General features: G+C 37.3%; 50 protein-coding genes, 3 tRNA genes and 1 other RNA gene (1 of these 54 running past the window's edge). All 54 read left to right on the top strand.

What is annotated here, in order from left to right; genetic code table 11:
* On the top strand, nt 1-2,115 hold part of the coding region annotated (fdhF, locus tag JHC30_04285) for a formate dehydrogenase subunit alpha (protein ID MCI4463370.1) (this coding region is incomplete at its 5' end). 528 nt of the annotated region lie to the left of the window's left edge; 2,115 of 2,643 annotated nt are visible.
* 17 nt (nt 2,116-2,132) lie between these two features.
* A complete protein-coding gene (locus tag JHC30_04280) occupies nt 2,133-2,966 on the top strand; it encodes a formate/nitrite transporter family protein (GenBank protein ID MCI4463369.1) in 834 nt (277 codons plus the stop codon).
* Entirely contained in the window at nt 2,966-3,577 is a 612-nt protein-coding gene (locus JHC30_04275; protein ID MCI4463368.1) for a molybdenum cofactor guanylyltransferase, read from the top strand. Before JHC30_04280 ends, JHC30_04275 begins: the two co-directional genes overlap by 1 nt.
* Entirely contained in the window at nt 3,549-4,244 is a 696-nt protein-coding gene (locus JHC30_04270) for a formate dehydrogenase accessory sulfurtransferase FdhD (protein MCI4463367.1), read from the top strand. The genes JHC30_04275 and JHC30_04270 overlap by 29 nt, the downstream gene beginning before the upstream one ends.
* Before the next feature lie 33 nt (nt 4,245-4,277).
* A complete protein-coding gene (gene rsmH, locus JHC30_04265) occupies nt 4,278-5,153 on the top strand; it encodes a 16S rRNA (cytosine(1402)-N(4))-methyltransferase RsmH (protein ID MCI4463366.1) in 876 nt (291 codons plus the stop codon).
* On the top strand, nt 5,150-5,413 hold the full coding sequence (locus JHC30_04260) for a cell division protein FtsL (GenBank protein MCI4463365.1): 264 nt from the start codon (nt 5,150-5,152) through the stop codon (nt 5,411-5,413). The genes rsmH and JHC30_04260 overlap by 4 nt, the downstream gene beginning before the upstream one ends.
* Entirely contained in the window at nt 5,388-7,079 is a 1,692-nt protein-coding gene (locus JHC30_04255) for a penicillin-binding protein 2 (protein ID MCI4463364.1), read from the top strand. Before JHC30_04260 ends, JHC30_04255 begins: the two co-directional genes overlap by 26 nt.
* On the top strand, nt 7,076-8,515 hold the full coding sequence (locus JHC30_04250) for a UDP-N-acetylmuramoyl-L-alanyl-D-glutamate--2,6-diaminopimelate ligase (protein ID MCI4463363.1): 1,440 nt from the start codon (nt 7,076-7,078) through the stop codon (nt 8,513-8,515). The genes JHC30_04255 and JHC30_04250 overlap by 4 nt, the downstream gene beginning before the upstream one ends.
* Nucleotides 8,505-9,857, top strand: a complete 1,353-nt coding sequence (locus JHC30_04245; protein MCI4463362.1) for a UDP-N-acetylmuramoyl-tripeptide--D-alanyl-D-alanine ligase — start codon at nt 8,505-8,507, stop codon at nt 9,855-9,857. The genes JHC30_04250 and JHC30_04245 overlap by 11 nt, the downstream gene beginning before the upstream one ends.
* The gene (gene mraY, locus JHC30_04240; protein ID MCI4463361.1) at nt 9,847-10,830 is read left to right on the top strand and encodes a phospho-N-acetylmuramoyl-pentapeptide-transferase; all 984 of its coding nucleotides are present in this window, start codon (nt 9,847-9,849) and stop codon (nt 10,828-10,830) included. Before JHC30_04245 ends, mraY begins: the two co-directional genes overlap by 11 nt.
* 13 nt (nt 10,831-10,843) lie before the next feature.
* On the top strand, nt 10,844-12,190 hold the full coding sequence (gene murD / locus JHC30_04235; protein ID MCI4463360.1) for a UDP-N-acetylmuramoyl-L-alanine--D-glutamate ligase: 1,347 nt from the start codon (nt 10,844-10,846) through the stop codon (nt 12,188-12,190).
* Nucleotides 12,187-13,245 (top strand): FtsW/RodA/SpoVE family cell cycle protein, encoded by a 1,059-nt coding sequence (locus JHC30_04230; protein MCI4463359.1) that lies wholly within the window; start codon nt 12,187-12,189, stop codon nt 13,243-13,245. The genes murD and JHC30_04230 overlap by 4 nt, the downstream gene beginning before the upstream one ends.
* The gene (gene murG / locus JHC30_04225; protein MCI4463358.1) at nt 13,242-14,297 is read left to right on the top strand and encodes an undecaprenyldiphospho-muramoylpentapeptide beta-N-acetylglucosaminyltransferase; all 1,056 of its coding nucleotides are present in this window, start codon (nt 13,242-13,244) and stop codon (nt 14,295-14,297) included. Before JHC30_04230 ends, murG begins: the two co-directional genes overlap by 4 nt.
* On the top strand, nt 14,294-15,649 hold the full coding sequence (murC, locus tag JHC30_04220) for a UDP-N-acetylmuramate--L-alanine ligase (GenBank protein ID MCI4463357.1): 1,356 nt from the start codon (nt 14,294-14,296) through the stop codon (nt 15,647-15,649). The genes murG and murC overlap by 4 nt, the downstream gene beginning before the upstream one ends.
* A complete protein-coding gene (gene murB / locus JHC30_04215; protein ID MCI4463356.1) occupies nt 15,646-16,578 on the top strand; it encodes a UDP-N-acetylmuramate dehydrogenase in 933 nt (310 codons plus the stop codon). Before murC ends, murB begins: the two co-directional genes overlap by 4 nt.
* A complete protein-coding gene (locus JHC30_04210) occupies nt 16,575-17,504 on the top strand; it encodes a D-alanine--D-alanine ligase (GenBank protein MCI4463355.1) in 930 nt (309 codons plus the stop codon). The genes murB and JHC30_04210 overlap by 4 nt, the downstream gene beginning before the upstream one ends.
* A complete protein-coding gene (locus tag JHC30_04205; GenBank protein MCI4463354.1) occupies nt 17,501-18,109 on the top strand; it encodes a hypothetical protein in 609 nt (202 codons plus the stop codon). The genes JHC30_04210 and JHC30_04205 overlap by 4 nt, the downstream gene beginning before the upstream one ends.
* Nucleotides 18,102-19,304 carry a cell division protein FtsA gene (ftsA, locus tag JHC30_04200; protein ID MCI4463353.1) on the top strand — a complete coding sequence of 401 codons (1,203 nt, stop codon included), beginning with the start codon at nt 18,102-18,104 and terminating at the stop codon, nt 19,302-19,304. The genes JHC30_04205 and ftsA overlap by 8 nt, the downstream gene beginning before the upstream one ends.
* A gap of 10 nt (nt 19,305-19,314) precedes the next feature.
* Nucleotides 19,315-20,367: a cell division protein FtsZ gene (ftsZ, locus tag JHC30_04195; protein ID MCI4463352.1), complete on the top strand. Its 1,053-nt coding sequence runs from the start codon at nt 19,315-19,317 to the stop codon at nt 20,365-20,367.
* Between the two features lie 3 nt (nt 20,368-20,370).
* Nucleotides 20,371-21,234, top strand: a complete 864-nt coding sequence (locus tag JHC30_04190) for a hypothetical protein (GenBank protein MCI4463351.1) — start codon at nt 20,371-20,373, stop codon at nt 21,232-21,234.
* 40 nt (nt 21,235-21,274) lie between these two features.
* Nucleotides 21,275-21,829, top strand: a complete 555-nt coding sequence (locus tag JHC30_04185) for an RNA polymerase sigma factor (GenBank protein MCI4463350.1) — start codon at nt 21,275-21,277, stop codon at nt 21,827-21,829.
* Nucleotide 21,830: 1 nt separating this feature from the next.
* Nucleotides 21,831-22,256: a hypothetical protein gene (locus JHC30_04180; GenBank protein MCI4463349.1), complete on the top strand. Its 426-nt coding sequence runs from the start codon at nt 21,831-21,833 to the stop codon at nt 22,254-22,256.
* 72 nt (nt 22,257-22,328) lie between these two features.
* Nucleotides 22,329-24,551: an S-layer homology domain-containing protein gene (locus JHC30_04175; GenBank protein ID MCI4463348.1), complete on the top strand. Its 2,223-nt coding sequence runs from the start codon at nt 22,329-22,331 to the stop codon at nt 24,549-24,551.
* Between the two features lie 77 nt (nt 24,552-24,628).
* Nucleotides 24,629-25,597 (top strand): ABC transporter permease, encoded by a 969-nt coding sequence (locus tag JHC30_04170; GenBank protein MCI4463347.1) that lies wholly within the window; start codon nt 24,629-24,631, stop codon nt 25,595-25,597.
* Between the two features lie 10 nt (nt 25,598-25,607).
* A complete protein-coding gene (locus JHC30_04165; GenBank protein ID MCI4463346.1) occupies nt 25,608-26,501 on the top strand; it encodes an ABC transporter permease in 894 nt (297 codons plus the stop codon).
* A 7-nt stretch (nt 26,502-26,508) separates the two neighbouring features.
* On the top strand, nt 26,509-27,510 hold the full coding sequence (locus JHC30_04160; protein ID MCI4463345.1) for an ABC transporter ATP-binding protein: 1,002 nt from the start codon (nt 26,509-26,511) through the stop codon (nt 27,508-27,510).
* Nucleotides 27,507-28,499 carry a dipeptide ABC transporter ATP-binding protein gene (locus tag JHC30_04155; protein ID MCI4463344.1) on the top strand — a complete coding sequence of 331 codons (993 nt, stop codon included), beginning with the start codon at nt 27,507-27,509 and terminating at the stop codon, nt 28,497-28,499. The genes JHC30_04160 and JHC30_04155 overlap by 4 nt, the downstream gene beginning before the upstream one ends.
* A gap of 101 nt (nt 28,500-28,600) precedes the next feature.
* A tRNA-Ile gene (locus tag JHC30_04150) sits at nt 28,601-28,675 on the top strand.
* A gap of 15 nt (nt 28,676-28,690) precedes the next feature.
* Nucleotides 28,691-29,404, top strand: coding sequence for a nucleotide exchange factor GrpE (grpE, locus tag JHC30_04145; protein ID MCI4463343.1), 714 nt, complete (start codon nt 28,691-28,693; stop codon nt 29,402-29,404).
* Nucleotides 29,405-29,414: 10 nt separating this feature from the next.
* An RNA gene (rnpB, locus tag JHC30_04140) (RNase P RNA component class A) lies at nt 29,415-29,748 on the top strand.
* A 63-nt stretch (nt 29,749-29,811) separates the two neighbouring features.
* Nucleotides 29,812-29,889, top strand: a tRNA-Pro gene (locus JHC30_04135).
* 3 nt (nt 29,890-29,892) lie between these two features.
* Nucleotides 29,893-29,970: transfer RNA gene (locus JHC30_04130), tRNA-Pro, on the top strand.
* A gap of 27 nt (nt 29,971-29,997) precedes the next feature.
* Nucleotides 29,998-31,446 carry an aminotransferase class I/II-fold pyridoxal phosphate-dependent enzyme gene (locus tag JHC30_04125; protein ID MCI4463342.1) on the top strand — a complete coding sequence of 483 codons (1,449 nt, stop codon included), beginning with the start codon at nt 29,998-30,000 and terminating at the stop codon, nt 31,444-31,446.
* A 2-nt stretch (nt 31,447-31,448) separates the two neighbouring features.
* Nucleotides 31,449-31,781: a hypothetical protein gene (locus JHC30_04120; GenBank protein MCI4463341.1), complete on the top strand. Its 333-nt coding sequence runs from the start codon at nt 31,449-31,451 to the stop codon at nt 31,779-31,781.
* A complete protein-coding gene (locus JHC30_04115) occupies nt 31,762-33,771 on the top strand; it encodes a hypothetical protein (protein MCI4463340.1) in 2,010 nt (669 codons plus the stop codon). Before JHC30_04120 ends, JHC30_04115 begins: the two co-directional genes overlap by 20 nt.
* Before the next feature lies 1 nt (nt 33,772).
* Nucleotides 33,773-34,258 (top strand): hypothetical protein, encoded by a 486-nt coding sequence (locus JHC30_04110; GenBank protein ID MCI4463339.1) that lies wholly within the window; start codon nt 33,773-33,775, stop codon nt 34,256-34,258.
* Between the two features lie 6 nt (nt 34,259-34,264).
* On the top strand, nt 34,265-34,843 hold the full coding sequence (locus JHC30_04105) for a hypothetical protein (GenBank protein ID MCI4463338.1): 579 nt from the start codon (nt 34,265-34,267) through the stop codon (nt 34,841-34,843).
* The gene (locus JHC30_04100; protein MCI4463337.1) at nt 34,844-35,794 is read left to right on the top strand and encodes a hypothetical protein; all 951 of its coding nucleotides are present in this window, start codon (nt 34,844-34,846) and stop codon (nt 35,792-35,794) included.
* Nucleotides 35,787-36,104 carry a hypothetical protein gene (locus tag JHC30_04095; GenBank protein ID MCI4463336.1) on the top strand — a complete coding sequence of 106 codons (318 nt, stop codon included), beginning with the start codon at nt 35,787-35,789 and terminating at the stop codon, nt 36,102-36,104. The genes JHC30_04100 and JHC30_04095 overlap by 8 nt, the downstream gene beginning before the upstream one ends.
* A gap of 11 nt (nt 36,105-36,115) precedes the next feature.
* Nucleotides 36,116-37,891, top strand: a complete 1,776-nt coding sequence (locus tag JHC30_04090) for a V-type ATP synthase subunit A (protein ID MCI4463335.1) — start codon at nt 36,116-36,118, stop codon at nt 37,889-37,891.
* Nucleotides 37,884-39,287, top strand: coding sequence for a V-type ATP synthase subunit B (locus JHC30_04085; protein ID MCI4463334.1), 1,404 nt, complete (start codon nt 37,884-37,886; stop codon nt 39,285-39,287). The genes JHC30_04090 and JHC30_04085 overlap by 8 nt, the downstream gene beginning before the upstream one ends.
* A complete protein-coding gene (locus JHC30_04080; GenBank protein MCI4463333.1) occupies nt 39,277-39,897 on the top strand; it encodes a V-type ATP synthase subunit D in 621 nt (206 codons plus the stop codon). Before JHC30_04085 ends, JHC30_04080 begins: the two co-directional genes overlap by 11 nt.
* A 7-nt stretch (nt 39,898-39,904) precedes the next feature.
* Nucleotides 39,905-40,429 (top strand): NUDIX hydrolase, encoded by a 525-nt coding sequence (locus JHC30_04075; protein ID MCI4463332.1) that lies wholly within the window; start codon nt 39,905-39,907, stop codon nt 40,427-40,429.
* A 6-nt stretch (nt 40,430-40,435) separates the two neighbouring features.
* Nucleotides 40,436-41,293 carry a lysophospholipid acyltransferase family protein gene (locus JHC30_04070; protein ID MCI4463331.1) on the top strand — a complete coding sequence of 286 codons (858 nt, stop codon included), beginning with the start codon at nt 40,436-40,438 and terminating at the stop codon, nt 41,291-41,293.
* Entirely contained in the window at nt 41,284-41,955 is a 672-nt protein-coding gene (locus JHC30_04065; GenBank protein ID MCI4463330.1) for a glycosyltransferase family 2 protein, read from the top strand. Before JHC30_04070 ends, JHC30_04065 begins: the two co-directional genes overlap by 10 nt.
* Nucleotides 41,956-42,023: 68 nt before the next feature.
* Nucleotides 42,024-43,097 (top strand): hypothetical protein, encoded by a 1,074-nt coding sequence (locus JHC30_04060; protein MCI4463329.1) that lies wholly within the window; start codon nt 42,024-42,026, stop codon nt 43,095-43,097.
* Nucleotides 43,090-44,052 carry a GTP 3',8-cyclase MoaA gene (moaA, locus tag JHC30_04055; GenBank protein ID MCI4463328.1) on the top strand — a complete coding sequence of 321 codons (963 nt, stop codon included), beginning with the start codon at nt 43,090-43,092 and terminating at the stop codon, nt 44,050-44,052. Before JHC30_04060 ends, moaA begins: the two co-directional genes overlap by 8 nt.
* Nucleotide 44,053: 1 nt before the next feature.
* Nucleotides 44,054-44,524, top strand: coding sequence for a cyclic pyranopterin monophosphate synthase MoaC (moaC, locus tag JHC30_04050; protein ID MCI4463327.1), 471 nt, complete (start codon nt 44,054-44,056; stop codon nt 44,522-44,524).
* Nucleotides 44,525-44,582: 58 nt separating this feature from the next.
* Nucleotides 44,583-48,782 carry a hypothetical protein gene (locus JHC30_04045; protein ID MCI4463326.1) on the top strand — a complete coding sequence of 1,400 codons (4,200 nt, stop codon included), beginning with the start codon at nt 44,583-44,585 and terminating at the stop codon, nt 48,780-48,782.
* On the top strand, nt 48,763-50,787 hold the full coding sequence (locus JHC30_04040; protein ID MCI4463325.1) for an elongation factor G: 2,025 nt from the start codon (nt 48,763-48,765) through the stop codon (nt 50,785-50,787). Before JHC30_04045 ends, JHC30_04040 begins: the two co-directional genes overlap by 20 nt.
* Before the next feature lie 16 nt (nt 50,788-50,803).
* Nucleotides 50,804-54,595: a DNA-directed RNA polymerase subunit beta' gene (gene rpoC, locus JHC30_04035; GenBank protein ID MCI4463324.1), complete on the top strand. Its 3,792-nt coding sequence runs from the start codon at nt 50,804-50,806 to the stop codon at nt 54,593-54,595.
* A gap of 77 nt (nt 54,596-54,672) precedes the next feature.
* A complete protein-coding gene (locus JHC30_04030) occupies nt 54,673-55,056 on the top strand; it encodes a 30S ribosomal protein S12 (protein MCI4463323.1) in 384 nt (127 codons plus the stop codon).
* Nucleotides 55,056-55,526, top strand: coding sequence for a 30S ribosomal protein S7 (gene rpsG / locus JHC30_04025; GenBank protein MCI4463322.1), 471 nt, complete (start codon nt 55,056-55,058; stop codon nt 55,524-55,526). Before JHC30_04030 ends, rpsG begins: the two co-directional genes overlap by 1 nt.
* A 10-nt stretch (nt 55,527-55,536) precedes the next feature.
* Nucleotides 55,537-57,618, top strand: a complete 2,082-nt coding sequence (fusA, locus tag JHC30_04020) for an elongation factor G (GenBank protein ID MCI4463321.1) — start codon at nt 55,537-55,539, stop codon at nt 57,616-57,618.
* The last annotated feature ends 53 nt before the right edge of the window (nt 57,619-57,671 follow it).

Here is a 57,671-nt window from a genome sequence, read left to right as displayed (position 1 = left end):
TGTGTCCAGGCATGCCCAACTGGTGCTTTGATTGAAAAACCTCGTATTGGCAAAGGAAAAATATTCAACTTCGAAAAAACAGACACGGTTTGTGCCTATTGCGGTACTGGATGCAATGTTACCTTATACAAAGATAAAAATAACAACCTTGTTATGGCAAGAGGCGCAGATAAAGAACCCAACAAAGAAAGGCTTTGTGTTAAGGGAAGATATGGTTATGAATATGTGAACTCTTCTGAAAGATTAACTAAGCCTCTTATAAAGGAAAATGGCGTATTTAGGGAAGCAACATGGGAAGAAGCTCTCGACTACACTGCAAAAAGATTACTTGAAATAAAAGAAAAGTATGGACCTGATGCAATTGGTGTTCTTGGTTCTGCAAGATGTACAAATGAAGATAACTATGTAGTACAAAAATTTGCACGTGCAGTAATCGGGACAAATAACATAGACCACTGTGCACGACTTTGCCACGCTTCAACCGTTGCGGGACTTGGGAAGGCATTAGGTGCTGGTGCTGCAACTAACCCTATTGATGATATTAAGAATGCAGATGTTATGTTTGTAATAGGCTCAAATACAACAGAAACCCATCCTGTGATTGCTCAGTTTATAAAAGAAAACAAAAAGAAAAAAGGTGCAAAACTTATAGTCTGTGATCCAAGAAATATCGACCTTGCAAAATACGCAGATATTTTCATACAGCATTACCCAGGAACAGATGTCGCACTTTTGAATGGCATGATGAAGGTTATAATTGACAAAGGACTCATTAACAAGGAATTTATAGAAGCGCATACCGAAGGTTTTGAAAATCTTTTAAAGGTTCTTGAAAGCGGTAAGTATGATCTTGATAATGTATCGAAGATTACAGGTGTAGATAAGAAACTCATCGAGGAAGCGGCAATTGCTTATGCTCGAGGACCAAATTCTATGATTTTCTACACGATGGGAATAACCCAACACCATGTTGGTGTGGATAACGTCCTGAGTATTGCAAACCTCGCCCTGATAACAGGTCATATAGGAAAGGAAGGAAACGGAATTGATCCACTAAGAGGACAGGCAAATGTGCAAGGTGCATGCGATGTAGGAGCGTTACCTGATGTCTATACAGGCTACCAGAAGGTTACAGATGAAAATGTCCGAAAGAAATTCGAAGAATTCTGGGGCGTAAAACTCCCCGAAAACATAGGCTATGCGGTATCGCAGTTTGGAGAGCTTGCTCTTGAGGGTAAACTAAAAGCCGTGTATGCAATGGGTGAAAACCCGCTTGTAACAGAGGCAGATGTAAGGCATGTAAAAGAAGGTTTTGAAAAACTTGAGTTCCTTGCAGTTCAAGACATATTCCTCTCAGAAACTGCCCAGATAGCAGATGTTGTTTTCCCGGCAAAGGCCGCATATGAAAAATATGGAACATTTACCAATACCGAAAGAAGAGTCCAACTTCTTAGACCTGCAAGAACACCAGCAACAACCGTGAAAGATGATTGGGAGATTGTTTGTGAAGTTGCAACCAGAATGGGTTATCCAATGAAATACAAGAGTGCTATAGATATTTGGAATGAAATAAGAGAAGTAACGCCAACATTTAAAGGTATCACATATGAAAGGCTTAAAGAATACTCAATTCAGTGGCCATGCCCAGAGGAAACCCATCCTGGTACAAGAATTTTGCACTATGGTGGAAACTTTAAACGACCCAATGGCAAGGCGCTTATAAATGGTGTTGAGTTTGAACCGCCTGTTGAGACGGTAGACAGTGAATACCCGTTTATCCTTACAACTGGAAGAATTCTTTTCCATTATCACTCGAGGAATGAAACTCGCAGGGTAAAGGTGCTTGAAAGTTTTGTTCCCGAAAATTTTGTTGAGATAAATCCTGAAGATGCACAGAATCTCGGTATTAATGATGGTGATAAGGTTAAAGTAAAGACAAGAAGAGGAGAGATCGTTGTAAAAGCAAAGGTTTCAACAAAGCCTAAAAAAGGAGTTGTTTTTGTAAGTTTCCACTTCTCAGAAGCGAATGCAAATATCCTTACAATTAATGCACTTGACCCGGTTGCAAGAATTCCTGAATACAAAGCATGCGCGTGTGCAATTGAAAAAATTTAAATAAAAGGAGGTAAGTTATGAACGATGTAAATTTCTTCCCGCCAAAAGATGTGGCTGCAAAAATGTGCGAGACTGGGGTAGGAAAATGCAAACTTCCCATTCTCAAGATGTTTATCCTTGCAATCCTTGCAGGAGTTTACATTGCATTCGGAGCGCAACTCTTCTTGCTTGTGGGCTCTGATTCAACACTCGGTTTCGGCTTTACGAGGTTTCTTTCTGCATCAGTCTTTACTGTAGGTCTTATGATGGTTGTTGTAGGTGGTGCAGAGCTCTTCACTGGCAATAACCTTGTGCTTATTGCTGCTCTTGATAAGAAAGTAACATGGGGAGAGCTTTTAAAGAATTGGGTTGTTGTTTACATTGGGAACTTCGTTGGCTCAATTATTTTAGCAGCCTTCCTTTTCTTTGGAGGGACATGGTCTTTGAATGGTAATCTTGTTGGTGCAAATGCATTGAAAGTCGCTCTTTCGAAAACTTCGCTTACATTCGCACAGGCATTCTTTAGAGGTATTCTCTGTAACTGGCTTGTCTGTATGGCAGTTTGGATGGCAATGGCGTCAAAAGATGTAATAGGAAAACTCTTTGCAATCTATTTCCCTATTATGGCATTCGTTGCTTCCGGTTTTGAACACTCAGTTGCAAATATGTTCTTTATTCCATATGGAATTTTCCTGAAGAGTAATCCTAAAGTACTTGAGGTTGCAGGAAAGACTCTTGCAGATTTAGCAAATCTTAATTGGGGAACGCTTTTCACAGTTAACCTTATTCCTGTTACTCTTGGTAACCTTGTTGGTGGTGCAATTTTCGTTGGTGCAGTTTACTGGTATGTATACTTATTAAGCAAAAAGTAATGAAAATTAAGCCTGTTGTTCTTGTTGGTGGAAAAAGTAGAAGATTTGGGACGGACAAGTTCTTTCTTGTGCTAAATGGCAATTTGGTATTTGAAAGAACTTACAGGATTCTTAAGAGTGTATTTGGAGTGGAGCCTGTCTTCATAGGGAGGCAGGCTCCCATTTCTAATTACGAGTTCAGAGAAGATTTAATACCCTCTCTTGGTCCAATTGGCGGTCTTTACACGGCGCTTAAACTATACAATGATGTAGATTTTGTTTTTCTTGTTGCATGCGATATGCCTCTTATTAAAAAAGAAGTTTTGGAATATATGAAAGCAACTCTTAATGAGCAATCTTTTTCCTATATTCCAAAACTTGAAAATGGTTTTATAGAGCCCATGTTTGCTTTTTACAGTAGTAAACTACTTCCTATAGTCGAAAGAAACATAAAAGTAAATGACTTGAAATTAAGAAGTCTTCTTATAGATAAAGTCCAGTATCTTGAGGTATATAAGATTAAGGATATCGACCCAGAACTGCTTTCATTTCTGAATATTAATACCAAAAGCGACTTTGATAGAATATGCAGTATAATAAAGAATGAAAATATTGAGGATTTTGCGATTTGAAAATGGAAAAATTAGCCCATTTGATGATGTACTTGTTGAGGAAAAGATCCTTAATGTTTATGTAAACGGAGAACACATCCAATCGCTTTTCTACTCAAATGGAAATGAATATTTTCTTGGATTGGGTGTGTTATTAAACACTTCCTTAATCAAGTCTAAGAAGGAAATAAGAAATTTCTCATATAAAGAAAATGAATTTTCAACAAACTACTATTTTGAAATTGAGAATGTGAAAGATTCTGAAAATTCGGAATATGAAAAAATCAATGCTGTTTCTCAAGGTAAACTTTTTTCCTTAATGAAAGAAACATTATCTTACTCTGAAACTTTTGCAAAAACAGGTGGAACTCATATTGTTTCCGTTTCAGATATAAATGGTATACTTGCTCACTATGAAGACATTTCAAGGCTATCGTCAATGTTAAAGTGTGCAGGTTACATAGTGGACCAAGGGATAAAAAGAGAAACGATAGTTTTTACATCAGGAAGGATTAATTATTCTCTCGTTGAAGTTGCAAACAAAATGAATTCAAAAATTATTGTTTCACAATCTGCTGTTTCGACCCTTGCAGTAAAGTTGGGAGAAGATTTAGGAATAACTCTTGTAGGTTTCATGAGAGTAAACCGTTTTAATATCTATACACATCCTGAAAGAATCACTTACTAAAATAAAAACAAAAATACTGTATAATATCAGTTGATGGAAATACATCATATACCTGTTTTATTGAATGAGACAATTGAATTATTAAATTTGAAAGAAGACTCAATTGTTGTAGATGCAACCCTTGGAGAAGGTGGGCATTCTGTTGAGATTCTGAAGAGAATTCCAAAAGGGCTTCTTATAGGCATTGATATGGATTATGAAACAATCGAAAGAGCCCGCAAAAGACTGCTTGAGGTAGGAGATAACTTCATAATAGTTCCTGGTAATTTTAAGGAAATTACAACTCTTGTTCTTCCGCACGCTAAAAATGTAACACACATTCTTGCTGATTTAGGTGTTTCTACTCTTCAACTTGAAGATGAGTCAAGGGGCTTCTCATTTATGCGTGAAGGCCCCCTTGATATGAGAATGTGCAGACCATGTACAAGATACACTGCTTATGATATCGTTAATAATTTTTCAGAGGATGAGTTAAGAGACATTATTTTATACTATGGTGAAGACCCATTTGCTTATAGGATTGCAAAAAGAATTGTTGAAGAAAGAAAAAAACATCCGATTGAGACAACGACACAACTTGCAGAAATTGTAAAAGGTGTTTATCCCAAAGGGTACTACAAGATTCATCCAGCAACAAGGACATTTCAGGCGCTCAGGATTTACATAAATAGAGAAATGGACAACCTGAAAGGCTTTTTGGAGAATGCACCGAAGTTATTGCTTCCTCAAGGAAGAATTGCGGTTATTACCTATCACTCGCTTGAAGATAGATTGGTAAAACTTTCATTTAAAAACAATCCAAATCTTAAGTTGGTTAATAAGCATGTAATAAAGCCCTCAGAAGAGGAAGTTTCAAAGAATAGGCGTGCTCGAAGCGCAAAATTGAGAGTTGCGGAGAAAGTCTCATGAAAATGAAGACTACGACTTTGCTTTTAGTGTTACTTTTATTAATTCTCATATATAGTGTTTTATTTTTTACAACGGTTAAAGTAAAAAAAGAAATAGCAAATCTCAACTCAGAAATTGAACAAATACAAACTCAGAATCAAAAACTCGAAGCGATATACCTACAACTACAAGACCCTATTAGGATTGAAAAAATTGCAAGGGAAAAACTTAAAATGAGCGAGGTAAAAAGATTCTATGTCGCGGAAATCCCTGCAAAATAGTGAAGATATTTTTAAGAAAAGGCTTTTAATTGCGTTTTTGATTTTCTTATTGTTGTTTTTGTCGTTTATAGGCAGAGTAATAGACCTTACTATTTTCAGCAGGGGAAAATTGCTTTCTGAATTTGCACCACAAGTTGTTCCAAGCTACGATATCTTAAGAGCAGAACGTGGCGAAATTCTCGATAGAAATGGCGTCAAGCTTGCAACAAACGAACTAACTTTTGAATTAGATATAAACCCGAATGTTATCTCAAACGATACCCTTCAAAAATTGAGAAATATCATAAAAGGTGATCTTAAATTTGAAAATGAGGAGTTAAACAGAATCTTCAGTGCAAAGTCTTATGTGCTTGTTTCAACTTCTGTTTCAAAAGAAACGAAGGATAAAATCGATTCGCTCCATATCCCAGATGGTGTTGTTTTTACTAAAACTTACAAGAGAGTGTATCCCTTTGGAGAAATTACAGCACCTCTTGTTGGGATTGTAGGGGCTGACGGCGTTGGGCTTACAGGTATTGAACTTTCAATGGATGATTACCTCAAAGGGAAAAATGGGAGGTCCTTTAGAACTTTTAATTTTGCAGAGCCAGATTTATTAGGTGCTCCAACATATATTTTAGAACCCGTTAAAGGCGACAGTGTTAAATTAACCATAGACATAAATATTCAGTCAGAGGTTTACGAACTTGTAAAAAAGTATGTAGAGGAGTTTAACGCAAAGAGTGGTTTTGCTATTGTTACAGATCCAAATACAAATGAAGTTCTTGCCATGGTATCTTATCCTTCATTTGATCCAGCAAATATTGAAAAAATAGTTCCAAATCTTCCAACAACATTTAATTATGAACCCGGATCAATTATGAAACCCATTGTGGCACTTGCAGGCTTGGAAACGGGAAAACTTAAGCCCGATGATGACTTTTACTGTAGTGGTTCGATAAAAGTAAAAGATAGAGTTATCTCGTGCTGGAAAAAGCATGGCAGTGAGCATGGGCTTACGGATATTCTTGTAAATTCATGCGATGTTGCGTTTGCACAAGTTGCACTAAAGATCCAAAAAGACCCACTCCTTAATTACTTCAGACTTTTCGGTTTTGGAGAGCCAACTCAGATTGAGATTTTTGGCGAAGAGAAAGGTTTAGTGCCATCTTCTAAAGATATTGGAGATGTAGAATTGGCAACTATGGGATTTGGACAGGGTATTGCAGTTACACAGATTCAAATGGTCTCGGCGCTTAATACAATAGTGAATGGAGGCAAACTCTACACGCCACATATTATAAAGGAGGTTCTTGATAACTCGGGTAAAATTATTTATTCATCGACCCCGATCTTGAAGAGGACAATTGGAAGTAAAACAAACCTTGACCTTATTAAGAGCGCTATGGTTGATGTTGTTGAAAAAGGCGCACCAAAAGCAAGAATTGAAGGTTATAAGGTTATGGGGAAAACAGGAACAGCCCAAAAGATAAATCCAACTGGTGGGTACTCTCACTCAAAACTCATCTACAGTTTCTTTGGCGCAATACCATACCCAGATCCATCAGTCTCTGTTATAGTATCCATAAATGAAACGGCAATACCTCAATACTCAACAACAGTTTCTGCACCACTTTTTTCTGAGATTGGAACATTTCTTGTAAAATATTTAAGGATTGGGAAATGAATGGGAGAGTTTTAAAAGAAAATTTTAAAGAGTTTGAGATTTACGGAAATCTCGATGCCGAGTTTCATTCGATAAAGACTGACTCAAGGAAGGTTGATAAGGGTGACCTATTCGTTGCACTAAAAGGAGAGAATACAGACGGACATGAATTTGTATTGGATGCGTTGAAAAATGGCGCAGTTGGTGTAATTGTTGAAAAAGAAGTAAAAGTGCCTGAAGACATACTTGTTATAAAAGCCCCGGATGCAAGGGAAGCATTTGCAAAAATTTCCTCGTTATATTTTGGAGAACCCTCGAAGGATCTAAAGATAGTTGGTGTTACAGGTACAATGGGTAAAACGACAATAACATATCTTCTATATAGACTTTTTAACTACTCAGGCATTCCTTCGGGATTTATTGGCACAATTGGACTCGGAATAAAAGATAGTTTTTCCCTAATAGATCTTGAGCCACCAACAACGCCTTTTCCTTTTGACTTACACAAATATCTTAGGGATATGCGCGATCACGGAGTTAAATATGTGTTTATGGAGGTTTCTTCGCACGGGATTAAGGATAAAAGGATTTATGGCATAGACTTCTATAAAAAAATTCTTGCAACTATGGGCATCGACCACATCGATTATCATAAATCGCCTGAAGATTATATAGATACAAAGGTATCCTTTTTTAAAGGTGTAAAGTCTCCCATCCTCAATGGTGATTCACTTTTTATAGATAGATTTATTGAAGTTTCTGATTCGCCTATATTCTATGGCAAGGGCAATTCATTTGACTTTTCTTTTTCTTCTATTTCTCAAAAAGGCACTTCTATTTCTTTCGATGTGTATAGAGGGGAATACTTCCTGGGCTCAATATTTTTACCAATTTTAGGGGCTTACAATGCATACAATTTTTTAGCAGTTCTTTCATTTGCAATGTTAGAAGGCATTTCTTTTAGCGATATAAAGGAGTTTGCGAAAACCATCTCAATTCCTGGTAGAATGGAGATATACAACTTTAACGGCATAAATGTTGTTATTGACTATGCGCACAATCCTGAAGAAATCGAAAGTGTCTTACAAAGTTTGAAAAATTTAAATGGACGCCTTATTGTAGTCTTTGGTGCAGTAGGGACATCGGACAAAGAAAAGAGAATTTTAATGGGAAAAACTGTTAGTAAGTATGCAGATTTTTGCGTGGTTACTTCAGATGATCCGCGAGGACATGATATTAACGAAATAATAGACGATGTTGTAAGTGGCATTTCTATTGACAATATTGTTTTACAGGATAGAAGAGATGCTATAAAGTATGCGCTTAAAAAAGCAAGGAAAGGCGATGTAGTTGCGATTCTTGGAAGAGGTGTTGAATCAAAAATGCGGCTACCGGAAGGCAAGATTATAAGTTTTAGAGATATCGATATCGTAAGAGGTGTATTCAATGAAAATTGAACTTAATGAGTTATTTAAGGATATTCGCCACTCTGACTTTGCTTTTCCTTACGAACACAATAACTTTGTCGTTGACTCAAGAATAGTAAAACCAAACGATATTTTTATTGCGTTAAAGGGAAATAATACCGATGGTCATAATTTTGTAAATGATGCGTTTAGTAGAGGGGCAATTCTTGCAGTCGTTGAGAGGGATGTTGAAGCAATTGGTCCTGTTGTTAAAGTAAATTCTACTGTTGAATTTATAAAGCACCTTGGTGATTTTGCACGCAGCAAAGTTAACTCTGCTATTTTTGGTATCACGGGAAGTGCAGGTAAGACAACAACGAAAGAGGGTTTGTACCTTGCACTTTCTAAAAAATTCAATGTAAGGAAAACAGAAGGAAACATAAATACAGACCTTTCGCTCCCCCTATTTTTTGCTAATGATGTTACGAATCTTGAAGACTTTATTATTGCCGAGATGGGCATTCAAAAGCCTAATGATATGGATACCCTTTTAGATATTGTTAAACCTCATTATGCAATAATTACAAATATTGGTGACTCTCACCTTGAGTATTTAGGTGATAGAAATGGGGTTCTCAAGGAGAAGTTTAAACTTGTTAAGTTCGTTTCAGAAAATGGAGGCGTTAGTTTTATAAATGGAGACGACCCGCTTTTAAAGGCATCTTCAGTTGGAGTTAAAGGAGTTTTTACTGTTGGCTTTAACGAAGGAAACAATTTTAAAATGTCAATTTTAGAAGAAAACCTCGACTTTATGAGATTGAGGGTGAATGTTGAAGATAGAGTTTTTGATTTTGCAGTTCCATATAATGGATTTGCATACAATGTTGGACTAATTTTTGCAGCATCAATCTATGTTGGAGTTGATCCAGACTATATTGTTTCTGCTCTTAAGGAATTTAAACCGTATAAAGGTCGTGGAGAGAAAATTAAAAGAGGAACAATTACAATAATTGACGATACTTATAATTCAAACCCTGTCTCTATGAACCTTGCTCTCAAGAGGCTTAACGGAATTAAGAATCCGATTGTTTTAATACTTGGCGATATGCTTGAACTTGGCGAATCTTCAAAATCACTTCACGAAAATGTTGGAAAGGAAATTGCAAAGATAAAACCATATATGCTAATAACCTATGGTAGTTTCTCCAAATTTATGCAGGATTATGCAGTTGCAACAAAAAAGTACCACTTTGATGATAATGCTTCCCTTATTGATTTTTTAAATTCTTTTGATTTTCCAGAAGATTCAGTGTTTTTAGTAAAAGGTTCTCGTGGAATGAAGATGGAGCAGTTTGTTGAAGCGCTTCTCAGGAGGTATAGCGATGAAAATTGAGGGTATGCTTCTTATTTCACTTATTGTTGAGTTTTTTGCGCTTTTCTTTTTAGAGCGAAGCCTCATAAATTTTCTCAAAAGTAGAAATCTTGTTCAGCATGTCCGTGAAGAATTGATTGAATCACACAAAAAGAAAGAAGGCACACCTCGTGGTGGAGGTGTTATCTTTTTGGTTTCAATAATTTTTCTCCTTCCTTTATTTTTTGTTTCACATTTTTCTTCTGAAACAATGAGGCAATTTCTTTTTGTTTCTATTTCTTCAACATTTTTTGGGCTTATAGGGCTTATTGATGATGTACTAACCTCAAGAAAATCCTCATCAATTGGTTTGTCGATAAGTCAAAAATTAATTTTATTTACGATAGGAAGCATTGTTATTTTCTTCTTCTTCAGAAATCTATTTACTTTTGAGACTGTCTTTTTAGGTTTTCATTTAAAATTTTCTCCGTTTTTTTATTTTGTACTTTTTATTGTAATTATGGTTGGCTCTGTTAATGCCTTTAATCTCACGGATGGAGTAGATGGCTTGCTTGGAAGTGTTTCAAGTATAATGCTTTTAACGTATATAGTGCTTTTTTATCTTATGAAAAACTCCTTAATTTTTGGTTTTGCTATAACCCTGCTTGTCTCAGTACTTATATTTTTGTGGTTCAATAGTCCCAAGGCATCGATATTTATGGGAGATTTGGGGGCATCATTTTTGGGTGGAGCGATTGCTTCGCTTGCAATAATTTCTAAAACCGAATTGTATTTACCATTTGTTGCAATTATACCGGTAATTGAAGCGATTTCTATTTTTATTCAGATTGCATACTTCAAGGCAACCCATGGGAAGCGTGTATTCAAAATGACCCCTATCCATCACCACTTTGAAATTTTAGGATGGAGTGAGGCAAAAGTCGATTACAGATTTAGTATAATAACAGCATTTATGAATATAATTGTAATTGTTTTGAAAATTTTAGGATTGTGATTGGAGGTAATAGATGAAAATACTTGTTGTTGGTGGAAGGAAGTCAGGTGTATTTGCAAGTATTCTTGCAAAGAAGCACGGATTCGATGTTTATCTAACAGAGTTAGCGGACAACCATGAGGTAAGGTCTTTCGAACCTCTTCTCAAGGAGAACAATATTCCTTACGAAATAGGCAAACATACTTTCCACAAATCTAAAAATTTTGACCTTGCAGTAGTTTCTCCTGGAATCCCGATGATCGCTCCCATAATAAAGGAACTGCAATCAGAGGGCGTTAAAATAATAGGAGAACTTGAATTTGCAAATATGTTTGCACCAAACACAAAGGTTATAGCAATCACAGGAACAAACGGAAAAAGTACTACAACTGCCTTAACGGGACACATTTTTAAGTTATATGAACCACGAACGGTTGTTGGGGGAAATTTAGGTACTCCTTACGCTGAATTATTGCTTGAAAACCCGGATCCCAAATTTGCAGTTATTGAAACAAGTTGTTTCCAACTTGAGACGATTGAGCAATACCACCCTGTTGTTTCTGTTTTTCTCAATTTCACAGAGGATCATCTTGATCGGTATAAATCAATGGAAGAATACTTAGAGGCAAAGAAACGCATTTTCTTAAATCAAAACGAATCCGATTTTGCAGTGCTTAATTACGATGACGAAGTAGTTAAAAACCTTGCAGATAAAGTAAAGCCAAAGGTTTATTTCTTCTCGCTCAAGGAAAATGTTCAAAGTGGAGCGTATTTAAAAGATGACAAGATTTATTTTAAAGAATCAAAAAATGCTAAACCTGTTGAAGTTATAAGAAGAAGTGAAATTCCACTTTTGGGGCTTCACAATGTGCAAAATACACTTGCAAGTGTCGTTTCTGCTCTTGTTATGGGCGTCCCATTAGATGTGGTAAGAAAGGGCATAAAAACCTTCAAGGGATTACCGCACAGGCTTGAATTTGTAAGGGTTGTTGATGGTGTAACCTACATAAACGATTCAAAGTCCACTACTCCCGACTCAACAATCAAAGCGCTTGAATCTTTTGAGAATAAAGTAATTCTTATTGCAGGTGGCAGCAGCAAGAATAACGATTTTACACAACTTGCAAAAATGTTTAAAGGAAAAGTGAAGTTTCTAATCCTCTTAGGGCAAACAGCACCACAACTAAAAGAGGCTTCAATAAAAGCAGATTTTCATGATTTTGCTATCGTTAATAGCTTGAAAGAGGCAATTGATTTTGCAAAGAGTATAGCAAAGCCAAACGATATAGTATTGCTTTCACCTGCTTGTGCAAGTTTTGATATGTTCAGGGATTTTGAGGATAGAGGAGACCAGTTTAAAGAAATTGTGAACTCTCTATGAAAAAAATACTAAATGCCTACACTACACCACTTTTATTCCTTACAGTTTCCCTAAGTTTGTTCGGAATAATTGTGAGTGGAAGTTTAAGCATAGTTTATCCAAACTTGATTTTAAGACAAATCGTATCTGTTATCCTTGGTTATGCTTTAATGATATTCTTTGCGTTCTTTAACCATAGGAAACTTGCTTCGTTTGCTAAAATTGCATACATAGTGCTCGTCCTCTCTTTGGTTTATTTGCTTTTTAGTAAAGGTAACTCAAGATTTATTTCTATTGGAATATTTTCAATACAGCCATCCCAGTTTGCATACATTGTTATTTCTCTTCTAATTGCACGCATATTCAGGGACAAGATTGATGAAGAACAAATCCCCAAGGTTTATGCGATTATCTTTGCACTTATTGTTCTTGTTTCAGCGCTTATTGCCTTTGAGCCCGATATGGGGAGCGCAGCACAGTTTTTCCTCACGGGATTTTCTTTACTTTCAATTATTGGGATGCCACTTTTTGAGTTCTTCTCCTTCTCTTTGCTTTCACTTTTTGGGGTTATAGCAATGATTCCTCTTAATAAAGAGTGGCATAGGAGGGTTGTTGCATTTTTGAATCCATATGCGCATGCAAGTGACGAAGCATTACAGACACTTCAATCACTTAGAGCCTTTGCTCGTGGAGGGATTACAGGCGTTGGTTTTATGAAGGGAATTTTTAAATATCCTTCAGTTTTACCAGTTTCTATTTCAGATTTTATTTTGCCTGTAATTGGTGAAGAGTTTGGGGCGGTTTTTGTAATCCTTCTTATCCTTGCGTATCTTGGGATCATATATTTGGGATTTAAGATAAGTTACGATGCTCGTTCGATTTTTTCAAGAATACTTGCGTTGGGGTTAACATTGGGAATTGCATGGTTTGCAGTAATTAATATTGCAGTAAACTTAGGTCTTATGCCGACAACTGGTGTTCCGCTTCCTTTTATTAGTTACGGTGCTAATAATATGCTTGCAAATTTTATAGCCATTGGGATTCTAATTAATATCTCAAGAACAGAGGTTGAATGATGAAAATTCTTGTTGCAGGAGGAGGCACAGGCGGGCACATATATCCTCTTATCCCCATAGGAGAAGAATTACGTTCAAGAGGTCATAATGTATTTTTTGTTGGAAGGCGTGGAAGTATTGAAGAGACTGTTGCAAAAGGGAACAACTTTGAGGTTCGTTATATAGAGGCATCTCAATTTGACTTGAGTGTTTCAAAACTTTTCAAGTTTGTTATTTCTTCTACTAAAGGTTTTTTTGATGCGCTAAGAATCGTTAATGAAATACATCCTGATGCAATTTTGGGTGGTGGTGGATATGTTTCCCTTCCCGTTCTTATTGCAGGAATTATTAAAGGAATTCCTATCTATCTTTACGAACAAAATACAATTCCAGGAAGGACAAACCTCATTTTTAAGAATTTTGCAAAGAAAGTTTTTCTTGGATTTGAAGATGCAAAAAAGTACTTTTTAGATAAGGGAGTATTTACTGGAAACCCTGTTCGAAAAAATGTAATCAGCGTTGATAAAGATAATGCGCTTAAATTTTTTAATTTTGAGAGGAAGTTTACACTTCTTGCTTTTGGGGGAAGTGGTGGTGCATACAATCTAAATAAAACTATATTTTCTATAATCCCCGAACTTTTAGATAAAGATATACAGGTCATATTTATTACGGGCACGAAATTTTTCGAAGAGTTTAATGGAAAAATTGAGCACAAAAACTTAAGAATATTTCCTTATCTAAACGAAATGGGTTATGCATATGCGGTTTCATCTATTGCTGTAACAAGGGGCGGGGCAATGACTCTTACTGAATTAATCCTTAACGATATTTACTCGATTGTGGTTCCTTTTCCGTATGCAAGGGATAATCATCAATTTTACAATGCGAAGTATTTTGAAAATTTTGGTTGTGTGAGTGTTATTGAAGAGAAAGATCTTAATAAGGAAATATTAATGCAAAAAATAGTAGATTTTAAAAACAATTTTCATATAATAAAAATGGATTGCTCTGCAAATTATCCAAAGGATTCAGAGAAAAAAATTGCAGATGTTTTAGAGGAAGGTAAATGAAGAAAGTGCTTTTGCTTGGAGTGGCTGGAGTTGGAATGAAGCGCCTTGCAGAGATTTATGTGGCGCTCGGATATAGCGTTTACGGGATCGATGTAAAGGAAAACGAAACAACCCACTATCTTAAAGGGCTTGGTGTTGATATAAATCCAAAGGAATTTGGAGTTGATCCTTCAATCGAAAAAGTAGTTTATTCGTCTGCAATTCCCTTAGACAACCCCCATATTCTGAAAGCAAAAGAACTTGGGATTCCTGTTGAGAAGCGTGGCGAAGCACTTGCAGAACTTTCGAAAGGGTATAAAAGTATAGTGGTTGCGGGAACCCATGGAAAAACAACAACAACATCTCTTATTGCCGAAGTAGTCGGAAAGAAATTCCTTTCAAATGCCTACATAGGAGGAGATCACTATAAAAACTCTCGGTTTCTGGAACATGCGGAGTATTTCGTAATCGAGTCAGATGAAAGCGACAAAACTTTTCTTCTTTTAACACCTGAAATCGGAGTCGTAACGAATATAGACAAAGATCATTTGAATGCATATGATTGGAGTTTTGATAAACTTAAGGATGCATTTTTAGAATTTATGAAAAATTCAGGAAAATTGGTCGTTAACCGTGATGATGCAAATGCCTTTGAGGTTTCTAAGCTCCTTGATAAGAAAGTTTACTATTATAGTCTTAAAGATACTTCTTTTGATGCACACATTCTTGATTATTCATTCGAGAAAGATGGCACTTCATTTATGGCTCAAGTTTTTGGAGAGAAAACTCCTTTAATAAAAGTTCACACGTTCGGAGAGCAAAATCTTTCAAATATCCTTGCAACAATTCTTGTTGGAAGGATTCTTGGTGTGAATTTTTCCGAAATAGAATCCGCCTTAAGCAATTTTACTATGCCTAAAAGAAGGCTTCAATACATTGGCAATGTAAGGGGAGTGACTATTTTTGATGACCATGCCGATCATCCAACAGAAGTTGAAGCAACATTAAAGGCAATTAGGTCACATAATCCCAATGCTTCAATTATTGCCGTTTTCCAGCCGCACCGTTATACGCGTGTATTCTCTCTAAAAGAGGAAATTGCAAGGCCTTTTTATCTTGCAGACTATGTGATTGTTCTTCCGATTTATACAGCTTTTGAAAACCCCATAGAAGGTATCACTAACGAAAGGGTTTTTGATTGGATAAAGACTTTAAACCCGAATAAAAATGTATTCTTTGCATCTAATTTTGAAAGCGTAGGAACATTGGTTTCTCGAATTGCAAAGGCAGGAGATGTAGTTGTAACCCTTGGACCAGGTGATGTGTATTTGGCTACAGAACAAATAATGCTAAAATTAAGAGGAGAAAGATGAAAATACAGGAAAATGTTAAAGAACTTATAAAAGGCAGAGTGTATTTTAATGAACCAATGTCAAATCATACCTCTTTTAAAATAGGAGGTCCTGCGGAAATTTTAATTATTCCCTCAGATATTGACGACCTTAAAAGAATACTCGAATTTGCAAGACGAGAAAAAATTCCAGTAACCGTAATTGGTAACGGCACAAATATTCTTGTTTCGGATGATGGCATTGAAGGAATTGTAATTAAGATGTCTGAAGGCTTCTCGAAATTGGTATTTGATAACGATATTGCTTTAGTTGAGGCTGGTGTACCATTGCAAAAACTTATAGAAGACGCCTCAAAAAGAAATCTCGGGGGATTTGAGTTTGCTTTTGGTATACCAGGTGCCTTTGGTGGGGCTGTTGCAATGAACGCAGGAACTAACTCACATTATATAAGCACAAGGATTGAATATGCGGATGTAATGGATTATAACGGGAAAATTTACAGATTTAAACATGACGACTTCCATTTTGATTATAGATACTCAATCTTGCAGGAAGAACCTCTTATTCTTTTGAATGCAGTTGTAACATTCGAAAGCAAGCCTTATGATGAAATTTTACATGAAAGAGAGGTAAGCCTCAGGGGAAGGTTTGAAAAACAGCCGTACAATTTGCCGTGCGCAGGAAGTGTTTTTAAAAATCCACCCACAACTTATGCAGGTAAAGTGCTTGAAGAGGCAGGATGTAAGGGTCTCAGATTTGGGGATGCCTTGATTTCCGAGAAGCATGCTAACTTTATTGTTAATCTTGGGAATGCAACAGCACAGGACGTGGTAAACCTTATAAGAGAAGCCCAGTTAAGGGTGTATAAGCACAAGGACCTTATCCTTGAACTTGAGATAAAACTTGTGGGAAAATTTAAAAACTTGAACTTGCTTGAGAGGAAGAAATGAGTATAAGAGTGCTTGTTCTTTACGGAGGTAAATCCTCCGAGAGAGAGATATCCATTAAAAGTGGAAAAGCAATTAGTAATGCTCTTAGAGCAAAGGGATACGATGTAATAGAACACGATTTTCAAAACCATATTGAAGATGTTGTAAAAGAAACCAAGCCCGATGTTGTTTTTATTGCACTGCACGGAAAATATGGCGAAGATGGAACTGTGCAAGGTGCTCTTGAACTCTTAGGTGTTCCTTACACAGGCTCATCTGTTTTTGCAAGTGCTCTCTGCATGAACAAACTTTTCACAAAATTTATGTTCAGGGAAATTGATGTTAAAACTCCATCATTTGCTTATTTTGTAAAAGACAATGCATTACCTTATTCGTATGTATCGGAACTTTTAGGCAATAATACACTTGTTATTAAACCTGTTGATCAAGGCTCTACTATTGGGGTAACAATAGCAAAAAACGAAGAAGCATACAATGAAGGTCTTGCAAAAGCCTTTGAACTTAGTAATCTTGTTATCGTTGAAGACTACATTAAAGGAACTGAAATTACCGTTGCAGTTATTGGGAACTATCCTGATATTCATGTTCTTCCAGTTATTGAAATTGTTCCTGCTCACGAATTTTACGATTTCGAATCCAAATATATCCCCTCGATGTCAAAACACATAATTCCAGCAAGAATAAGTCCTTACCAAAAAGCACTTGCAGAAGAATACGCAAAGAGGATTTACAAGGAATTTGGTCTAAGAGATTTTGCGCGTATTGATATGATTGCAAACTCTAACGATGTATATGTGCTTGAGGTTAATACAATTCCGGGATTTACTGAAACAAGCCTTGTTCCAGACGCAGCAAAAGCAGAAAACATATCCTTTGAAGACCTGGTTGAGTTTATAGTGCAGGAAGTCCTTCAAAGGAAAAAGTGAAAAAGATTATATTTTTATTTGCGTTTGTAGTTTTGGTTATCTTCTTTTTTGCTTACCCTATTTTTGTTTTAGAAAATAATGTTAGTATTTCTTCTAATGTCCCCATAGAAACCGACGCTATTTTAAGAAAAATCGGCATTTTTTATCTGGGGATTTTGCCAAAAAAAGATGTTCAATTTGAAAGATCCCCTTTTAAATTAAAAATAGTCTATAACGAAAAAACTTTAATCAATGTGAGGTTTAAAGACGGAGAATATGGTTTGACAGAAAATGGATTCTTAATTAGTAAAGGCGAATCAGGTTTGCCTCTTGCAATTGCAAATTTTTCGCATTCATCTTACAATAAAGAAATTGGGGATTTGTTTTTGTATTTTAAAAATAAAGATTTGCTTGATGTTGTAAAAAGTTTTGAAATTTTTGATGAAAGTATTGCATTTGTAGATAAAAATGGGATTTTTGTTATAATGGGTAAAGGGGATTACGATTTGAAGATGAAGGAGTATTTTAAAACTACTGAGATTGTTTTTAAAGATTTAAAAAAAGTGGAGAAAATCGACTTGAGATTTAATTTGCAAGCAGTAATAAAATGGAGGGAGAATGGATAGAATCGTTTCGGCACTCGACCTTGGCAGCCAAACTATAAAGTTTCTTATAGGGGAACTGAGTGATGGCAATGCCTCAATTATTGGTGTTGGAACTGTCCCTTCCAAAAGTGTAAGTAAAGGTGTAGTTATTGATTTGAATAAGGCATCGGAAGCGGTAATGCAGGCAAAAAAAGCCGCAGAGACAATGGCAGGGAAAAAGGCTCAAAATGTTTATGTTTCGGTTTCAGGAACCCATATCTTTTCTCTTAATAATAAAGGAAGCATAATTGTATCTAAGGAGGGAAGGGAGATTTCCAAAGATGATATAAAAAGGGTTGAGGAATCTGCAAGAGTTCTTTTGCTTCAAGCAAATCAACGAGTGATTCATTCGATTCCAAGGCAGTTTATAATTGATGGGCAAGGTGGCATAAGAAATCCCATAGGAATGTCAGGCATTAAACTGGAGGAGGAAGTTCATATTGTTACAGGTTCTTCAACGGTCCTCTACAATATTGAAAAAGTAATCTCTATGGTTGCTCTAAAGAAAGAGGCTTTTGTCCTTCAATCCCTTGCATCATCTCTATCAACTCTTAAGGAACAGGAGAAGGAACTTGGAGTTGCTCTTGTAGATATAGGTGCAGGAACAGGCGACATTGCGGTTTTTGTTAATGGAGCGATTGCACATACATCTGTACTTCCCATTGGTGGCGAATATATAACAAAAGATATTGCCTACGCTTTGCGCATATCGCTTGACGAAGCAGAAAGAATCAAAAAGGACTTTGGATTCGCAATAACTAACGATGATACTGAAGGAAGTAATATTGAGGTTTCTCGTATAGGAACAGAAGAAAAACTGACAATAGACTCTTCATACCTTGCGGAAGTTATAACGGCAAGGGTTGATGAAATCCTGCAGGCGGTAAAACTTGAGTTAATAAAGTCTGGTTACTGGGGTGCCTTGCACTCTGGTGTTGTTTTTACCGGAGGCTGTTCAAAACTCAGGAATTTCGTAAAGAGAGCCGAATCTATTTTGGAAGTCCCTGTTAGGTTAGGTATTCCAAGAGGAGAATACACATTTTCAGATATCCTAAGCGATCCAGAATATGCAACTTCTATAGGCTTGATTCTTTATGCGCTTTCTGAAGGTAGCGAACAAAAAAGGCCAAGGAATCATTTCTCGGGATTTTCCTGGCTAAAAGATATATTTGAATAGGAGGTTTTTTATGTTTGATATGGATCCATGGAAGGCGGCGCAAGCAAGAATAAAGGTTTTGGGCGTTGGCGGTGGTGGAGGTAATGCTATAAATAGGATGATCGACGAGGGCATCGACGGTGTCGAGTTTATAGCGGTGAATACCGATGTCCAGGTGCTTTCACTTAACAAGGCAGAAAAGAAGGTGCAGATTGGCCCAAGAACAACTGGAGGGCTTGGTGCAGGAAGTTATCCTGAAGTTGGAAGAAAATCTGCCGAAGAAAGCAAAGATGAACTTAGAAAAGTTATAGAAGGGGCAGACCTTGTTTTTATTACTGCAGGTATGGGTGGAGGCACAGGGACAGGTGCAAGCCCGGTTATTGCTTCAATTGCAAAAGAGTTGGGAATTCTTACCGTTGCTGTTGTAACTCGTCCATTTACATTTGAGGGAAGACAGAGAATGCAACAAGCTGAGGAAGGAATAAAGGCTTTATTGCAGTTTGTTGATACTCTTATTATTATATCTAACGACAAACTCCTTAAAATAATCGACAAGAAAACGCCCATTAATGAGGCGTTCAGGATAGCAGATAATGTTCTTTTCTACGCTGTTAAGGGCATCTCTGAGATTATAACAAAGCCAGGACTTATAAATGTTGATTTTGCTGATGTAAGAACGACCCTTACAGGCGCAGGAAATGCATGGTTTGGAATTGGCGCAGGTAGGGGAGAAAATCGTGCAGTTGATGCTGCAAAACAGGCTATTTCGAGTCCGTTGCTTGAATATTCGATAACAGGTGCAACAAGGGTGTTACTGAACATTACAGGTGGGAAAAACCTGACACTTTACGAAGTTAACGAAGCCTCAACATTTGTAAGGGAGACTGTTGGTGATAACGCAAATCTTATCTTCGGGACAGTTCTTCAGGAGGATCTTGAGGATGAGGTAAGGGTTTCTCTTATTGCGGCAGGTTTTGACAAGGTCCAGGAAGAAAAGCCCAGGGAAAAGGTTGTCAAATTTGAAGAAAATTTTGATACAGGTGACTTTGAAATACCAGCGTTCTTAAGGAAAAGAAAACAGTAGTGAATGCAAAAGAAAATTGTAGTAATTATTGCAATCCTTATAATATTAGTCATTTTTCTCGGTCTTGCAAATGATGTAAGGTCTTTTATTAGAAAGAATATTGTTAGATTTTATGCTGTAAATTTGTCTTATTACGAAGTATATAGCGAAGTTAATTTTAAATTACTTTTTTGCGCAACTAATATTGTTGCACCCGACGAAGGTGATGTCCAGTTTCTTAGAGAGAATTTTGATTATGTGCAAAGAGGAGAAATTATAGCAATACTTTCTACAAAAAATGGTATCGTAGAAATTACTTCTCCTGCAAGTGGATACCTTTTAAAGGGTTTCGTGAATAAGGAATGCAAGAGCTTTAACGAACTTCTTTCAGTTAATAGCGAATTTAAGTTTGAGTGGAATTCAAGGAAAGATGTTAAAGTTGGTTCACCTTTTGCTTCAATTATTTTAAGCGATGCGATTCTTGCAATCCCATACAATGAGCAACCACCCGATACCATTAGTATATACATAAGCGATTTTGTAAAGGCTAACGCAGTGTTTGTTTCTAAAGACGAGAATTATGCATTTTACAGAATATCGGATTTTTTGCCTGAAATTTTTTCGATGGAAAAGCGTATAAAAATTTTAGATAGTATTGTTTATGGTTTTAAAGTTCCAAAGAATGCTATTGTTAAAAAGAACGGAGAAGATTTTGTTTACATCGTTAATGGAAATGTGATAAAAGACCTAAAAGTTAAAATTATTCAAGATGATTCAGGTCTTTTGTTAGTAAAGGTGGATGACCCTGATTTTAGTGAGTTTAAGTCATTTATAGTTGTTTTAACGCCGAAACTTTTCAAAGTTGGTGAAATTGTTGGTAATTTTTAGTGTAACCTTTTTGAATATTTTGCGTATATAGGAGAAAGGATTGGACGAAAGGAAGGTTTTAGAAAGGTTAAAAAATGGAGATGAAGTTGCTTTTAGGGAGTTTTTTGAATACTACTATGCAAGGATTTTTAACTATGCATATAGAAGGATTAAAATGAAAGATATTGCTGAGGATATTACTTCTGAAACATTTTTGAAATTTATAAAGTCACTTCCTTCGTTTGAATTAAGGGATGGATATCACATAGATACCTGGCTCTATGCAATTGAAAGAAATTTGGTAAGAGATTGGTTTAGAAGGAATCTTGGGAAAGAGACTCTTGACCTTGAGGAAAAGTTTGATAAGTACTATGAGCCAATTCTAAGCGACCCATATGAAACTTTCGCAAATGAGTATATAAACAAATTAGTAAGGGAGGCATTAAATTTACTTCCTGAGCAGTACAAAGAAATTATTAAATTGCGCTTCTATGAAAGGAAAAGCATTAAAGAGATAGCGGACATTCTTAACAAAACTGAAGATGCAACGAAGGTTTTACAGTATAGGGCGTTAAAAAGATTAAAAGAGATTATCGAGGAGATGATTAATGAGTAATATGGATGAAAAATTTGATGAATTTGATAAGGTGTTAGATAAGTTTTTGAAAGATGAAACACCTGATTTCAGTAAATTTACATCTCAGGATGTTGATGTCTTTGAAGTTGCAATGCTTTTAAAAGAAAAGAAACGCAATCCTCAAGAATCCAAAGAGAAAGTTTTTTTGAAAGCTCTCAGCTCTTTTAGAGAAGAGAAGGGTAAGGAAAACTCTTATATTTTATCTGTACTTTTAAAAATATTTGAAGTATTGTTTGATGTATCGCCTCTCAATAATTTTGAGCACCTAACTTTTGACCAGGTTTACAAAAGCAATGAAAAAACACTTTATCAAGTTAAGTTTTCTTTATATTTGCAATCTCGACAATTTCTGTATAATAATATATGGAGTTTGCAGTTACCATTAGGTTTTGAAAGTTTACATTAAAGGAGGTGAAAGTTGGCAAAAAACTTTCGAAAAGTTTCGTTAAAAAAACTAAAAGAAGAAGGAGGTATGAGGATGAAGAAAGTATTAGGAGTAGTATTGGCATTAGCAATGGTTTTAACGCTTTTTGCGGTAAGACCATTGCCAGTTTCTGCTGCAGGTTTTAAAGATGTACCTGCTGATTACTGGGCAAAAGACCAGATTGACTACCTCGTATCAAAGGGTGTTATTGCAGGTTATTCAGATGGCACTTTTAAGCCAGAAGATCCAGTAACAAGAGAGCAGTTTGCGAAAATGATTTGCATCGCAAAAGGCTTGAAAGAGGTAAAACCTGCAACTCCAACATTTAAAGATGTAGGGGCAGATCGTTGGTCATTTGGTTATGTTGAAGCAGCAGTAAAAGCAGGTTATATTAAAGGTTATGCTGATGGCACATTCAAGCCAGCAAACTCCATTACAAGACAAGAACTTGCGGTTCTTGGAGTAAGAGTACTTGGTAAAGAAGCAGAAGCAAATGCCTGGAAAGGCGAACCAATCGTTTGGGCAAATGACTGGAAAAAGATTGCATCGTGGGCAGTTGGTGCAGTAACTCTTGCATACAGACCTGATATCCAGATTCTTACCTATCACATGAAGGAAGGAACTGTTGACCCAACAATGGCAGCAACAAGAGCAGAATGCGCATTTGCAATCTATAAGATTATGGTTCCTCCACAAGTTGGCGGAACTGTTATTATTGGACAAACACAGGAACCTGATTCCTTACTTGGGTTTGCTACATCAATGACTGCTGCAATGAATATTGTAGCACAGTATCAGGATGGTCTTATTTTTGAATATCCGAATGGAACACTTGCACCACGTATGGCTCTTAATGTGCCTAACTTTAAGGATGGCACCTGGACAACGTACGATGTGAATGGGAAAACGTGGATGAAGACTACTTACTATCTCAGGAAGGGTGTAAAGTGGTCTGATGGAGTTCCTGTAAACTATAAAGATGATATTAACTTTGCAGTTTACGATATCATCCTTTCGGGTAAAATTCCTCAAATCCCAACAACCGACCCGTTTGATAAAATTGAAAAGATTGAATTTCCAGATCCATATACAATGGTTGTAACCTGGAAAGAAACAACACCGTATGCAAATGGTGGACTTCCAATTTATCCAAAGCACTTCTGGGCTTCAACCCCTCTTGAACAAATTACTTCATCAGATTTAGCAAATAAACCCGTTCACTGTGGTCCATATAAGATTGAACAGTGGGTTCAGGGTTCATATCTCTCCCTTGTTCCAAATCCATACTGGTTTGGTTGGGCTGGTTCAAAGCCACTTATACAAAAATTTGTTTATCAGTGGATACCAGATACAAATACAATGCTTATGAACGTCCTTGCAGGAAAACTTGACCTTACTCTCCTTGGTCTTGGTGTTAAAGAAGCAGCACAAGCAGAGAAGATTCCTACAATTAACGTTCAAAGAATCCCATCAGCCTACTGGGAGCACTTTGAACTTAATGTCACAGATCCAATTCTTTCAGATGTAAGAGTTCGTAAAGCAATTGCTTACGGTATTGACTATGATGACCTCAACAACCGTGTATTCTTAGGTCAAAGAAAGGTAGTTCATTGGCCATACATCGGTCTTTTAAACGAATACTACAGGAATCCAAAAGCAGTTCTTCCAGGTTATGACCCTGCGATGGCAAATAAACTTCTTGATGATGCAGGCTGGAAGATGGGTTCAGATGGTTACAGGTACAAAGATGGTAAGAAGTTAACTCTTGAACTTTCAACAACAACCCGTCAGGATAGAAAGGACGAAGCAACTGTAATACAAGCACAACTTAAGAAGATTGGTATCGACATCCAGACAAAATTCTTGTCTTCTACTTACTTCTTTGGTACATACACAACTCACAGAATGTTCCAAATTGCAATGTTTGCATGGGGTGGCGACCCACTTGATCCAGGTGGATTTACGCTCTATCACTCCTCACAAATCCCAACAGAAGCAAATAACTGGCAAGGTCAGAACTACATGGGTATTTCTGACCCAACCCTTGACGATGCAATCTACAAAGCAACTCACGAAGTTGACCCAACAGTCCGTCAGAAGAACTACTACATTGCAGAGCAAAGACTTGCAGATCTTGTTCCTCAAATTGGCTTGAACCAGTGGACTGATATCTTTACAGTAAAGAAGAATCTTGCAATGGCTGGTTTTGGATTTGTTCTTTCATCGACAATAACTTATACATACAACTCAGAACTCTGGTATTGGGAGAAGAAATAATATATAGTTTAGTGTGACTTTGCGGGGGCCTCCGCAAAGAGGCCCCCTATTTTTAAGGCAAGGAGGCTTAGGAAAAAGTGAGAAACTATCTTATAAGAAGAATTCTGCAAATGATACCGCTTTTTATAGGGGTTGCACTTGTTACATTTTTTGTTTTAAGTTTAGTTGGTGATCCTTTTAAGGAGATGCTGTTAAATCCAAGGATTAAGCCAGCGGATGTTGAAAGATTAAGACATGCCTGGGGGTTTGACAGACCTGTTTATATAAGGTTCTTTAAGTGGTTCTGGTCAATGATTACAGGCAACTGGGGTGTTTCCATTTTTGCAGGTGGTAAACCAGTAACGGAATTAATAGGAACTGCTATAAATTATACTTTAAGGTTTTCTATTGCATCATTAGTTATTTCTTTTGTTATTGCTGTTCCTATTGGTATTTATTCTGCACTTCACCAGTACACATTCTTTGATTATTTCTTTACTTTTATTGCATTTTTTGGTATGTCGATGCCGACATTCTGGTTTGGCTTTATTCTTATGATGATTTTTGGAGTTAGATTGGGTTGGCTTCCAATAGGAGGAGTAATGACTCCAGGAATTGAAACAGCGCCTTTTTGGGTAAGATTCCTGGACCAGTTGAAATATATGATTCTACCCGTGACTGTTCTTTCCCTTTTTGATATGGGTTCCTGGATGCGTTATGCAAGAAGTTCCATGCTTGAGGTTATAAAGCAGGACTATGTAAGAACCGCAAGAGCAAAAGGACTTCCTGAAAGGACTGTTATTTTTAAACATGCTTTAAGGAACGCACTTATTCCGATTATTACACTTTTAGGACTTTCCTTACCTGCAGTTATATCTGGCGCTACAATAACCGAAACTATTTTCAGCATTCCAGGTATGGGAAGGCTTACAGTTCAAGCAATGCTTTCAAACGACTATCCTGTTGCGATGGTTTGTTTGATTCTTGAATCCACCCTTCTTATAATTGGTAACCTTATTGCAGATTTACTTTACGCTGTTGTTGATCCTCGTATAAGGTACAGTTAGGAGGTATGATATGGCAGTTGAAGCGACAAAAGTAGAAGAAGTATTAACCGGTAGAGTTGAAACATACTGGTATCTTGTTGGGAAAAGATTAAGAAAGCACAAACTTGCAATGATTTCGCTTGTTGTATTGATTCTCATAATACTTGCTTGTGTTGTTGGACCCTATCTTTCCCCTTATCATGTTGCAGCACTTGGTTCAACTGAAGAAGTTATGCAGCCACCAAGTTTGAAACACCCACTTGGGACAGATGAACTTGGAAGAGATGTTTTGACGCGTCTACTATATGGTGGAAGAATTTCACTTTTGGTTGGATTTTCTTCAGTTTTTTCTGCTCTTGTTATAGGAATAATTGTAGGAGCATATGCTGGCTATTATGGCGGAATCCTCGATACTCTTCTTATGAGATTCACGGATATCATGTTCTCAATACCTGTTATGCCACTTTTAATCGTTCTTTCTGCTGTTATTCCTGGCTCTGGTGTCTGGAAAATTGTATTGGTCATTGCAATATTTGGCTGGATGACCGACGCAAGAATAGTAAGAGGAATGTTCCTTTCGTTAAGAGAAAATGAGTATGTTGAAGCAGCACGAGCGATAGGTGTTTCGAACAACAGAATTATCTGGAGACATATACTTCCAAATTCCCTTGCACCAATTATCGTATCTGCAACACTTGGTGTAGGTGGAAATATTATTTATGAGGCAGCACTGAGTTTCCTTGGCTTCGGTGTTATGCCTCCAACACCTTCCTGGGGAAATATGCTTCAAAATGCCGAGTATGCTATGGCGATTGCACCATGGCTTGTGTGGTCCCCAGGTATTGCTATGTTTATAACAGTTCTTGCTTTTAACTACCTTGGCGATGGATTAAGAGATGCTATGGACCCAAGGTTATATAGGTAGGTGAGAGATGGAAAGAGGAGAAGTTTTACTTGATGTAAGAGATCTTAAGACATACTTTTTTACAGATGACGGAGTTGTTAAGGCAGTTGACGGAATGAGTTTTACAATTCACAAGGGTGAAGTTCTCGGGCTTGTTGGAGAAAGTGGCTGTGGAAAATCGGTTGCATCAATGTCGATTATGCAGCTTGTTGATGTGCCTGGGAAAATTGTTGGTGGAGAAATTATCTTTAAAGGCGAAGACCTTGTGAAGAAAACACCAGAACAAATGAGAAAAATTAGAGGTGCTGAAATTGGAATGATCTTCCAGGAGCCTATGACCTCGCTTAACCCTGTTTATACTGTTGGCGATCAGATAATGGAAGCAATCTTAGTACACCAGGATGTAAGTGAGGAAGAAGCAAAGAAGAAAACAATAGAACTCTTGAGGCTTGTTGGAATTCCAGAGCCCGAGAGACGATTTAACCAATATCCACACGAGTTGAGCGGTGGAATGAGACAGAGGGTAATGATTGCAATGGCTATGTCCTGTAACCCCGATCTTCTTATCTCAGATGAAGCAACTACTGCATTGGATGTAACAATTCAGGCGCAAATCCTTGAACTTATGAAAGACCTCCAGAGAAAAACAGGAATGGCAATACTTTTTATAACTCACGACCTTGCTCTTGTTGCAGAAATGGCGAATTCAGTTGCAGTTGCATACACTGGAAAAATAGTTGAATATGGCGATGTGTATTCGATTTTTAAGCGTCCACGACATCCATATACCTATGGGCTTTTAAGTTCAGTCCCGAGTTTGAAGACTGAAAAGACAAAAACACCACTTCCAGCGATAGAAGGAATGGTTCCAAACCCGTACAGGATGCCAAGTGGCTGTCACTTCAACCCAAGATGCCCATTTGCAACTGAACGTTGTAGAAAAGAGATGCCAGAACTTGTTGAAATTGAACCAGGGCACCTTGTAAGGTGTTTCCATCCGGTTGCTGTGGAGAAGGAGGCTAACGCATGAAAAAATTACTTGAGGTTCAGAATCTTGTTAAGCACTTCCCTGTTTTGGGTGGTGTTTTTTCAAGGCCGGTAGGCTGGGTTAAGGCTGTTGATGACATAAGTTTCCATATTTTTGAAGGAGAAACATTTGGACTTGTGGGAGAAAGTGGAAGTGGAAAGACCACTGCTGGAAAAACAATAATTAGACTAATAGAGCCAACAAAAGGTAAAATTATCTTTGATGGCAAAGATATTACAAAACTTCCTGAAAGTAAATTGAGACCTATACGAAGGGAAATGCAGATTATATTCCAGGACCCCTATGGTTCACTTAATCCGAGGATGCCTATAGGTGAAATAATTCGTGAGCCCCTTCTGGTGCATCGTATTGGCGACAGGAAAGAGCAGGAAGAAAGAGTTGTTGAAATAATGAAACTTGTAGGGCTTCGCCCTGAGTATCTGAGAAGATATCCACACGAATTTTCGGGCGGTCAGAGACAGAGGATAGGTATTGCAAGAGCAATCGTATTAAATCCTAAATTTATTGTAGCAGACGAGCCCGTATCTGCACTTGATGCATCAATTCAGGCACAGGTTTTAAACCTTCTTCTCGAGTTACAGCAAAAACTTGCTTTAACATATCTGCTTGTTGCACATAACCTCGCTGTTGTAAGACATGTTTCCGATAGAATTGGTGTTATGTACCTTGGAAAACTTATGGAAGTTGCAGAGACAAAAGAACTATTTACAACACCTCTTCATCCATATACACAGGCACTTCTTTCTGCAATCCCCATACCAGACCCAGAGATAAAGAAGGAGAGGATACTCCTTCAGGGAGATATTCCATCGCCAATCAATCCTCCATCTGGTTGTAGGTTTAGAACTCGTTGCCGATTCGCAAAGGATATTTGCGCAGAAAAAGAGCCACCATTAATCGATGTTGGCTCAGGTCACTATGTTGCCTGCCACTTTGTAAAAGAGGGCAAAGTAGCAGAGTACTCAAAGTAATTTTTATAGATGAATTATTCTTCTTGAGGGGAGGAAACTCCCCTCAATTTTGCTCTTGACTAAAAATTACTTTTGTGTAAAATAGTTATGCACTTGAATCTGGGCCCGTAGCTCAACGGCAGAGCGGTTGGCTCATAACCAATTGGTTCTTGGTTCGAATCCAAGCGGGCCCACCATTTTTGGAGGAAATTATGTCATATCTTGAGAAACTTTACGAAATAGAAACTAAACTGTCCCTTACTAAAGCGAAGGAAAAACGAGTTAAAGAAATCGAAGAGGAACTCAATATTGAGGAACAGGTTAAAGAACTTTCAGGCGAAATTGATGAAATAAATCTTTCAAAATCTGGATTTGTAAAGAGAAAAAACGAGATTGAACGTGAAATTGAAGAAACTGAGCGTGAACTTAAAAGTATTCAATCTGCAATTGAATCGAACCAATTTAAGACACAAAAGGAATTAAAAGCAGCAAAGAAAACTGAGGAAAATTTAACTACAAAACTTGAGGAGTTGAAGAAGAGTCTTTCTTTTGTTGAAACAGAAATCAAGGAAAAAGACGATAAGATAAACGAAATTAACAACAAAATTAAAGAATTGAACAGCAGATACGAAAATGTTAAAGATGAGTACGAAAGACTCGAACGTGAAATTAAAGAAGAGAAAGGAACAATAGAAAAGGAATTTGAAAGCGTCCTTTCAAGTCTCCCAAGTGATTTCGTAAGGGAATACCTTTCTGTAAGAGAAGATTTTCCAGATGGCGCAATAACGGAAGTTGATCACGGTCATTGTGGAAATTGTGGCGTAAAGTTGTCTCTTGAAGCTGTTGAACTTTTGAAAGAAACAAAGGGCGACGCTATTATACGTTGCGAAATTTGTGGAAAAATACTATACTTAAAGATAGAATAGTTTTAAGCCTTAAGTAGGGAAGGTAGTCGCAGAAGGTTAACACCTTCTGAGGAAAGTCCGGACTCCTGAGGGCAGGGTGCTTGGGAAATCCAAGCGGGGGTGACCCCAGGGAAAGTGCCACAGAAAATAAACCGCCTTCCATTTGGAAGGTAAGGGTGAAAAGGCGGTGTAAGAGACCACCGGTAGTCCTGGTGACAGGGCTACGCATGGTAAACCCCACCCGGAGCAAGGCCAAATAGGGTAGCGAAGAGTAGCCCTCCTCATGCTACCGGGTTGGCCGCTTAGATAAATGACTACCACCTCGGTTTCGAGGTACAGAATCCGGCTTATTCTCTGCTTAAGGCTTTTAAAGTGTTGCAAATTTAAAAAGTTTTCATATAATTTATCGGGTCAATAAGTTAGGTTGTCGGGGCGTGGCGCAGTTTGGTAAGCGCACCTGCATGGGGTGCAGGGGGTCGGAAGTTCGAATCTTCTCGCCCCGACCACTACGGGATGTGGCCCAGTTTGGTTAGAGCGCTTGGTTCGGGACCAAGAGGTCGTGGGTTCGAATCCCACCATCCCGACCATTAACGAATAAGAATATGGAGGTAAGAGTGGAACAAGAGCGTGCGCCTTTATACGAAGCAGTCTCGAAATACATCAAGCGTAAAATGATTCCTTTCCATATGCCCGGTCACTCTCAAGGGAAAGGAGCACCGAAGATATTAAAAAGGCTCTTTGGCGACAAGTTTTTTGATTTCGATTTAACGGAAGTTTCAGGTCTTGATTATCTTCATTATGCCCAGGGTGTTATAAGAGAAGCAGAAAACCTTGCAAGTAGCCTGTATGGGACTGAGGCAACTATTTTCCTTGTTAATGGCACGACTGCTGGCGTTCATGCGATGATTCTTGATTCGGTTAGAGAAAATGAAAAAATAATAATAGGAAGAAATTCTCACAGGTCTGTTATTGGTGGAATTGTTCTTGCAAAGGCGAAACCAGTTTTTGTCCAGCCTGAGTTCAACGAGGAATTTGGGATTATAACTAATGTAACTCCAGAGTCGATTGAAAAGGCAATAAAGGAAAACCCTGATGCAAGAGCAGTTTTAGTAACTACACCAAACTACTATGGTTTACAGGGAAGGATAAAAGATATAATTGACCTTGCCCATGATAACGGAATGCGTGCGCTTGTTGATGAAGCGCATGGTGCCCATTTCCCCTTTAATCCAAAGTTTCCAAAATCTGCAATATATTTAGGTGCAGATTTGGTAACTCAGAGCGCACACAAAACGCTTCCAACACTTACTCAAACATCATTCTTGCATATACCATCTAAAGATGTGAATATAGATAGAATCGAACAAATATTGAGTATTATCGAGAGTTCAAGTCCTTCTTATATTTTTATGACTGCTCTGGATGTTGCAAGGCGTGAAATGGCTCTCCATGGAAAAGAAATGTGGGACAAAGCAATTGAAGTTGCAGAGTATGCAAGAGAGCGCATTTCACAACTTGATGGATTCAAAGTCATTACTGAAAAAATCGTTAATGGGAAAGATATTTATGCTTTTGACCCAATAAAACTCACAATCAATGTTCAGGAGTTAGGGTACTCGGGATTTGAGTTTGAGCACATTTTAAATAAGAATGGCATTGAAATAGAACTTGCAGACCTCCAGAATGTCCTCCTGTTTATCACAATTGGGACATCAAAGAGGGATATAGATACTTTAGTTTCTGTGCTTAAGAGAATAGAACCAAGAAAAGAGAAAAGCAGTGTTAGGATGCCAAAATTCCCTGAAGCGCCTCAGTTTGCAATGCTTCCTTTCGAAGCGTTCCAAAAAGAGTTTGAGGTTGTTCCTTTAAGAGAGTCTAAGGGAAAAGTTTCGTGGGGTATTGTTGCTCCATATCCGCCTGGTATCCCCGTTCTTGCACCAGGAATGATAATAAATGACGAATGTATAGAGTTTACGCAGGAGGTTTTTGAAAAAGGCGGTCTTGTTCAAGGGTCTATTAGATATGGAAGTGAAATTGCAATAAGGGTCGTGAAAGGAGAGTAACTATGCTTGAAAGAGACCTATTAAACACGGTAAGGGAGTTTGAAGAAGAAGGCGAAAAGATCCTTAAGGATGCAGAAGAAACCGTAAAAGCTTTGAGAGAAAACTACAAGAAAAAAATGCAGGAATTGAAGTCTGGGATGGAAGAAAAGTTAAATGCAGAAATTGAAAACTACAAAAGCATCCAGTTTAGCAATTTAAGAAAAGAAATCGATACTTTCAAAGCTAATTTTTTGAAAGAACTTGAGAATCTTGAGAAGCAGTCTGAGTTAAAAGAGCATGACCTTCTTCAAAAATACACAAAAGAGGTTTTAGACTATGGCAATAGAGAAGGTTAAAAAAGTTGCACTCATTGGAAGTGTAGATAAGAAAAAGACGCTTTTAGATACCCTTTTTGAATTAAATACATTCCATATTGAAAGCGTTTCCGAAGAAATTCTTTCAAATTACTCAAATTTCAAGGCATCAATTCCGGAGAAAACTTTTGAAGACGAACTTTATAAGATTTCTTCAATTCTTTCTGTATTCAAAGAGTTCAACCTTGATAAACGGGGTTTCATCCAGGGATTCTTACCTCAAGATTTTGATGTCGATATTGATGAATTTAACAGTGTTATAAATAATTTCAATCTTGATAAATTTTATAAAGAGATTATTTCGCTAAAAAATAGATTTCATGAAATTGAGGGAGAGAGTGCAAAACTCCTTGATGCTAAAAAGAATTTAATGGTTTTTTCAGGTTTCCCGTTCCAGTTTTCAATTCTCAAAGGGACAAAAAGAACCTCTTCTTTTATAGGCACAATAAAAACTAAAGAACTCGAAAAATTTAATAGCGATGAAAGAGCAGAAAACCTATTTGTGTATGTTTTTAGGTCTGACAAAAACAAAAGTATGATATTTGTTCTTTATTTAAATGAAAAGAGAGACATAGTTTTGGAACTTATCAAGGACTACTCTATTGAAATCTTAACTCCACCACAGGATTTTTCAGGGTACTTTGAAGAGGAAGCAGAAAGCATCGAAAAATCATTTAGAAAGCTTGAGGAAGAGCGTGGAATAATTACTTCAAAGGTAACCGAATTGTTTAAAGAAAAGAGAAACCTTCTAATTTTAGAAGATTATTATCGTTCGCTTTCACTTAAAGAAAAGTCAATATCTCATTTCCTTGAAGGAAAAACAGCCCTTGTTGTTAGGGGATATGTTAAAGAAAATCAATTTAATGAATTAGAGAGTATTGCAGATAAACTTAATTTTACAATGCTTGAACTTGAAACTGGACCTAACGACCTTATTCCTGTGAGCCTTAGAAATTCTATTATATTTAGGCCTTTTGAATTTCTTATAAGGTTATTTGGTTTACCTTCTTATAGCAATATAGATCCAACGATGGTTGTTGCTATATTGTTTACAACTTTCTTTGGTTTTGCGCTTGGAGATGCAGGATATGGACTTATCTTAGCGCTTTTTGGTCTTATATATGCAAATAAGTATAGGAAAAACATCGGAGCATGGAAATTCTTTATGATACTTTTCTATGGGGGTTTGATGTCTGTTGTGGTAGGGATTTTTACAAATTCCTTTTTTGGCAACCTTCTTCCCACATATTTCCCCAACTTCATTCTTACAAAAGTTATGTCAAAATTGATGATAATTGATCCTGCTTCACCTGACGGTTCAGTTAAATTTATGGTTCTTTCCCTTATTATTGGCTTTATATCACAAATGATCGGGATACTCATTAGTATAATAGTTAAAATAAAAAATAGAAGTTTCTTAGATGCAATTTTTAACGGTCTTGGGTGGCTTCTTTTCTTACCGGGACTTGTGCTGCTTGTTCTCGTTGGGACAAACCCAACTCTCAAGTTAATAGATAATATACTTCTTATAGGAGGGTTAATACTTATTCTTATTGGAGGCTGGATGTCCATAAGAACCCCTCTATTCAAGCCAATTGCAGCCCTTGTAAACCTGTATGGCATAAGAAGTTCTTATGGTATATCAGGTTTTCTTGGCGATTCCCTTTCCTATTTAAGATTGTTTGCACTTGGTTTAAGTTCTGGTATTCTTGCTTCGTCCTTTAATCTTATGGCAAAAGTAATTGGAGAAATGTTTGGACCTGTTGGAGTTTTAGTTACAATTTTGGTACTCCTTGCGCTACATTCGTTTGCCCTATTTATGAACATCTTGGGTGCCTTCATACACTCGATGCGTTTGAATTTTCTTGAATTTTTTGGTAGGTTCTATGACCTTGGTGGTTATGAATTCAAGCCCCTTGGGTTTGAATTTAAAAATATAAGATTAAACAAAAAACATGAGGAGGTTAGGTAAAATGAACGGAATTAACGGTGTAATGTTAGTTGCATTTAGTGCTGCTATTACTGCTGTAATGGGAGCAATTGGCTCCAGTATTGGAATTAGAAGAACAACTGCACATGCAGGTGGAGCTCTTTCAGAAAAGCCAGAACTTTTTGGTAAAATGCTTGTCGCTATGGCACTTCCAGGAACTCAGGGGTTCTATGCATTTGTTGTAATGTTCCTTATGCTTCAGTTCTTTGGCTTTATCGCAGGAACTCCAAAGGCAAGCCTTGCACAAGGCATTGTAATGTTACTTGTAGGAATTCTTATTGGATTTGTTGAATTTAAGACAGCACTTGACCAGGCTCATTCAGCAATAAGTGCGATTGACTTAACTGCAAAGAGACCTGAAGAAAGTGGCCGTGCAATATTACTTCCTGCACTTGTTGAAACATACGCTATTCTTGGACTTCTTTCTGGAGTTTTGCTTTCACTTTGGGTTTCAAAGGCAGTATTCTAATCGGATATGGGTATTGAAAAAGTTAGAGACCTCATAATCGACTCTGCAAAAAAGAAGGCAGATAAGATGATTGAGGCAGCAAAAATTGAATTAGAGAACGAGTTAAAAGAGTTCGAAAAGACTCTGAACGAAGAATATGAAATAAAACTAAATAAGACTAAGAAGGAAATTGACAAGGAAATAGCACGAGAAAAAACTATAGAGATTTCTAAAATTGAGAAAGAAAAACTTTTAAGAAAAAAGAAAATCCTTGAAGAGTTTTTCGAAAAATTAAAGGGCGAACTATTGAAGGACGAAAAGTCTTACTTAAAGTTACTTTTTAATGCCTTAAAGAACGATTTGGTGGATTACGCAACGATATACCTTAATGAGAGCGACCTTAAGAAGTTCAGAAAAGAAATTGAAAAATTTGTTGTGCACGAACTCAAATTAAAGAACGTAAAAGTTGCAGATTCTCCCATTGATATAGATGGTGGTGTTATTATTAAAACTGAAAGTTATGAAGTTGATGACTCTCTTGATTCGATAATTAATGCATTTAGGGAAGAAAAAGAAATTGAAATTGCAAAGGAGATTTTTGGATAAATGGTTACATTTTCTTTTAAAATAGAGCCAAAGGGTTATTACGATTTCCTTTGCGGTAGGATAAAAGTAATTGAGACAAACTTAATAAGCGAAAATCTTTACAGAGAACTTGTTGAGAAGAATTTTGATGAATTTGTTGATTTTTTGCAAAACTATCCCTACAAGGATTTCATCGCAGAGAGAAGTTTCAATTCTGTTAAAAACGGAATTCAAAGAAGAAAAGAAAAAGAATTTGAGGAGTTTGAGAAGTTTGGACTTGGGGACTTTATAAATGTCTTTTTTAACTCAAGTAAATATTTTCTTCTATTAAAGAAAATTGTTTTGGGTGATATTTCTGAGTACACCGAAGATGAATTTGTAAATTCTCTCTTGAAAGGTGATGAATTACTTCCTGAGGAGATAAGAGGATGCTTTGAAGAACTTAAGAAGGATTATCCAACCTATATAAAGCCTCTTGTAGTTGATGTCCATTACCTTAATTTCCTTTTGAGGTCTTCAAAGAAAACCCAAAGTCCATTTATAATTGATTTTTACGAATCATTTGTTAAAAATACGATTTTAGTAACACTTATGAGGAATTACAACTTTGTAAAAAATAATTTCATTACGCAGGAAAACTTCAACGAGGTTTTGTCCTACATAGAGTCTCACCTTGATTTGAAGGATTTTTTGTCTAAGTTCGGAAATTATTCTGATTTTGAAAGATTCCTTGATGAATCTAAGAGGTTGTATTTCGAAGAGCATCTTGAAGAGTCATACAAGATACTTACTTATAATACGCTAAAAGAAGCATTCGCAAAAGGCAAATATCTTAACGAGGGAATTGAGCCTATCTTTGTTTATCTTTTGAGGTTGAATTTTGAAACAAGTTTGTTAGAGAAACTTACTTATGCTCTTTATTACGGAGTAAATCCGAAGGAAATACCTGAACTGGAGTTTGCGTATGAATAAAGTAGCGTTTGTCGGAAATAAAAGACTTGGAATACTGCTAAAAAGTTTTGGTATTGAGATGTATGCTACAAAAACAAGTGCAGAAGTTGCTTCAAAGTTAAAAGAACTTATTAAAGTTAGCACTTATTCAATAATTCTAACAGAAGAAACCTATGCAGATGTGGTAAAGGAAATTATAAGTAAGAAAACTGTACCTATGCCTGCTATTATGATGCTTCCAACAATTGAAGCAAGCGGAGAGACTGTTAAAATGATAGGAGAAGTTGTCGAGAAGGCAGTAGGTATAAATATTTTAGGTAAAAACGCTTAAGGAGAATGGATATGGAGGAAAGAGTAGGTAAGATTGTAAAAGTTGCAGGGCCTCTTGTGGTTGCAAGCGATATCCCCAATGCAAAAATGTATGAAATGGTATATGTTGGGGATAAGAGGCTTTTTGGAGAAATAATAGAAGTAAGAGGTAATTTGTCCTCAATACAGGTTTACGAGGATACTTCAGGTATTGGTCCCGGTGAGCCTGTATTTTCTACAGGAATGCCTCTGAGCGTTGAACTTGGACCTGGGCTTATTGGCTCCATCTATGATGGTGTTCAAAGACCTCTTGACGAACTTATGGCAAAATTTGGAGAGTTCGTTCAGAGAGGGATTTTTGCTGCACCATTAAACAGAGAGAAACTGTGGCACTTCGTGCCGAAAGTAAAAGAGTCTGATGAATTGACGCCTGGAAGTGTACTTGGTGAAGTCCAGGAAACACCGCTTATAAAACACAAGATTCTTGTTCCACCAAATGTTAAAGGAAAAGTAAAAAGTATTGTTTCCGAAGGCGATTATAATGTTGAAACTGTTATTGCAGTACTTTCTGATGGAGATAAGGAAATTGAGTTGAAGATGTATCATAAGTGGCCGGTAAGATTTGCAAGACCCTCAAAGAATCGTATTCCACCTGATGAGCCACTTGTCACAGGACAGAGGTCGATTGATATGTTCTTTCCTATTGCAAAAGGTGGGACTGCTTGTGTTCCTGGTCCTTTTGGAAGCGGAAAGACCGTTGTCCAACACCAGTTGTCCAAATGGGCAGACGCAGATGTAATTGTTTTCATTGGTTGCGGAGAACGCGGAAATGAGATGACCGATGTTCTCATTGAATTCCCGGAACTTAAAGACCCTAAGAGCGGACGTCCATTAATGGAAAGAACTGTTCTTGTTGCAAACACATCAAATATGCCTGTTGCCGCTCGTGAGGCTTCGGTATTTACAGGAATAACCATCGCAGAGTACTATAGAGATATGGGTTATAATGTCGCCCTTATGGCAGACTCAACATCCCGTTGGGCTGAAGCGATGAGAGAAATGTCGGGTCGTCTTGAGGAAATGCCAGGAGAAGAAGGCTATCCTGCATATCTTGCATCCCGTATATCTTCCTTCTATGAAAGAGCAGGAAAAGTTTACATACTTGGTAATGAGGAAAAAGTTTCGAGTTTGAGTGTTATTGGTGCTGTATCCCCTCCTGGTGGGGATCTTTCAGACCCGGTAGTCCAGGCAACATTAAGAACAGTAAGAGTTTTCTGGTCGCTTGATGCATCTTTAGCGTATGCAAGACATTTCCCTGCAATTCACTGGCTTAGGAGTTATTCTATGTATGCAGACGAGTTAAAAGCATTTTATGAAAAAAATGCAGGTCCTGGATGGAACGATTACAGAGCAAGGGCTCTTTCTATACTGAGAAAAGAAGCAGAACTTCAGGAAATGGTTAGGCTTGTTGGAATTGATGCACTTTCGCCTCAAGACAGACTCACACTTGAAATTGCGCGTTCCATAAGGGAAGACTTCCTTCAGCAGGATGCATTTGACCCGGAAGATACATACACATCGCTTAAGAAGCAGTACAGAATGATAAAGTTGATATTTACTTTTGCTGAACTTGCTGAAGACGCACTTAAGAAAGGTGTAGAATTAGAGAAAATTATTTCTCTTCCCGTAAGAGTTGATATTTCAAGAGCTAAGTTCATATCTGAAAAGGCCCTTGAGAAATTTGATGAGATTGAAGAAAAAATAAAACAATCTTTTGAATCGCTTCTGAGTGAGGTGGAATATGCCTAAAGAGTACACAACTGCTAAGGAGATTGCAGGACCATTACTCGTTGTAGATAATGTAGAAAAAGCAACATATAACGAAATCGTAGAGATTAAAACACAAGATGGGACCATTAAACGAGGCCAAGTCCTTGAAGTTAATGGAAATATGGCTCTTATTCAGGTTTTTGAAGGAACATCCGGCTTAAGCCTCGGGGAAGTTAAGGTAAAATTTTTAGGGCATGGTGTTGAGTTGGGTGTTTCTCCTGATATTTTGGGAAGAATTTTTGATGGTTCTGGAAAGCCAATAGATGGTGCACCTCCAATAATTCCTGAGAAAAAACTCGATATTAACGGAAGCCCTATCAACCCTTATGCAAGAGATTATCCTTCTGAATTTATCCAGACTGGTGTATCTGCAATCGACGGTTTGAATACGCTTGTAAGGGGACAGAAACTTCCTATTTTCTCTGGATCAGGTTTGCCTCACGCACAACTTGCAGCGCAAATTGCAAGACAGGCGAAGGTATTGGGTAAAGAGGAAAAATTTGCAGTAGTTTTTGTTGCAATGGGTATAAACTTTGAAGAAGCGAATTTCTTTATCCAGAGTTTTAGGGAATCTGGTGCATTAGAGCGTTCAGTTATGTTTATAAACCTTGGAAATGACCCTGTTATTGAAAGGATAGCAACACCTCGTTTTGGGCTTACAGCAGCAGAATATCTTGCTTTTGAACTTGGCATGCATGTTCTTGTTATTATGACCGATATGACTAACTACTGCGAAGCACTTCGTGAAATATCCGCTGCAAGAAAAGAGGTCCCAGGAAGACGTGGATACCCAGGATATATGTATACCGACCTTGCAACGATATATGAAAGAGCAGGAAGAATTAAAGGGAAGAAAGGTTCTATTACACAAATCCCTGTTTTAACAATGCCTGAGGATGATAAAACTCACCCAATCCCTGACCTCACGGGTTACATTACAGAAGGGCAGATTTTCCTTAGCAGAAGTTTGTACCAGCAGGGAATATACCCACCGATTGATGTCCTTCCAAGTTTGTCAAGATTAAAAGATAAGGGAATTGGTCCTAACAAAACAAGAGAAGATCATGCAAGTATTATGAACCAGCTTTTTGCAAGTTATGCAAGAGGAAGGGAAGCAAGGGAACTTTTGACAGTTTTGGGTGAAAGTGCGTTGACTCCATCAGACCTATTGCATGTAAAGTTTGCGGATGAATTCGAAAGAAATTTTGTAAGACAGGGCGAATATGAAAATAGGTCGATTGAGGAGACTCTCGAGATTGGCTGGAAACTTCTTTCAATGTTACCAGTTGAAGAATTGAAGAGAGTAAAACCTCAATTTATTGAGAAATATCTATCTAAATACCTGAAGCAAGAGGTAAAGGAAAATGCTTCTTAATGTAAATCCAACAAGAATGGAGCTTCTCCGGTTAAAAGAGAGGCTCCAGCTTGCAAGGCGAGGACACAAACTTTTAAAGGATAAACTTGAAGGCTTGATGAAGAATTTCCTCGATGTTTCTAAAAGATATATCGATTTGAGAAAGAGTTTTGATGAAGAGTTTGTACTTGCACTTAAAAAGTTTGAAATTTCAACGCAGGATATTCCTGAAGATGTCCTTGATTCTCTTCTTGAGGGCGGAAACTTTCATCTGGATATTTCCTCAAAATTGGTTCAGGTGATGAATGTAAAATATCCTGCATTTTCTACAAAAGTTGAAGGTTCTCCTATTGCCTATCCATATTCTCTTACGCCTGTTATGCTTGACTATACTTTCCTTGAGATACTTAAACTTATCGAAAGAATGGTTGAACTTGCATCCTTAGAACAAGAACTCTATTCTATTGCTCTTGAAGTCGCAAAGGTTAGAAGAAGAGTAAATGCTCTTGAATATGTCTTGATTCCAAACCTTGAGGAAACCGTTAAATACATAGAAAGCAAATTGGAGGAGATGGATAGAGAAAATATCGCAAGACTTTTGAAAATGAAGGATATTATACGAGGGCACTAATTAAGAAATGAAAGTCCTTAGAAAAGAGATTGTATTTAAGGGTAAATTACTATCGATAGTAAGAAAAGAAGTTGAAAACTCCGATGGAAGTGTCTGGGTAAGGGAAGTTGTAACATATGGAGGGAGTGCCTCTTTTATTGTTCCTGTTTATAATGGAAAATTTATTTTTGTTAAACAGTTTAGACCCACCTTAGAGGATTTTATTTTAGAGTTTCCTGCAGGACGAATCGAAGAAAACGAGACACCCGAAAGGTGCGCAATAAGGGAACTTGAAGAAGAAACAGGGCTTATCCCTAAAAACTTGAAGTTTGTTTTTGAGTTTTATCCTTCTCCTGGCTTTGTTGATGAAAAACTTTATATGTTCTATGCAGATGATTTTGAAAAAGGAAAAACCAACTTCGATCCAGGAGAGGAACTGAATACAGTTTTGGTTAATGTTGATGAAGCGATGAAGATGCTTGATGAAGGTAAGATTATAGACGGGAAAACCCTTGTTGGATTATTGTGGTTTAAAAATAAATTTGGAGGATAAATCTCTGTGCTCTCCTTCTTATATAAATTAGGTAAGAAGTATGTAGAGCTTTTGCCAGTGCACGTTATCTATTTTACAGCAAGGGTACTTGGCTTTTTTTCATTTTTGTTTGATAGGAAGAAGGTCTATGTTCTCAGAAACCTGAGGAATATAACAAACGAAAGTGGAGTTAAGTTATTTCTTTTGGGATTAGATTTTTACAAACAATTTGCCCTAAACATTGCTGACTACTTTATAGTTGTTGTGAAGGGTTTTGATAAGATAAAGATACTCACACCAAAAGAAGAAGTTTTAAGCAAACTTAATGAACTTAAGGGAGGTAAAGGTCTTGTTATTCCAACTGCGCATCTTGGTAATTGGGAGGTTGCAGGTGTTCTTGTTGGTTCGCTCGGCTTTAGGGCGCACGGAATTGGTCTTCCGCAAAAAGAAGAAAATGTGGAAAAGTTCTATGAGGAGCTAAGAAAAAGATTCAATGTTATTGTCCATCCCTTTCAGGGAGGGTTTATCGGTGCATATAAGGGAGTAAAAAACGGAGATATTGCAACAATCGTAAGCGATAGGGATATAAACAAAGATGGCGTTTGCGTAAAATTCTTTGGGAAAAATGTTACCTTCCCGAAGGGTGCTTCAGTTCTTGCTTACAGAACGAAAGTAAACAGTGTTTTTGCAACTCTTATAAGAGAACGCGATGGCTACAAAGTTTATTTTTCAGAGAAATTCGATATCGATTTTAGCCTTGAAGAAAGTGAATTTTCAAAACAGTATGTATCAAAATTTGCAAGCGTTCTTGAAAAGTTTGTGAGAATGTATCCAACTCAATGGTTCCATTTCTTTGATTACTTTGAGGAGTATAAATGCTCATAGCAATTATTCCTGCTAAGGATGAAGCGCACAACATAAAAGATGTAATTGTTAAAACCAAAAAGTATGTAGACCTTGTCCTTGTTATTGATGATGGCTCAAGTGATAACACGAAAGAAGTTGCCGAATCTTTAGGTGCAGTAGTTATACGAAATGAGGTAAATCTTGGAAAGGCTGATGCACTTAAAATAGGGTTTAAGTATGCAATAGAGCACAATTTTGATACAATTGCGCTTCTTGATGCCGATGGACAGCACGACCCTGATGAACTTCCGAAACTTCTCAAGAAACTTAACGAGGGGTACGATATAGTTGTTGGTGCAAGAAAATTTTCTCCTGAACTTATGCCTCCGTTAAGAATTTTTGCAAATAGCGTATCCTCATTTCTTGTAAGCCTTATATGTGGAACAAAAATTCTGGATAGCCAGTCGGGATACAGAGTTTTAAGAACAGAGGTTGTTAAGAAAATTACATTCGAAACAAAAAGATATCAACTTGATACAGAGATGCTAATAAAGGCAGCAAGATGCGGCTTTAAGATTGGTTTTGTGGAAATAAATACTATATATACAGAGAGAGCAAAAAGTAAGATTAACCAGATTATTGACCCGCTTAAATTTCTGTGGGTCACATTGAAACTTGCCTTTTTTAGATGCAAGAGATAGATGTCATAGATTACCATTTGCATTCTTTGTATAGTATTCCTTCAAGTAGTTTGATGGATATTCCACATATGGTGGAAAACGCAAAACTTAAGGGGGTAACAATTTTAGGAACAGGCGACATTTTTCTTCCAGAGTGGAGAAAATTGTTAGAAGGTCTTCTTGAATATGATAATGGCTTCTATTATTATGAAGATTTCCCCTTTATTCTTACAGGCGAGGTCAATCTTGTATTTGAAAAAGATAACCTTAAGAGGTTTCATATAGTTTTAGCGTTCCCCACATTTAAAGATGTAGAAAATTTCGAACAAACTTTCAAAAATATTACCAGTTTTAATAATATTGCACGCCCCAATATAAGGATTACGCCAAAGGAGTTTTTGAGGCGTGTAAGAGATATAAATCCAGAGATACAAATAATCTTAGCGCATATTTTTACTCCTCACTATGGTGCTCTGGGAAGTTCGAATGGTTTCCGGAGTATTTCTGAAATCTTCGAAACCGATTATGTGGATAATCTTTTTATAGAAACAGGTTTGAGCGCTGACCCCAAAATGGTTTATTCAATTGAAGAATTAAGACAATATCCAGTATTATCGAGTTCTGATTCTCATTCACCTGCTCACATTGGAAGAGAAGCTACAGCAACAAAACTCTCCAAGAGTTTTAAAGAATTATTTGAAAACTTGAAGGACAGGGAAAAAACTTTCACAATAGAAAATTTTCCACAGTTAGGGAAATACTATCTTGACGGACATAGAAAGTGTAAATTTAAAACAGATGACAATTCTATCTCATTGTGTCCCGTATGCGGTAAACCTCTTACGAAAGGTGTCTTACACAGAGTTTCGGAACTCAAAGACACCAGGGACAATTTTTCAGGTATTAAGTACTTTTATTTTATTCCTCTTATGGAGATTCTTCAAAAGTCTTACAAAAAAGAACATCAAGAAAGAATTTATTTTGAGCTTATAACTGAGTTTGGAAATGAGTTAAATGTTCTTCTGTTTTCAGATATTGAAGACCTTTCGACAATTTTAAATGAGCATGCTATAATCTATTTGCGGGCAATAAGAGAGGGAAATTTAACATTTGATTGTGGATATGATGGAGTTTATGGGAATTGGGAGGTAAATATTGCTTAAGGACAGATTTGGAAGGGGTATATACTATCTCAGATTTTCCGTAACTGAAAGGTGCAACTTTAGATGTCTATATTGCACTACCTATAAAGATGATGCAATTGCAACAGAGCCAACTCTTGAAGATATAGCATTTGTATTGAAAGGCATCCACAGTCTTGGTTTCAGGAAGGTTCGGATAACAGGAGGAGAACCTCTTGTCCGAAATGACATCGTAGAAATAGTCAAGACAGCTTCTTCTACAGGCTTCGAAGAGATTGTTTTAACAACAAACGCCTATAGACTGAAGGATGTAGCATACGACTTAAAAAAAGCAAACCTTACAAGAGTCAACATAAGTCTTGATTCGCTTAGAAATGATACATTTGCTTATATAACTTCCTCAGGCAAACTTGAGGATGTTGTAGAAGGAATTAAGGCAGCACTTGATGCAGGGCTAACCCCTATAAAAATTAATACCGTTCTTCTCAAAGGGATAAACGAAGATGACCTTATTTCTATTACAAATTTGACGAAGGATAATGATGTTATCGTGAGGTTTATTGAACTTATGCCTGTTAAGGGCAATTCATTTTTTGATATGCATTTTATGAGTTTTAAAGAGGCATATAGTATAATAAATAAGGAATATCATTTAGAAAAAGATTCTGATGTTGCTCACGAAGTGGCAAGGTATTATAAAATTGATGGTTTCAAAGGAAAAATTGGTTTCATTACTGCTATAAGTCAACATTTTTGCTCAACCTGCAACAGATTGCGTCTTACCTCAAACTTTAAAATTTACCCTTGTTTGTTTTCAGGAATGAATATCGATATAAAAGATGCGGTAAAGAATAGGGATATTGAATTACTTAAGAGCAAATTCGAGGATGCAGTTTCCGTAAAACCAGAAGCGCACGGAGAAATTAAAATTGGCTCTAAGGAATTTATAGAAAATATGAGGGAACTTGGAGGGTAATATGAGTCAATTTGATGAACACGGCAAGGCATACATGGTTGATGTAACGAATAAGGATGAAACCGTAAGAACTGCAAGGGGTTTTGCGAGGGTTATCTTATCAGGAGAAACGCTTGAGAAAATTAAACAAGGGGAAATTCACAAAGGGGAAGTTTTGACTGTTGCTAAAATTGCAGGCATTATGGCTTCGAAAAAAGTTTCTGATTTAATACCACTATGCCACCCTCTTAATCTTACCTTTTCTGACTTAACATTCAGATTAATTGACGAACCTCCATCAATTGAGATTGAGAGTTTTGTGGAGTTAAAAGGGAAAACAGGGGCAGAGATGGAAGCTCTTACAAGTGTTTCTGTTGCGGCACTTACGATTTACGATATGTGTAAATCAATTGATAAAAATATAGAAATAAAGGATATATATCTTTTGGAGAAGACTGGAGGAAAATCTGGCACATATAGGAGAGAAAAATAAACTTGACTAATCTTAAAATTTTTGTATAATAACAAATTGCGTATTTGCTTAAGGAGGTATGATGGATAAAATTTTAGACCTTAGAAAAACGAAATTGAGTATACCTTTGCCTGATTTGTTAAATGTTCAAATCTCGTCCTACGAAAAATTTTTAAATGAGGGGATTGGGGAAATTCTAAAGAGAATATTCCCAATAGATACGAAAAATATAAGAGTTGAATTTGTATCTTATTCGGTTGTTGATCCTGTAAAAACGCCTGAATATTGCGTTAGAGTTGGAACTACATATGAAGCAACAATCAAGGGGAAATTCAGGCTAATTTACAAAAACACTGGTGAGATAAAGGAACAGGAAGCTTTACTTGCGGATATTCCGAAAATGCTTCCCGATGGCACTTTTATCATTAACGGGAAAAAGAGGGTTGTAGTTCAACAATTGATAAGGTCTCCTGGCGTTTATTTCCAGACCGAAAAAGATGTTGAAAGTGGTTTTACTAATTATATAGTAACCATTATCCCTGATAGAGGAAACTGGATGGAAATGGAAGTTGGAAAAGATAATGTTATGTACATCCGTTTAAAGAAGGGGATGAAAAAACTTCCAGTTACGGTAGTATTAAAGGCAATTGGTTTCAAGAATAACGAGGAAATTCTTGAAAAGTTCTACCAGACGATGAGTGTTGATGTGTTGACCACATCTCCTTTTTCATATGATGTAGTACTCGGAAAGAAACTCATTGAGGATATTAAAAATTCAGAAGGTAAAGTTATCTTAAAGAGTGGAACAATCCTTACAGAAGAGTCTTTTGAAAAAATGCGTGAGGCTAATATTCTTCGTGCCACTTTAAAAGTTGAAGGTTACGATTATTGGGTTGAACAAACTCTTAAAAAAGATAAAACAAATAATTCTGAAGAAGCAAAAATTGAAATATACAAGATTTTCCATCCAAAAGAAAGGGTCACACCAGAAGCTGCAGACGAACTTGTCCATAACATTTTGATGGATCCGAGAAGAAATGAGTATTATCCGGTTTCAAGGTACAAAATTAATAAGAAGTTCAATGTCGAAAGAGACGACCACATCCTTACTAAAGATGATTTTACAGATATTATCTCTCACTTGATTAAAGTTAGAGAGCGAATAGAAAAAGAAGATGATATAGATAGCCTTGCAAACAGGCGTGTAAGAACAGTTGGCGAACTCATTGCAGAGGAATTTGAGAAAGGTGCATTAAAGGTCCAGAGAAGTGCTAAAGAGGCAATTGCAATCAAAAAGCCTGAGGAAATTACAATTCCCTCCATCTTTAGCAACAAGGCAATTACAGGGCAGCTAAGACAGTTCTTTGGTGTAAGCCAGTTATCCCAGTTTATGGAGGAAACAAACCCTCTTGCCTCGTTAACTCACAAGAGAAGGCTTACATCGCTTGGTGCAGGAGGATTGCACAGAAAAAGAGCAGGTATCGAAGTAAGAGATGTTCACTCCTCGCACTATGGTCGAATTTGTCCTATTGAAACTCCTGAAGGTCAGAACATAGGGCTTATTAACTCTCCTACGATGTTTGCAAGCGTTAATGAATATGGTTTTATAACAACTCCTTATAGGATTGTAAAAGATGGTGTTGTTACTGACGAAATTGTTTATCTAACTGCAGACGAAGAAGAAAAATATATTATTGCCCAGGCTAATACCCCCGTTGATGACAAAGGAAGAATAACTGCAGAACTTGTTATTGCAAGAAAGAGAACTGAATCTGGTGAAATTCTTCCTCAACTTGTTTCAAAAGATGCGGTTCAACTTATGGATGTTTCTCCACAACAGGTTATTAGCCCATCTGCGTCTCTTATTCCTTTCCTTGAACACGACGATGCAAACAGGGCGTTAATGGGTTGCAACATGCAGCGACAGGCTGTCCCGCTTTTAGATCCAGAACTTCCAAGGGTTTCTACAGGTTACGAGGGGAAAATTGCAATAGATGACCTCGACCTTCCTCTCTCTCAACACGACGGAATTGTTTCTTATGTTGATGGAAGCGAGATACATATTGTTCCTAATGATGCAAAATCAGTTGATGTTTCTGTTTATAGAGAAGCATCAGACCTTAAGCAAAGTTTACTCAATAGAGCAAAGCAGAAAGAGATAGTGCTCTTAGATATAAAGCCTGAGATTGAAGATTATTACAAACTTGTTGGTGAAAAGATAACTCCACAGGTTATCGATAAACTTATAACACACGGTATTGAACAAATTTCTATTATAGAATCAGATAAAATCCAGAAGTTTGCTATAACAAATTGCTTTGATAAAGAGAGAAACGATGACCTTATTGGTCTTGTTGCAAAGGAAACTATTGTAAGTAAAAAAGGTAAACCTCTTATTGAAGAAGGGCAAAAAATATCGGATACAAAGTTGAACAGGCTTTATGAGCAAAGCGGTGTTAAAGAAATCAAGGTTGAAGAGGATGGTAATATAGTTACAAAGCCTGTCTTTAAGCTTGAGTTAACTGCGTTGGGCAAAAATATAATTGGAAAAAGCCTCTTTGGGACATTAACAAATACGAAGAGAACTCTAAGATTCGAGCCTCAAATAACAGAGGAACTTCTAAACGAACTCTATGATAAGGGTGTTACAGACTTACTTGTTTATTCACCACAGGAAGTCGAAACATTCAATCTTGGCAAGATTAACGAGGACCTCCTTGACAGGGTTGTTGCAAAGGATTACACAAACGAAAAAGACGAAGTTATTATAAAAGCAGGCGAGCTAATTACCTTAGATAAGTTAAGAAAACTTGCAGAGGCAGGCGTTAATAAAGTCAGGGTAAGAGAGGAAGTTGTTTATCGATTAAGAAAATTCGAAAGGACAAATCAGGACACCTGCAGAAACGAAAGGCCGATTGTAAAGAAAGGCGATATTGTTAAAAAGGGTATGCCTCTTGCAGATGGTTATGCAACGAAAAATGGGGAAATGGCTCTTGGCATTAATGTTCTTATCGCATATCTTTCATGGTATGGGTACAATTATCAGGATGCTATTGTTATAAGCAGAAAATTAGTAAGCGAAGATAGATTAACTTCTGTTCATATTAAGGAATATACCGTTGAAGTTCATGAAACTGAGCAAGGTCCAGAAGAACTTACCCCTGATATAAGGGATGTAAGAAAAGAAGCCCTTCGTTTCCTCGACGAGAAAGGTATCGTAAAGGTTGGTTCAAAGGTAAAACCAGGAGATGTTCTTGTAGGAAAAGTTACCCCGTTCCCAGAAGAAGAAGAATCTAACGAAGCGAAAATTTGGAGAAGTTTGTGGAGTAACAGAAACAGTAATCTTAAGAATAGTTCTTTTGTAGTCCCTCCTGGAGAAGGGGGTGTAGTTATCGATGTCCAGGTTTTCTCAAGGGAAGAGGGTTACGAGCTCACTAAGAATGCCCTGAAGGTAATTAAGATATTTGTTGCAAAGAAGAGGAAAATAATCGTTGGTGATAAACTCGCTGGTCGTCATGGAAATAAAGGTGTTGTAAGTAAAATTGTCCCGGAAGAAGACCTTCCTTATCTTGAAGATGGAACTACCGTTGATATTATCGTAAGTCCACTTGGAGTTCCTTCAAGAATGAATATAGGGCAGATATTAGAAGCAAATCTTGGAATTGCTGCAAGAAATCTGAATGTGAGAGTTGTAACACCTTCCTTTATTGGCGCATCAGAAAAAGATGTAAGGTCTCTTCTAAAGAAGGCAAATCTTGATGAGTCTGGACAAATGACTGTGTATGATGGACGAACAGGAAAACCTTTTGAATATAAAGTAACTGTTGGCGAAGCGTACTTCTTGAAACTCAATCACCTTGCAGAAGATAAGATACACGCAAGAGCGGTTGGCAAATACACGCTTATTACACAACAGCCAGTTGGAGGTAAGGCACAATTTGGTGGCCAAAGACTCGGTGAGATGGAAGTTTGGGCTCTTGAAGCATATGGTGCTGCAAATCTTCTACACGAAATGCTCACTATTAAGTCTGACGACCTTGAGGGAAGGAAACGTGCATATGAAGCAATATCAAAGGGCGTAACAATATTTGAAACCGGTATTCCTGAATCATTCAATGTTTTGCAAAGAACATTAAGAGGTCTTGCTATAGACTTGAAGGTACTGCCTGAGAAGAAAGAAGAAAAGAAGGTCAAAGAACCTTTCTTACCTAAAATAACAACAAAAATAAATCTTGGAAAAATGGTGAAGGAGGAGTTAGATGAAGGCTCAAGCAACTAACAAGATTAGAAATGTAGTTCTTGTTTCGCATGGGAATGCAGGAAAAACTACTTTGTTAGAAGCAATTCTTTTTAAGAAAAAGGTAATCTCAAGAATGGGAAGGGTTGAGGATGGAAACACCGTCTCTGATTATCAACCCGAAGAAAAGAATAGAAAATTCAGTATAAGCCTTTCAATTGTTCCTGTTGAACATAACGGCGTTAAAGTTAATTTCCTTGACACACCAGGATATGCTGATTTTGTAGGCGAGGTGTTAAGTGGTATAAGAGCTGCTGAAAATGCCGTGATGCTTGTAAACGCAACAAGCGGTATTGAAATTCAGACTAAAAAGTATTGGAAGTTTCTTGAAAAAGAAAACAAACCTCGTGCAATTTTCATAAATAAGATTGATGTCGAAGGTGTTGATGTCGAACATATCCTTAGTGTTGTAAGAGACTTTTTTGGCCCTAAGGCGATTCCTTTAAACTACCCTGTTTTCGAAGGAGGAAAATTTACTAAAGTCTCATCAGTATTTGAAAATCAAAATCTTGATAATTTTAAGCATGAACTAATGGAAATTGCAGCAGAGTCCGATGATGCACTCCTCGAGAAGTATCTTGGTGGAGAGGAACTTACTCAGGAAGAAGTTAACAAAGGTTTAAAAAATGCATACATAAAAGGAAATTTGTTCCCTATTCTTTTTGGCTCTGCAACAAGTCTTGTTGGTTTAGACGAACTTCTCAATTTTGCAGTTGATGTGATGATGAGCCCTGAAGAATTAGGAGAAGTTATTGGTATCAACCCCAATACCAAAGAAGAAGAGAAAAGAAGAGTTGCAGTTGATGAATTTTTGTCAGCATTTGTATTTAAAACTCTTTCTGACCCATATGTTGGAAAGCTATCTTTTACTAAAGTGTACTCAGGTGTATTAAAGTCGAACTCGACTGTTTACAACTCATCTAAAGGTGCTCTTGAAAAGACCGGACAGATTGTTTTTATGATTGGTTCAAACCAGGAACCTGTTGATGAGGTGATAGCAGGAGACATTGCCGTTATTACAAAGCTTACAGTGACTCAAACAAATGATACCCTTTGCGATAAAGACAACCCAATAGAGTTTCCGAAAATAGAATTTCCTGAGCCAATGCTCACAAGGGCAATGAGGCCCAAAACAAAAACTGACGAGGATAGAATGAGTATCGGACTTTCCAAGATAACCGAAGAAGACCCGACAGTAAAAATATCCAAAAATTTGGAAACAAAAGAACAACTCATTTCTGGTATTGGAGAGACTCATCTATCGGTAATTATGGAAAAGTTAAGTGGACGTTATGGTGTTAACATTGAACTTACCGTTCCTAAGGTTCCATATCGTGAAACTATTACAACAAAGGTAAAAGTAGAAGGAAAGTACAAGAAACAAACAGGAGGACACGGTCAGTACGGGCATTGCTTCTTAGAGGTTGAACCTCTCGAAAGAGGCAAGGAATACAGTTTTGAAAGTAGAATTTTCGGTGGTGCTATACCAAAGCAGTACATCCCTGCTGTAGAAAAGGGTGTTAAAGAGGCAATGGAAGAAGGAATTCTTGCAGGGTATCCAGTTACAGATATTGGAGTTGCAGTTGTAGATGGTTCTTATCACCCTGTTGATTCTTCGGAACTTGCATTTAAGATTGCAGGGTCGATGGCTCTCAAAAAGGCTTTAGAACAGGGAAATTCAATTCTCCTTGAACCAATTGAGAAAGTTGTTGTAATAGTTGATGAACAGTACATGGGTGATGTGATAGGTGACCTCAATGCAAAGAGAGGAAGAGTTATTGGAATGAGAAGCGAAAATGGAAAGCAAATTATTGAAGCATATGTTCCTCTCGCTGAAATGTTGAACTATGCAAACGATCTCAACTCGATAACTCAAGGAACGGGTGAGTTTAAGATGGAGCATTCTCACTATGAACCTGTTCCTCCAAAGATTGCTGAAAAAATAATACAAGAATCGGAACACAATAAGAAAGAATCCGAAGAGTAAATAGGGGGTGGACCTTTTGAATAAAGCGGATATAAAAGCATTAAAGATTTTGTTAGCCTCAGAAGAAGAAATACTTTCCTGGTCACATGGGGAAGTAAAAAGAGGTGATACTTACAGTTATAGAAATTATTTACCAGAGCCAGATGGTTTGTTCTGTGAGAAAATTTTTGGACCAGTTCACTCGTACCAATGCCATTGTGGAAAGTTGAAAGGCAAGCAATACGAAGGATTGAAGTGTCCAAGCTGCGGAGTTGAAATTCTTCCATCCTCAGTAAGAAGGGAGCGTTTCGGGCACATACAACTTGCAACTCCTGTTGCACATATCTGGTATTTTAAGAACAATATCAATTATATTGCTCTCCTGCTGGATATGAAGTCGCAGGATGTAGAGAAAATTATTTACTTTGTGGCATATGTTGTAATCGACCCAAAGAAGACAAAGTTGAGATTTAAACAAGTCCTCTCCGAGGAAGAATACTATATGTATAGATTCGAAGAAAATCTTGATTTTGTTGCAAAGAAGGGTGGAGAGGCAATCAAGGAACTTCTTGAAAAAGTAGATTTAAATAAATTAAGAGAAGATGCACTGAACAAGTTGAAGAATGGATCTACACAGGAAAAGAGTAGTGCAGTTAGACTCCTGAGCGTTGTTGAAGGCTTGCTAAATAATAACAGAAAGCCTCAGGATATGGTTCTAACTGTGGTTCCAGTTATACCACCAGATCTTAGACCTTTAGTGCCTCTTGAGGGTGGTAAATATGCTTCTGACGACCTCAATGAACTGTACAGAAGGGTAATAAATAGAAATAACCGTCTAAAGAAACTTTACGAAGTTAACGCACCTGACATTATGCTTGAGAACGAAAAGAGGATGTTACAGGAAGCAGTTGACGCCCTCTTTGATAATGGAAGAAAGTCATATCCAGTTGTTAATGCAAATAAAAGGCCTCTTAGATCACTAACTGATATTCTCAAAGGAAAAGAAGGTAGATTCAGGGAAAATCTTCTTGGAAAGAGAGTTGATTACTCAGGAAGAGCCGTTATAGTTGTTGGTCCTGAGTTAAGGATTGATGAGTGCGGTGTTCCTAAAGAGATGGCACTTGAACTTTTTAAGCCATTTGTTACTTATGAATTGTCGAAACTTGGATACAACAAGAAGAAGGCAAAAGAACTCATTGAAAACCCAACACCAGAGGTTTGGAAAGCAGTTGAAGACTTATCAAAGAATTATGTTGTGCTTCTTAACCGTGCACCTACTCTCCACAGATTGAGTATTCAGGCATTTAAGCCCGTTTTGATTGAGGGAAAGGCTCTCCAGATATCTCCACTTGTATGTACTCCTTTCAATGCTGACTTCGATGGTGACCAGATGGCAATACACTTGCCATTATCTTTGCAATCGCAGATGGAAGCAAAAATGCTTATGCTTTCATCACATAATATCCTATCTCCTGCGCATGGTGGTCCTCTCGATACGCCTGTCCAGGATATGGTCATAGGTGTTTACTACCTAACCCTTTCCAAGGGTGAGGAGTTAAAGAGCAAGCGTATTTATGATGATCCTCATCTTGTTGAACTACTATACGAAAAGGGTCTATTGAAACTTCATGAAACTATAAGATTTAGTTTTAGAGGAGAAGTCTTTGAAACAACTGTTGGAAGAGTAATCTTCAATATGAAATTGAGGGAAGGTATTTTTGATGGTGATGATGATTATCCTTTCATTAACGAAGTTGTTGGTAAAAAGCAGTTAGAAAAAATCATATCCGAATTTTACGATAGATATGGTCTCGTTAAAACTGATATACTCTTGGATAACCTAAAGGATATTGGTTTCAAATTTGCAACTTATAGTGGAATTAGTATTGGTTTGGATGATGTAAAAATTCCTAAAGAAAGAGACGAAGTTATAAAAGAAGCACAAAAGCAGGTTGAGCATATTAACCAGCAATACGAAGAAGGTTTACTGTCTGAAGACCAGAGGTATCAGGCTGTAGTTGAAATCTGGAGAAAGGCTTCGGAGAGAATTCAGCAACTTGTTTTTAATAATTTCGATAACTTTGACCCAGTTTACATGATGGCTATATCAGGTGCAAGAGGAAGCCCTACTCAGATTACGCAGATGGCTGGTATTCGTGGACTTATGGCAGGTCCAACAGGTAAGATTATCGAATTCCCAATTCTTTCAAATTTAAGAGAAGGTCTTACTGTTCTTGAATACTTCCTTTCAACCCACGGTGCAAGAAAAGGACAGGCTGACACTGCTTTGAGGACGGCTGACTCTGGATATCTTACGAGAAGGCTCGTAGATGTTGCGCATGGTATTATTGTAAAAGAAGATGATTGTGCCGTTAGACGTGTCAAGGCAACAATGGTTGGCGACGAATTGATTGAGCCTCTTTCTTCAAAAGTGATACTTAAAGTTGCAGCCGAAGATGTGGTTGATCCGAACACCAATATGGCTTTTATACGAAAAGGTGACACAATTTCATCAGAACAAGCAAGCCTTTTGGACAAACTTGGAATAAAGTCTATCCTTATTGAAGACTTTGTTAATGGTATTGATGTTCAGCCAATTGTCGAAGGTGATAACTACGATAAGCCAGTTATAACCTTAGCCGAACAAATTTGGGGACGATATGCTGCCGAAAACATTTATCCTCCTACTACCCCAAAGAAAGTTAAGGCTAATAAGAAAGCAATTGGATACGTTCTTGCAGAATCCGTATATGATAATGGCGAATTAGTTGTCGAGAAAGGCAGAAAAATAACAGAAGGTGTGCTTGAAATTCTTGAAAAATCAAAGATAAAAGAAATTGAAGTTTTTGATGAAAGCGTTGAACCTATTGTTAGAAAGAACGAACTCATTACAAAAGAGAAAGCAAAATTAATTGAGAGCCTCGGTGTAAGAAAAGTAAAGGTTAGATCTCCAATTACTTGCAATGTTGAACATGGTGTTTGTGCAAAATGCTACGGCGTAGATCTATCCAATAGAGACATTGTTAAAGTTGGAGAGGCAGTGGGTGTTGTTGCAGCGGAGTCGATTGGTGAACCAGGAACTCAGTTAACCCTTAGAACCTTCCATACTGGTGGTGTTGCAAGTCAGGATATTACACAGGGTCTTCCAAGGGTAGAAGAACTTTTCTCTGCTCGTGCTCCTAAAGGGAAGGCAATTGTTTCTCCTATGAAAGGAAAAGTTGAAGTAACTTCTGATAAGTTGAGGCAGTTGATTACAATAACAGGAGAAAAGGGAGAAAAGATTAAGATTCCTGCGCCTCGTGATAAGAAACTCAATGTAAAAACCGGAGATTATGTGAGGGTTGGTGACATCTTAAGTGATGGACCACTTGATCCAAGAGAAATTCTCGATATTAAAGGTATGAACTTTACTGCAAGGTATCTCCTCCAGGAAATTGAAAAGGTCTATAAGTCTCAAGGCGTCGATATTAACATAAAACATATTGAAGTTATCCTGAAGAGAATGTTTGACAAGGTTGAGATAGTTGACTCTGGAGATACCAACTTCTACGAAGGTGAAGTTGTTAACAAAGAAGATGTTTTGAGAGAAAATAGGAAAATGAAAGCTGAAGGAAAGAGAATTGCAAAATTTAAACTGTTAGTACAGGGCATTACCAAAGCAGCACTTTCTTCAGATAGCTTCTTGTCTGCTGCATCCTTCCAGGAAACACCAAGAGTTTTAGCAGAGGCTGCGATTAAGGGAAAGATAGATCTCCTTCGTGGAATGAAGGAATCTATTATTGTTGGTAAGAAAATCCCAGCAGGCACAAATATGGATTTTGAAGAATAAATGGTATTATTGACAATTAAAATAATTTTGCTATAATTTTAAACTGTGTGAAAGAATTTAATTAGGAGGATATTGTTATGCCGACTTTTAACCAATTAGTAAGAAGTCCGAGAGAAAGGACTAAGGAAAAAAGCAAGACACCGGCTTTACAAGGGTGTCCACAGAAAAGGGGTGTATGTATTCAAGTAAGAACAATGACCCCTAAAAAGCCTAATTCGGCCTTGCGTAAGATTGCAAAGGTCAGGCTTACAAATGGTGAAGAAGTTATTGCCTATATTCCAGGAATTGGACACAATCTTCAAGAGCACTCTATGGTGTTGGTGCGTGGTGGAAGGGTTAAAGACCTTCCAGGTGTAAGATACCACATTATTCGTGGCGCACTTGATGCAGCGGGTGTTGAAGGAAGAATGCGTGGAAGATCCAAGTACGGTGCTAAGAAGCCCAAAAAGGGAGGTGCGTAATGCCTCGTAGAGGACCAGCTCCAAAAAGAGAAATTGAAGGCGACCCAGTTTACGATAATGTAATGGTCGCAAAACTCATTAACAATGTTATGAAGGGCGGCAGGAAGAGTCTTGCTGAGAAAATTGTTTATGCTTCATTTGACATTGTAAAAGAAAAGACAGGCAAAGACCCTCTTGAAGTTTTTGAACTTGCTTTAGAGAAAGTAAGACCCCTTGTTGAGGTTAAGCCAAGAAGAGTTGGTGGTGCAACTTACCAGATTCCAATCGAAATTGAAAAAGAAAGAGGACAAAAACTTGCAATAAAGTGGATTATTGAGGCAGCAAGAAGTGTTAAGGGAAAGAGAATGGAAGAAAAATTAGCAGACGAGATCATTAACGCTTCTAATGAAACAGGTGCAGCATATAAGAAAAAGATAGATCTGCACAAAATGGCAGAGGCTAACAGGTCTTATGCTCATTTACGTTGGTAGGTGAAAGTTGATGAGTAACATCGATACCCCTCTTGAAAAAATTAGAAACATCGGAATTATTGCCCACATTGACGCCGGTAAAACAACAACAACCGAAAGGATTTTGTATTATACCGGGACTACATACAAGATGGGCAATGTTGACGATGGGAATACTGTTATGGACTGGATGGTACAGGAAAAGGAGAGGGGTATTACTATTACTTCTGCTGTTACCACTTGCTTCTGGAAGGGACACCAGATTAACATTATTGATACGCCCGGCCATGTTGACTTTACGGCAGAAGTTGAAAGGTCACTTAGAGTGCTCGACGGAGCCGTAGTTATTTTCTCTGCAGTAGAGGGCGTTGAAGCCCAATCTGAAGCGGTCTGGAGACAGGCAACGATGCACAAAGTCCCCAGAATAATTTACATTAACAAAATGGATAGACTTGGTGCATCGTATGAAGATACCCTTAAGAGTATTGATGAAAGGCTTAATGTAAAAATTATCCCAGTTCAAATACCACTTGGTGAAGAAGATGAGTTTGTTGGGGTTATTGATCTTATAGAGGGAAAGGCATACATTTATACTTCAGAAACAGGCGAAGAATTCAAAGAAACGGAAATTCCAGAAAACTATAAAGACAAGTTTGAAAAATACAGAGAAAAGATGCTTGAAAGTGTTGCTGATGTTGATGAAGATGCACTTGAACTTTACCTTGAAACAGGAAGTATTCCAAAGGATATCCTTAAACAGGCAATTAGACGTGCAACCGTTAGCGGTGTTGCTTTTCCTGTTTTTGTAGGTTCATCCTTCAGAAACAAAGGAATTCAAATGCTTCTTGATGGAATTTGCGAATACCTTCCATCTCCTATTGATAGAGGAGATGTTATTGCAACTACAAAAGACGGGCAAACTATCCAACTTAAACCAGACCCTTCAGGACCACTTGCTGCTCTCGTTTTTAAAGTTATGGCTGATCCTTATTCTGGTATTCTCAGTTTTGTGCGAGTTTATTCTGGGACACTCGAAAAAGGTAGTTATGTTTTAAACGCAACAACCAATGAAAAACAGAGAGTTGCAAGGTTGCTGAGATTACACGCAAACAAAAGAGAAGATGTTGATTACCTCAGAGCAGGAGACTTAGGTGCAATTGTAGGAGTTAAGAACGCAATAACGGGGCATACTATTTCCGATGTTAACATGCCGCTTGTTCTTGAAGATATAAAATTCCCAGAGCCTGTTGTTTCAGTTGCAATTGAACCAAAGACAAGGGCTGATCAGGAAAAGCTATCTCAGGCTCTTGCTAAGTTTGCAATTGAAGACCCTACCTTCAAGATAAAATACGATGAGGATACATCTGAAACTATAATTTCAGGTATGGGAGAACTGCATCTCGAAATTATAGTTGACAGATTATTCAGGGAATACAATGTTGAGGCTCGTGTTGGAAAGCCGCAGGTTGCTTATAAAGAAGCAATAGCAGGTTCTGCAAAAGCGGAAGGTAAGTATATAAGACAGACGGGTGGTCATGGTCAGTATGGACATGTTGTCCTTCATGTATCACCTATCGACCCTGACAAAGGTGTAGTTTTTGAAGATAAGACAAAGGGTGGTGTTATACCTAAAGACTTCATTCCTGCAATTGAAGAAGGCGTTAAGATTGCATCAGAGAACGGTCCATTGCTTGGATTCCCCGTGTATGGAGTTTATGTTGAACTTGTTGATGGTTCATATCACCCTGTTGACTCTTCTGAACTTGCATTTAAAATTGCAGCATCAAAGGCTTTCAAGGATGCTGTCTCTTCAGCCTCTCCATATCTTCTTGAGCCAATTATGAGCGTTGAGATAATAGTGCCGATGACTTTTTTGGGTGAAGTTATAAATAGCGTTAATGCAAGACGTGGAAGTGTTAAGGGAATGATCGAAAGAGGAAACACTGTTATTGTGCAAGCACTTATTCCTCTTGAGAGCATGTTTGGTTATACGACTGTTTTAAGAACACTTACTCAGGGTAGGGGTTCTTTCTCGATGGTATTCCATAAGTATGAGAAAGTCCCTGCTGCTGTTCAGGAAGAAATTTTAAAGAAAGCCAAAGGAGAAATTTAGGAGGTACAACATGGCAACTAAAGAAAAATTTGAAAGGTCTAAGCCGCATGTGA

It is taken from the genome of Caldisericum sp., from assembly GCA_022759145.1.
Taxonomy (GTDB): Bacteria; Caldisericota; Caldisericia; order Caldisericales; family Caldisericaceae; genus Caldisericum.
Note: the sequence above shows the minus strand (reverse complement) of the source record. Positions and strands in the feature narration are given on the sequence as shown.

Excerpts from the sequence above, each read along its gene's own strand:
- rsmH (MCI4463366.1), top strand. The coding sequence starts at position 4,278 with ATGGAAATACATCATATACCTGTTTTATTGAATGAGACAATTGAATTA.
- JHC30_04045 (MCI4463326.1), top strand. The coding sequence starts at position 44,583 with ATGATGGATAAAATTTTAGACCTTAGAAAAACGAAATTGAGTATACCT.
- JHC30_04120 (MCI4463341.1), top strand. The coding sequence starts at position 31,449 with ATGCTTGAAAGAGACCTATTAAACACGGTAAGGGAGTTTGAAGAAGAA.
- JHC30_04090 (MCI4463335.1), top strand. The coding sequence starts at position 36,116 with ATGGAGGAAAGAGTAGGTAAGATTGTAAAAGTTGCAGGGCCTCTTGTG.
- JHC30_04115 (MCI4463340.1), top strand. The coding sequence starts at position 31,762 with ATGGCAATAGAGAAGGTTAAAAAAGTTGCACTCATTGGAAGTGTAGAT.
- JHC30_04060 (MCI4463329.1), top strand. The coding sequence starts at position 42,024 with ATGGTGGAAAACGCAAAACTTAAGGGGGTAACAATTTTAGGAACAGGC.
- JHC30_04280 (MCI4463369.1), top strand. The coding sequence starts at position 2,133 with ATGAACGATGTAAATTTCTTCCCGCCAAAAGATGTGGCTGCAAAAATG.
- murC (MCI4463357.1), top strand. The coding sequence starts at position 14,294 with ATGAAGAAAGTGCTTTTGCTTGGAGTGGCTGGAGTTGGAATGAAGCGC.
- fusA (MCI4463321.1), top strand. The coding sequence starts at position 55,537 with ATGAGTAACATCGATACCCCTCTTGAAAAAATTAGAAACATCGGAATT.
- murG (MCI4463358.1), top strand. The coding sequence starts at position 13,242 with ATGATGAAAATTCTTGTTGCAGGAGGAGGCACAGGCGGGCACATATAT.
- mraY (MCI4463361.1), top strand. The coding sequence starts at position 9,847 with ATGAAAATTGAGGGTATGCTTCTTATTTCACTTATTGTTGAGTTTTTT.
- JHC30_04250 (MCI4463363.1), top strand. The coding sequence starts at position 7,076 with ATGAATGGGAGAGTTTTAAAAGAAAATTTTAAAGAGTTTGAGATTTAC.
- JHC30_04105 (MCI4463338.1), top strand. The coding sequence starts at position 34,265 with ATGGGTATTGAAAAAGTTAGAGACCTCATAATCGACTCTGCAAAAAAG.
- JHC30_04165 (MCI4463346.1), top strand. The coding sequence starts at position 25,608 with ATGGCAGTTGAAGCGACAAAAGTAGAAGAAGTATTAACCGGTAGAGTT.
- JHC30_04210 (MCI4463355.1), top strand. The coding sequence starts at position 16,575 with ATGAGTATAAGAGTGCTTGTTCTTTACGGAGGTAAATCCTCCGAGAGA.
- JHC30_04030 (MCI4463323.1), top strand. The coding sequence starts at position 54,673 with ATGCCGACTTTTAACCAATTAGTAAGAAGTCCGAGAGAAAGGACTAAG.
- JHC30_04040 (MCI4463325.1), top strand. The coding sequence starts at position 48,763 with ATGAAGGCTCAAGCAACTAACAAGATTAGAAATGTAGTTCTTGTTTCG.
- ftsA (MCI4463353.1), top strand. The coding sequence starts at position 18,102 with ATGGATAGAATCGTTTCGGCACTCGACCTTGGCAGCCAAACTATAAAG.
- JHC30_04175 (MCI4463348.1), top strand. The coding sequence starts at position 22,329 with ATGAAGAAAGTATTAGGAGTAGTATTGGCATTAGCAATGGTTTTAACG.
- JHC30_04255 (MCI4463364.1), top strand. The coding sequence starts at position 5,388 with ATGTCGCGGAAATCCCTGCAAAATAGTGAAGATATTTTTAAGAAAAGG.
- JHC30_04095 (MCI4463336.1), top strand. The coding sequence starts at position 35,787 with ATGAATAAAGTAGCGTTTGTCGGAAATAAAAGACTTGGAATACTGCTA.
- murB (MCI4463356.1), top strand. The coding sequence starts at position 15,646 with ATGAAAATACAGGAAAATGTTAAAGAACTTATAAAAGGCAGAGTGTAT.
- JHC30_04075 (MCI4463332.1), top strand. The coding sequence starts at position 39,905 with ATGAAAGTCCTTAGAAAAGAGATTGTATTTAAGGGTAAATTACTATCG.
- JHC30_04190 (MCI4463351.1), top strand. The coding sequence starts at position 20,371 with ATGCAAAAGAAAATTGTAGTAATTATTGCAATCCTTATAATATTAGTC.
- JHC30_04110 (MCI4463339.1), top strand. The coding sequence starts at position 33,773 with ATGAACGGAATTAACGGTGTAATGTTAGTTGCATTTAGTGCTGCTATT.
- JHC30_04275 (MCI4463368.1), top strand. The coding sequence starts at position 2,966 with ATGAAAATTAAGCCTGTTGTTCTTGTTGGTGGAAAAAGTAGAAGATTT.
- rpsG (MCI4463322.1), top strand. The coding sequence starts at position 55,056 with ATGCCTCGTAGAGGACCAGCTCCAAAAAGAGAAATTGAAGGCGACCCA.
- moaC (MCI4463327.1), top strand. The coding sequence starts at position 44,054 with ATGAGTCAATTTGATGAACACGGCAAGGCATACATGGTTGATGTAACG.
- grpE (MCI4463343.1), top strand. The coding sequence starts at position 28,691 with ATGTCATATCTTGAGAAACTTTACGAAATAGAAACTAAACTGTCCCTT.
- ftsZ (MCI4463352.1), top strand. The coding sequence starts at position 19,315 with ATGTTTGATATGGATCCATGGAAGGCGGCGCAAGCAAGAATAAAGGTT.
- JHC30_04245 (MCI4463362.1), top strand. The coding sequence starts at position 8,505 with ATGAAAATTGAACTTAATGAGTTATTTAAGGATATTCGCCACTCTGAC.
- JHC30_04065 (MCI4463330.1), top strand. The coding sequence starts at position 41,284 with ATGCTCATAGCAATTATTCCTGCTAAGGATGAAGCGCACAACATAAAA.
- JHC30_04270 (MCI4463367.1), top strand. The coding sequence starts at position 3,549 with ATGAAAATATTGAGGATTTTGCGATTTGAAAATGGAAAAATTAGCCCA.
- JHC30_04080 (MCI4463333.1), top strand. The coding sequence starts at position 39,277 with ATGCTTCTTAATGTAAATCCAACAAGAATGGAGCTTCTCCGGTTAAAA.
- murD (MCI4463360.1), top strand. The coding sequence starts at position 10,844 with ATGAAAATACTTGTTGTTGGTGGAAGGAAGTCAGGTGTATTTGCAAGT.
- JHC30_04180 (MCI4463349.1), top strand. The coding sequence starts at position 21,831 with ATGGATGAAAAATTTGATGAATTTGATAAGGTGTTAGATAAGTTTTTG.
- JHC30_04260 (MCI4463365.1), top strand. The coding sequence starts at position 5,150 with ATGAAAATGAAGACTACGACTTTGCTTTTAGTGTTACTTTTATTAATT.
- JHC30_04160 (MCI4463345.1), top strand. The coding sequence starts at position 26,509 with ATGGAAAGAGGAGAAGTTTTACTTGATGTAAGAGATCTTAAGACATAC.
- JHC30_04230 (MCI4463359.1), top strand. The coding sequence starts at position 12,187 with ATGAAAAAAATACTAAATGCCTACACTACACCACTTTTATTCCTTACA.
- JHC30_04155 (MCI4463344.1), top strand. The coding sequence starts at position 27,507 with ATGAAAAAATTACTTGAGGTTCAGAATCTTGTTAAGCACTTCCCTGTT.
- JHC30_04100 (MCI4463337.1), top strand. The coding sequence starts at position 34,844 with ATGGTTACATTTTCTTTTAAAATAGAGCCAAAGGGTTATTACGATTTC.
- JHC30_04085 (MCI4463334.1), top strand. The coding sequence starts at position 37,884 with ATGCCTAAAGAGTACACAACTGCTAAGGAGATTGCAGGACCATTACTC.